The 57,671-nt window shown below is 57.8% G+C and carries 53 protein-coding genes (1 of these 53 running past the window's edge); 40 read left to right on the plus strand and 13 right to left on the minus strand.

Going from position 1 to position 57,671, the window contains the following annotated elements; translation table 11 throughout:
- Positions 1-202: 202 nt before the first annotated feature.
- From AVI_RS00020 to dnaQ, 5 genes are all read left to right on the plus strand, one after another.
- Entirely contained in the window at positions 203-1,024 is an 822-nt protein-coding gene (locus AVI_RS00020; RefSeq protein WP_012654499.1) for a pyruvate, water dikinase regulatory protein, read from the plus strand.
- Positions 1,025-1,055: 31 nt separating this feature from the next.
- Positions 1,056-1,655, plus strand: coding sequence for a Maf family nucleotide pyrophosphatase (locus tag AVI_RS00025; protein ID WP_012654500.1), 600 nt, complete (start codon positions 1,056-1,058; stop codon positions 1,653-1,655).
- Complete coding sequence (locus AVI_RS00030; RefSeq protein ID WP_012654501.1) at positions 1,648-2,508, plus strand: shikimate dehydrogenase; 861 nt, start codon at positions 1,648-1,650, stop codon at positions 2,506-2,508. Before AVI_RS00025 ends, AVI_RS00030 begins: the two co-directional genes overlap by 8 nt.
- Complete coding sequence (coaE, locus tag AVI_RS00035; protein ID WP_012654502.1) at positions 2,505-3,092, plus strand: dephospho-CoA kinase; 588 nt, start codon at positions 2,505-2,507, stop codon at positions 3,090-3,092. Before AVI_RS00030 ends, coaE begins: the two co-directional genes overlap by 4 nt.
- Before the next feature lie 94 nt (positions 3,093-3,186).
- The gene (gene dnaQ, locus AVI_RS00040) at positions 3,187-3,897 is read left to right on the plus strand and encodes a DNA polymerase III subunit epsilon (RefSeq protein WP_012654503.1); all 711 of its coding nucleotides are present in this window, start codon (positions 3,187-3,189) and stop codon (positions 3,895-3,897) included.
- Positions 3,898-3,976: 79 nt separating this feature from the next.
- On the opposite strand, the gene secB is transcribed toward dnaQ, so the two are convergent.
- Together secB and AVI_RS00050 are read right to left on the minus strand one after the other, a co-directional pair.
- Positions 3,977-4,438 (minus strand): protein-export chaperone SecB, encoded by a 462-nt coding sequence (secB, locus tag AVI_RS00045; RefSeq protein ID WP_012654504.1) that lies wholly within the window; start codon positions 4,436-4,438, stop codon positions 3,977-3,979.
- 89 nt (positions 4,439-4,527) lie between these two features.
- Positions 4,528-5,061 (minus strand): FxsA family protein, encoded by a 534-nt coding sequence (locus tag AVI_RS00050; RefSeq protein WP_012654505.1) that lies wholly within the window; start codon positions 5,059-5,061, stop codon positions 4,528-4,530.
- A 121-nt stretch (positions 5,062-5,182) separates the two neighbouring features.
- Here AVI_RS00050 and AVI_RS00055 point away from each other — a divergent pair, with 121 nt between their 5' ends.
- The 5 genes from AVI_RS00055 (at position 5,183) to gyrB (ending at position 10,554) form a co-directional block, all read left to right on the plus strand.
- The gene (locus AVI_RS00055; RefSeq protein ID WP_012654506.1) at positions 5,183-5,881 is read left to right on the plus strand and encodes a Tim44/TimA family putative adaptor protein; all 699 of its coding nucleotides are present in this window, start codon (positions 5,183-5,185) and stop codon (positions 5,879-5,881) included.
- Positions 5,878-7,023 (plus strand): murein transglycosylase A, encoded by a 1,146-nt coding sequence (mltA, locus tag AVI_RS00060; protein WP_012654507.1) that lies wholly within the window; start codon positions 5,878-5,880, stop codon positions 7,021-7,023. The genes AVI_RS00055 and mltA overlap by 4 nt, the downstream gene beginning before the upstream one ends.
- Positions 7,023-7,601 carry a Smr/MutS family protein gene (locus AVI_RS00065; RefSeq protein ID WP_041696027.1) on the plus strand — a complete coding sequence of 193 codons (579 nt, stop codon included), beginning with the start codon at positions 7,023-7,025 and terminating at the stop codon, positions 7,599-7,601. Before mltA ends, AVI_RS00065 begins: the two co-directional genes overlap by 1 nt.
- The gene (locus AVI_RS00070) at positions 7,598-7,993 is read left to right on the plus strand and encodes a helix-turn-helix domain-containing protein (protein WP_012654509.1); all 396 of its coding nucleotides are present in this window, start codon (positions 7,598-7,600) and stop codon (positions 7,991-7,993) included. Before AVI_RS00065 ends, AVI_RS00070 begins: the two co-directional genes overlap by 4 nt.
- 125 nt (positions 7,994-8,118) lie before the next feature.
- Entirely contained in the window at positions 8,119-10,554 is a 2,436-nt protein-coding gene (gene gyrB, locus AVI_RS00075) for a DNA topoisomerase (ATP-hydrolyzing) subunit B (protein WP_012654510.1), read from the plus strand.
- 160 nt (positions 10,555-10,714) lie between these two features.
- Here the strand turns inward: gyrB and AVI_RS00080 are convergent, their stop codons facing one another.
- Positions 10,715-11,311 carry a nitroreductase family protein gene (locus AVI_RS00080; RefSeq protein ID WP_012654511.1) on the minus strand — a complete coding sequence of 199 codons (597 nt, stop codon included), beginning with the start codon at positions 11,309-11,311 and terminating at the stop codon, positions 10,715-10,717.
- A gap of 420 nt (positions 11,312-11,731) precedes the next feature.
- On the opposite strand from AVI_RS00080, the gene AVI_RS00085 reads away from it, so the two are divergent.
- From AVI_RS00085 to AVI_RS00130, 10 genes are all read left to right on the plus strand, one after another.
- Positions 11,732-13,027 carry a polyhydroxyalkanoate depolymerase gene (locus tag AVI_RS00085; protein WP_012654512.1) on the plus strand — a complete coding sequence of 432 codons (1,296 nt, stop codon included), beginning with the start codon at positions 11,732-11,734 and terminating at the stop codon, positions 13,025-13,027.
- A gap of 137 nt (positions 13,028-13,164) precedes the next feature.
- The gene (locus AVI_RS00090; protein WP_012654513.1) at positions 13,165-13,611 is read left to right on the plus strand and encodes a DUF2852 domain-containing protein; all 447 of its coding nucleotides are present in this window, start codon (positions 13,165-13,167) and stop codon (positions 13,609-13,611) included.
- A 110-nt stretch (positions 13,612-13,721) separates the two neighbouring features.
- A complete protein-coding gene (locus AVI_RS00095) occupies positions 13,722-14,486 on the plus strand; it encodes a M48 family metallopeptidase (protein ID WP_012654514.1) in 765 nt (254 codons plus the stop codon).
- A 41-nt stretch (positions 14,487-14,527) separates the two neighbouring features.
- Positions 14,528-15,202 (plus strand): phosphoribosylanthranilate isomerase, encoded by a 675-nt coding sequence (locus AVI_RS00100; RefSeq protein ID WP_012654515.1) that lies wholly within the window; start codon positions 14,528-14,530, stop codon positions 15,200-15,202.
- On the plus strand, positions 15,199-16,419 hold the full coding sequence (gene trpB, locus AVI_RS00105; RefSeq protein WP_012654516.1) for a tryptophan synthase subunit beta: 1,221 nt from the start codon (positions 15,199-15,201) through the stop codon (positions 16,417-16,419). Before AVI_RS00100 ends, trpB begins: the two co-directional genes overlap by 4 nt.
- A gap of 1 nt (position 16,420) precedes the next feature.
- The gene (gene trpA / locus AVI_RS00110) at positions 16,421-17,260 is read left to right on the plus strand and encodes a tryptophan synthase subunit alpha (protein WP_012654517.1); all 840 of its coding nucleotides are present in this window, start codon (positions 16,421-16,423) and stop codon (positions 17,258-17,260) included.
- Positions 17,261-17,394: 134 nt separating this feature from the next.
- Complete coding sequence (gene accD, locus AVI_RS00115; protein WP_012654518.1) at positions 17,395-18,315, plus strand: acetyl-CoA carboxylase, carboxyltransferase subunit beta; 921 nt, start codon at positions 17,395-17,397, stop codon at positions 18,313-18,315.
- A 108-nt stretch (positions 18,316-18,423) separates the two neighbouring features.
- On the plus strand, positions 18,424-19,767 hold the full coding sequence (locus AVI_RS00120) for a bifunctional folylpolyglutamate synthase/dihydrofolate synthase (protein ID WP_234895249.1): 1,344 nt from the start codon (positions 18,424-18,426) through the stop codon (positions 19,765-19,767).
- Positions 19,768-20,262: 495 nt separating this feature from the next.
- Complete coding sequence (locus tag AVI_RS00125; protein WP_012654520.1) at positions 20,263-20,913, plus strand: DUF2161 domain-containing phosphodiesterase; 651 nt, start codon at positions 20,263-20,265, stop codon at positions 20,911-20,913.
- Between the two features lie 288 nt (positions 20,914-21,201).
- The gene (locus AVI_RS00130; protein WP_139192357.1) at positions 21,202-22,152 is read left to right on the plus strand and encodes an AbiU2 domain-containing protein; all 951 of its coding nucleotides are present in this window, start codon (positions 21,202-21,204) and stop codon (positions 22,150-22,152) included.
- 226 nt (positions 22,153-22,378) lie between these two features.
- Here the strand turns inward: AVI_RS00130 and trxA are convergent, their stop codons facing one another.
- From trxA to hslV, 4 genes are all read right to left on the minus strand, one after another.
- Positions 22,379-22,699 (minus strand): thioredoxin, encoded by a 321-nt coding sequence (gene trxA / locus AVI_RS00135; RefSeq protein WP_012654522.1) that lies wholly within the window; start codon positions 22,697-22,699, stop codon positions 22,379-22,381.
- Between the two features lie 199 nt (positions 22,700-22,898).
- The gene (locus AVI_RS00140) at positions 22,899-23,855 is read right to left on the minus strand and encodes a DUF1402 family protein (protein WP_012654523.1); all 957 of its coding nucleotides are present in this window, start codon (positions 23,853-23,855) and stop codon (positions 22,899-22,901) included.
- 173 nt (positions 23,856-24,028) lie between these two features.
- On the minus strand, positions 24,029-25,336 hold the full coding sequence (gene hslU / locus AVI_RS00145; RefSeq protein ID WP_012654524.1) for an ATP-dependent protease ATPase subunit HslU: 1,308 nt from the start codon (positions 25,334-25,336) through the stop codon (positions 24,029-24,031).
- A 37-nt stretch (positions 25,337-25,373) separates the two neighbouring features.
- Positions 25,374-25,934 (minus strand): ATP-dependent protease subunit HslV, encoded by a 561-nt coding sequence (hslV, locus tag AVI_RS00150; protein ID WP_012654525.1) that lies wholly within the window; start codon positions 25,932-25,934, stop codon positions 25,374-25,376.
- Positions 25,935-26,128: 194 nt separating this feature from the next.
- Between hslV and hisB the strand changes: the two genes are divergently transcribed.
- From hisB to AVI_RS00185, 7 genes are all read left to right on the plus strand, one after another.
- Complete coding sequence (gene hisB / locus AVI_RS00155) at positions 26,129-26,725, plus strand: imidazoleglycerol-phosphate dehydratase HisB (protein ID WP_012654526.1); 597 nt, start codon at positions 26,129-26,131, stop codon at positions 26,723-26,725.
- A 27-nt stretch (positions 26,726-26,752) separates the two neighbouring features.
- Positions 26,753-27,403 (plus strand): imidazole glycerol phosphate synthase subunit HisH, encoded by a 651-nt coding sequence (gene hisH, locus AVI_RS00160; RefSeq protein WP_012654527.1) that lies wholly within the window; start codon positions 26,753-26,755, stop codon positions 27,401-27,403.
- A gap of 24 nt (positions 27,404-27,427) precedes the next feature.
- The gene (gene hisA / locus AVI_RS00165) at positions 27,428-28,162 is read left to right on the plus strand and encodes a 1-(5-phosphoribosyl)-5-[(5-phosphoribosylamino)methylideneamino]imidazole-4-carboxamide isomerase (RefSeq protein WP_012654528.1); all 735 of its coding nucleotides are present in this window, start codon (positions 27,428-27,430) and stop codon (positions 28,160-28,162) included.
- 13 nt (positions 28,163-28,175) lie between these two features.
- Positions 28,176-28,970, plus strand: coding sequence for an imidazole glycerol phosphate synthase subunit HisF (hisF, locus tag AVI_RS00170; RefSeq protein ID WP_012654529.1), 795 nt, complete (start codon positions 28,176-28,178; stop codon positions 28,968-28,970).
- A gap of 12 nt (positions 28,971-28,982) precedes the next feature.
- Positions 28,983-29,297 carry a phosphoribosyl-ATP diphosphatase gene (locus AVI_RS00175; RefSeq protein ID WP_012654530.1) on the plus strand — a complete coding sequence of 105 codons (315 nt, stop codon included), beginning with the start codon at positions 28,983-28,985 and terminating at the stop codon, positions 29,295-29,297.
- Positions 29,298-29,302: 5 nt separating this feature from the next.
- Complete coding sequence (gene coaA / locus AVI_RS00180) at positions 29,303-30,295, plus strand: type I pantothenate kinase (RefSeq protein WP_012654531.1); 993 nt, start codon at positions 29,303-29,305, stop codon at positions 30,293-30,295.
- Positions 30,296-30,361: 66 nt separating this feature from the next.
- Entirely contained in the window at positions 30,362-30,940 is a 579-nt protein-coding gene (locus tag AVI_RS00185; RefSeq protein WP_012654532.1) for a DUF3237 domain-containing protein, read from the plus strand.
- Positions 30,941-30,976: 36 nt separating this feature from the next.
- Here the strand turns inward: AVI_RS00185 and arfB are convergent, their stop codons facing one another.
- The gene (arfB, locus tag AVI_RS00190; RefSeq protein ID WP_012654533.1) at positions 30,977-31,411 is read right to left on the minus strand and encodes an alternative ribosome rescue aminoacyl-tRNA hydrolase ArfB; all 435 of its coding nucleotides are present in this window, start codon (positions 31,409-31,411) and stop codon (positions 30,977-30,979) included.
- 176 nt (positions 31,412-31,587) lie between these two features.
- Positions 31,588-33,198, minus strand: a complete 1,611-nt coding sequence (locus tag AVI_RS00195) for a phosphoenolpyruvate carboxykinase (RefSeq protein ID WP_012654534.1) — start codon at positions 33,196-33,198, stop codon at positions 31,588-31,590.
- Between the two features lie 355 nt (positions 33,199-33,553).
- On the opposite strand from AVI_RS00195, the gene AVI_RS00200 reads away from it, so the two are divergent.
- The 12 genes from AVI_RS00200 to AVI_RS00255 all read left to right on the plus strand — a co-directional run bounded on the left by AVI_RS00200 (position 33,554) and on the right by AVI_RS00255 (position 53,940).
- On the plus strand, positions 33,554-34,276 hold the full coding sequence (locus AVI_RS00200; protein WP_012654535.1) for a response regulator transcription factor: 723 nt from the start codon (positions 33,554-33,556) through the stop codon (positions 34,274-34,276).
- A 237-nt stretch (positions 34,277-34,513) separates the two neighbouring features.
- Positions 34,514-36,286: a sensor histidine kinase gene (locus AVI_RS00205; RefSeq protein ID WP_012654536.1), complete on the plus strand. Its 1,773-nt coding sequence runs from the start codon at positions 34,514-34,516 to the stop codon at positions 36,284-36,286.
- Positions 36,283-36,741, plus strand: a complete 459-nt coding sequence (locus tag AVI_RS00210; protein ID WP_012654537.1) for an HPr kinase/phosphorylase — start codon at positions 36,283-36,285, stop codon at positions 36,739-36,741. The genes AVI_RS00205 and AVI_RS00210 overlap by 4 nt, the downstream gene beginning before the upstream one ends.
- A gap of 360 nt (positions 36,742-37,101) precedes the next feature.
- A complete protein-coding gene (locus AVI_RS00215; RefSeq protein WP_012654538.1) occupies positions 37,102-37,503 on the plus strand; it encodes a PTS sugar transporter subunit IIA in 402 nt (133 codons plus the stop codon).
- 14 nt (positions 37,504-37,517) lie between these two features.
- The gene (locus AVI_RS00220) at positions 37,518-37,793 is read left to right on the plus strand and encodes an HPr family phosphocarrier protein (protein ID WP_012654539.1); all 276 of its coding nucleotides are present in this window, start codon (positions 37,518-37,520) and stop codon (positions 37,791-37,793) included.
- Between the two features lie 173 nt (positions 37,794-37,966).
- Positions 37,967-39,367: an adenosylhomocysteinase gene (gene ahcY, locus AVI_RS00225; RefSeq protein WP_041696032.1), complete on the plus strand. Its 1,401-nt coding sequence runs from the start codon at positions 37,967-37,969 to the stop codon at positions 39,365-39,367.
- A 394-nt stretch (positions 39,368-39,761) separates the two neighbouring features.
- The gene (locus tag AVI_RS00230) at positions 39,762-42,314 is read left to right on the plus strand and encodes a sensor histidine kinase (protein ID WP_139192359.1); all 2,553 of its coding nucleotides are present in this window, start codon (positions 39,762-39,764) and stop codon (positions 42,312-42,314) included.
- On the plus strand, positions 42,311-43,819 hold the full coding sequence (locus AVI_RS00235; protein ID WP_012654542.1) for a bifunctional tRNA (adenosine(37)-N6)-threonylcarbamoyltransferase complex ATPase subunit type 1 TsaE/phosphotransferase: 1,509 nt from the start codon (positions 42,311-42,313) through the stop codon (positions 43,817-43,819). Before AVI_RS00230 ends, AVI_RS00235 begins: the two co-directional genes overlap by 4 nt.
- Before the next feature lie 135 nt (positions 43,820-43,954).
- Positions 43,955-44,686, plus strand: a complete 732-nt coding sequence (locus AVI_RS00240; protein WP_041696034.1) for a nucleotidyltransferase family protein — start codon at positions 43,955-43,957, stop codon at positions 44,684-44,686.
- Positions 44,686-47,871: a double-strand break repair protein AddB gene (addB, locus tag AVI_RS00245; RefSeq protein ID WP_041696036.1), complete on the plus strand. Its 3,186-nt coding sequence runs from the start codon at positions 44,686-44,688 to the stop codon at positions 47,869-47,871. The genes AVI_RS00240 and addB overlap by 1 nt, the downstream gene beginning before the upstream one ends.
- Entirely contained in the window at positions 47,864-51,412 is a 3,549-nt protein-coding gene (gene addA, locus AVI_RS00250; RefSeq protein ID WP_012654545.1) for a double-strand break repair helicase AddA, read from the plus strand. The genes addB and addA overlap by 8 nt, the downstream gene beginning before the upstream one ends.
- A 347-nt stretch (positions 51,413-51,759) precedes the next feature.
- Positions 51,760-53,940: a malate synthase G gene (locus tag AVI_RS00255; RefSeq protein ID WP_012654546.1), complete on the plus strand. Its 2,181-nt coding sequence runs from the start codon at positions 51,760-51,762 to the stop codon at positions 53,938-53,940.
- A 189-nt stretch (positions 53,941-54,129) separates the two neighbouring features.
- Here the strand turns inward: AVI_RS00255 and AVI_RS00260 are convergent, their stop codons facing one another.
- The gene (locus tag AVI_RS00260; protein ID WP_012654547.1) at positions 54,130-54,828 is read right to left on the minus strand and encodes a L,D-transpeptidase; all 699 of its coding nucleotides are present in this window, start codon (positions 54,826-54,828) and stop codon (positions 54,130-54,132) included.
- Between the two features lie 176 nt (positions 54,829-55,004).
- Here AVI_RS00260 and AVI_RS00265 point away from each other — a divergent pair, with 176 nt between their 5' ends.
- Positions 55,005-55,490: an MmcB family DNA repair protein gene (locus tag AVI_RS00265; RefSeq protein WP_041697305.1), complete on the plus strand. Its 486-nt coding sequence runs from the start codon at positions 55,005-55,007 to the stop codon at positions 55,488-55,490.
- 19 nt (positions 55,491-55,509) lie between these two features.
- Here AVI_RS00265 and AVI_RS00270 read toward each other — a convergent pair whose 3' ends face one another.
- The 3 genes from AVI_RS00270 to hrpB all read right to left on the minus strand — a co-directional run.
- Complete coding sequence (locus AVI_RS00270) at positions 55,510-56,085, minus strand: ActR/PrrA/RegA family redox response regulator transcription factor (protein WP_012654549.1); 576 nt, start codon at positions 56,083-56,085, stop codon at positions 55,510-55,512.
- A 158-nt stretch (positions 56,086-56,243) separates the two neighbouring features.
- On the minus strand, positions 56,244-57,548 hold the full coding sequence (locus tag AVI_RS00275) for an ActS/PrrB/RegB family redox-sensitive histidine kinase (RefSeq protein ID WP_012654550.1): 1,305 nt from the start codon (positions 57,546-57,548) through the stop codon (positions 56,244-56,246).
- Between the two features lie 36 nt (positions 57,549-57,584).
- A protein-coding gene (gene hrpB, locus AVI_RS00280) for an ATP-dependent helicase HrpB (RefSeq protein WP_012654551.1) crosses the window boundary here: on the minus strand, positions 57,585-57,671 show its 3' end. Its footprint extends 2,376 nt past the window's final position; only the last 87 of its 2,463 coding nucleotides appear in the window; its start codon lies beyond the right edge, outside the window; its stop codon occupies positions 57,585-57,587.

Raw genomic sequence — 57,671 nt, forward strand, 5'->3', positions numbered from 1 at the left:
CATAAAGAATAGCTCGGCCTGTGGATAGAGTGGGGATTTTGGCTGAACAGATAAAAAACGGCCACCTTATGCACAGGGCCTGTGAAAACCACGCTGAACGGGTTAGTGCTGTGGAAAAACCGGCTGATATCCCCAGGGCGAAACGCCGGGGGGAAAGTGAGGCTGATTTCTACAGGTCTATCAACAGCAGGGTCAGGATAGCGTGGAGAACAGAAAAAACTTCTTTCATCTGCACCTCATTTCTGACTCAACGGGAGAAACACTGATCTCGGCTGGACGGGCAGCAGCGGTTCAGTTTCCGCATTCCAATCCGATCGAGCATGTCTATCCGCTGGTGCGCAACCGCCGGCAGGCGGATGCCGTGCTCCAATCAATCGATAAGGAACCCGGCATCGTGCTTTACACCATTGTCGATCCGGAGCTGGCGGACTTTATTGATCGGCGTTGTATCGAGATCGGTGTACCCAGCGTTAACGTGCTTGAGCCTGTTATCGGGACGTTTCAGGCCTATCTTGGTCCACTGGCGCGTCGGCGCGTCGGCGCCCAGCATGTGATGAATGCCGATTATTTTGCGCGTATCGAGGCGCTGAATTACACGATGGATCACGATGATGGCCAGATGGCCGAGGATTACGATCAGGCCGACGTCGTTCTGGTAGGGATCAGTCGTACGTCGAAAACCCCGACCAGCATCTATCTTGCCAATCGTGGCATTAAGACCGCCAATATTCCCATCGTGCCAGATTCGCCCTTACCGGAATCGCTGTTCGCTGCAAAAGGGCCATTGATCGTTGGATTGATCGCCACGTCTGATCGAATTTCACAAGTTCGCGGCCATCGTGAATTGGGGACTGTCAGTGGTTTCGATCCAAGCGATTATACGGACAGGGCGAGCATTGCGGAAGAATTGAAATATGCCCGTTCGCTGTGTGCCCGTCACAATTGGCCGGTCATTGATGTGACGCGGCGATCAATTGAAGAGACAGCGGCGGCAATCATTGCGCTGCGTGCCAAGCCGCGCTAATGCCGGATGGTTTATTAAAGTTGAGGCAATCATGACAATTCCCGTTATTCTTGCATCGACCAGCCCTTTCCGCCGGCAATTGCTGGAGCAGGCTGGTTTGCGCTTCACGGCCATGGCACCCGATATAGATGAGCGCGAAATCGAAGGTCGGGCCGAACATCAGCACGTGTCGCCGCAAGAGTTGGCTCAGGTGCTTTCCTGCGAAAAGGCTTTGGCCGTGAGCCGACAGGCGCCGGTTGGTCTTGTGATCGGCGGCGATCAGGTTTTGGCTCTGGGCGAACGGATCTATCATAAACCGAAGGATCTCAGCTCCGCTCGTGACCAATTGCTCAGCCTGCGGGGTGAAACCCATGTGCTTTATAGCGCGCTGGCGCTGACGAAACAGGGTGAAGTGATCTGGCGGCATGTCTCCCAGGCCCGCATGACGATGCGGATGTTCAGTGAGACGTTTCTGGACGATTATCTCGATCGGGCAGGCGGGGCGATCCTGAAAAGCGTTGGTGGCTACCAGATCGAAGGCTTGGGCGTGCAGTTGTTTTCGGATATCGTCGGGGACTATTTTACCATCGTCGGTGTGCCGCTCTTGCCTTTGATGGAGAAACTACGCGAATTGGATATTGTGCATGCATGATTCACGTGAAACATTTTTGACGGGCGCCTTTGTTGCCGGCTATCCAATCAAGCATTCACGGTCGCCGATCATTCACAGCTATTGGCTTCAACAGCATGGTCTCATCGGTGGCTATGATAAACTGGAGATCGACCCTGCAGACATCGCGGATTTCTTCGCCCGAATGAAGTCAGGCAAGACCCGCTATCGGGGTGGTAACATTACCATTCCGCATAAAGAGGCGGCTTTTCAGATAGCGGATGTCCCCGACATGGTGGCAACGCAACTTGGGGCGGCTAATACGCTTTGGCTTGAAAACGGTCTCATCCATGCCACCAATACCGATGTTTACGGTTTTCTGGCCAATCTGGACCAAGGCCATGCCGGCTGGGATAAGGCGCGTAAGGCTGTGGTGCTGGGGGCGGGTGGTGCCAGTCGGGCGATCATTCAGGGGTTACTGGATCGGGGATTGCAGCATGTTCATGTTGTCAATCGGACCCTGGCGCGAGCGCAGGACCTGGCGGATCATTTTGGTGCGGCCGTCCATGCACATGGAAGAGAGCAACTGCAGGAGGTTTTGCAGGGCGCGGACCTCTTGGTCAACACCACGTCTCTTGGCATGAATGGTGAAGATGTTCCACAGATTGACTGGGATAGGCTGTCACCCGGCGCTTTGGTAACGGATATTGTCTACACGCCGCTGGAAACTGGCTTGTTGCGGCAGGCGAGGGCGGCGGGCTTTGCCACTGTGGATGGTCTTGGCATGCTTTTGCATCAGGCCGTACCTGGCTTTGAAAAATGGTTCGGCGTCCGGCCAGAGGTGACGGATGATTTGCGGCAATTGTTGATTGCCGATCTGGAGAAGCAGCGATGATCCGCATCGGCCTCACGGGCTCTATTGGCATGGGCAAGACAACGACGGCAGATTTTTTTCGTCAGGAAGGTGTGCCGGTCTATGATGCGGATGCGGCGGTGCATGACTTGTACCGGGGCGATGCTGTTGCTTCGATCGGCGCGGTGTTTCCCGAAGCGGTTATTTCTGGAGTCGTAGATCGGGAAATTCTCAGTCGGACTCTGGCTCAGAATCCGGGTAAACTTAAACAACTCGAGGCAATTGTTCACCCGCTGGTGCGCGACAAGCAACAGGACTTTCTGGAAGATCAGGAATTGGCGGGCGCCGATCTGGTTGTTTTCGATATTCCGCTGCTGTTTGAAACCGGCGGAGAAAAACGGCTTGATAAGGTCGTTGTCGTCAGTTGTGATGCCGATACACAAAGGCGTAGGGTTCTGGCGCGACCAGGCTGGAGCGAAGAAAAGCTGGCACTGGTTTTGTCGCGGCAGATGCCGGATGCCGAAAAGCGCGCTCGCGCCGATTTTGTGATCGAAACCGGACAAGGCCTCCAAGTGGCACAGACACAGGTGAAGGCCATCGTTTCTACGTTGCGCGGTCAAACCTGAAATCGAACCGCCAGAGTTTTTCTGGGAACATGGAAAATGGCGTGGCGTCGGAATAGTGATCTGCCAGCAGCCAAAACCTGACAATGGAGCAATAATGCGGGAAATCGTTTTCGATACGGAAACCACCGGACTGGAAAGCAAGCTGGACCGGGTGATTGAAATCGGTGGCATCGAATTGTTCAATCATTTCCCGACCGGTCGCAGTTTTCACGTCTATATCAATCCTGCCGACCGGGCCATTCACCCGGATGCCTTGGCGGTTCACGGCATTACACCTGAGTTTTTGAAGGACAAGCCGGTCTTCGCCGATATCGTCGAGGATCTGGTCGCTTTTTTCGATGGCGCAAAATGGGTGGCGCATAATGCCACATTCGACATGGGATTTATCAATGCCGAGTTTGAGCGGTTGGGTCGTCCGCTGGTCGGGCCGGAGCATGTCATCGATACCCTGTCTCTGGCGCGGCGCAAACACCCGATGGGTCCAAACTCGCTCGATGCACTTTGCCGACGCTATGGTATCGACAATTCTCATCGCACCAAGCATGGCGCCTTGCTCGATTCCGAACTTCTGGCTGAAGTCTATATCGAAATGCTGGGCGGCCGCCAGGCGACCTTCGGTCTTGAGCAGTCTGGAAACAGCGACAAGCGATCCCGCACTCAGGATAGCAATGTGACGGTGGAGATTGCCGCCCGTCCGAAAACACTGGCGTCGCGTCTAACCGAGGCCGAACAGGAGCGCCATGCAGCCCTGGTCAAGCGGCTCGGCCAGAAAGCGATCTGGGCGCATTACAATCAAGGCGAATAACAGCCATCGCCTTCGATAAAAAAAGCCCGGATCGACCGGGCTTTTTTTTGCTGAGATAAACAGCGGGATGACGCAAGGATCAGTTGACCCGACCCTGCTCTTCGGCAAAGCGCTGTGCAAACATCTGCGCAAAATCGATCGGATCGATCATCAGCGGCGGGAAACCGCCATTGCGCGTGGCATCGGCGATGATCTGGCGCGCAAACGGGAAGAGCAGGCGTGGGCATTCGATGAACAGCACCGGTAGCATATGTTCCTGTGGGAACCCGGTGATGCGGAAGACGCCGCCATAAACCAGTTCGGCTGCAAAAACCACTTTATCGTCATCACGCGCTTCGGCGGTCAGCGACAGGACCACGTCGAAATCATTATCCGACAGCGGGTTGGCGTTGACATTGACGTTGATATTGATCGAAGGGGCCTTGTCCCGGGCCTGGAGCGAGCGCGGCGCACCCGGATTTTCGAAGGACAGATCCTTGATATATTGTGCAAGGATATTCAGGGACGGGCTCTCCGCCCCATTGCTGTTTTCATTGGCCATTGGGGTTCCTCAAGGCTTTTATGGTTCGAGGCCATCTATCATTTCGAGGTGGGCCTTACAAGCCTTTCGCCCCTGGCGCTCACCCATTCTCATCCCTTGCTCTCATCCCCTGGCAACCGGGTCCAGGGAGAGGAGCCGTTGGGATTGTGCCTTTGATAGTCCTTTTCATCGAGATCGATGATGTCCTCTGCTTTTGCCGGCCCTGGACCTGATGACGTCGGTCCGCCTGGCCGCTGTTGCCAGCCAGCTCCCCGCCCGCCGCGCTGCACGAAGACAAGTCTTGGGCTGATGATCTTCCAAAGCGCAGAGCGCACCATTGGCACCAGGAGCAGCAGGCCAAGAATATCCGTGATGAAGCCCGGCAATATCAGCAATAGTCCGCCGAACATCTGTGCCGTGCCACTCAGGACGCCTTTGGCGGCTCGTTCCGGATCGCCCGAACGTGGACGGCGCAGGCGCTGGGCGAGGCTGATCCCCTGGCTGCGGAGCACCAGGAGGCCGAGCAGACTGGAGCCGATCACCAGCGCCAGCGTGGGCAGAACACCCAGCCATTGCCCGACCAGGACAAAGCCCGCGATCTCCATCAAAGGCAGTAGCAACAGGAAAAGGGCGGTCAGTCGCATTTGGTTTCCTTTAAACGATTATCGTGTGAACCTAAAGAAGTGGCATCGGCTATTTGAATGCAGCATCCAGGCAGACTATATGGAGTGAGAAAGCTTCAAATTAAACAGCGGTGCGGTGGCAATGGGTTCTAATGATTTTGTGACTCTCTTCTTTCTGGTGGCTGCGGTCCTGATTTTCTGGCAGCTGCGTAGCGTATTGGGACGTCGCACTGGCAATGAAAAGCCACCGAAAGATCCTTTCGCCGGACGCCCGGACGCTGCATCTCCAGCAGCGGAAGATGCGCGGGTCGTCACTTTACCGCGCCGTGACGAGGCCGATGGCGAGGAACGCCAGACGGCGATCGACGCCTATGCCCCGGCTGGCACCCCGCTGAACCAGCAATTGCGCCAGGTCGTAGAGGTTGATCCGAGCTTTGTGCCGAAGGAATTCCTCAACGGTGCGCGCATGGCCTACGAAATGATTGTCACGGCCTTTGCAGCTGGCGACAGGAAGAGTTTGAAGGATCTGCTGTCGCGTGAGGTCTATGACGGTTTCGATGCCGCAATCACCGAGCGCGAGCAGCGCGGCGAAGTGATGAAGTCCACTTTTGTCGGTATCGACAAGGCGGAAATCACCAGTGCCGAAGTCCGGGATCAGGAAGTCCAGATCACCGTACGGCTGGTCAGCCAGTTGATTTCCGCCACTTATGACAGTCAAGGCGCGGTGATCGAGGGCGACGCGGAATCGGTTGGCGATGTCAACGATATCTGGACCTTTGCCCGCGACACGCGCTCACGCGATCCGAACTGGAAGCTGATCGCCACCGAATCCGACCAATGAGTGGTGAAGCGACGAAGTTTCGGCTGGAGCCTGTTGGTTTCGACCAACTCCCCGGTTGGGACGCGGATGATCCCTCGGCGCTTTTGCCGGCCATGGCCGATTGCCTGGATTATCTCACCACGGTCAAGCCTTACCGGCCCGGCCAGTTGGGCTTGACCGCACAGGACCTTGTGCCGCTGCTTGAAAAGGCAGCGGCATTGCCACGAGCAGATGGCGACGCATTGCGCCACCTGCTGGAAGTCGAATGCCAGGTTTTTCGTATAGCACGCACGGATGGGAAGGCGGGTTTCGTTACGGCTTTTTACGAGCCCGACATCGAGGTTTCCGATCATCCTGACGATCTCTACCGCTTTCCTTTTTACCGCCGACCTGACGATTTGATCGATCTTGACGATCAAAACCGGCCTGAAAACATCGATCCGTCCTATGTGTTTGGACGCAAAAGCGAGGGCGGCGCGACTTATTATCCGGATCGTCAGGCCATCGACCAGGGCTTTCTAGAGGGACGCGGGCTGGAAATTGCCTGGGCGAAATCGAAAGTCGATGTGTTTTTCGTCCATGTCCAGGGTGCCGCACGGCTGCGTTATGCCGATGGGCGAGTTGGGCGGATTACCTATGCGGCCAAGGCGGGCCATCCTTTTTCCGGCATCGGGGGGCTTTTGCTGAAGCGGGGTGAAATTCCTCCCGAGGCGATGTCGATGCAGGCGATCCGCGCTTGGCTCGCGTCTCATCCCGATCAGGTCGATGAGGTCTTATGGCACAATCGGTCCTATATCTTTTTCCGTGAAGCTGAGCTCGGTGACCTGTCACGCGGTCCGATCGCCGCGGCGAAAGTACCGTTGGTGGCGGGTCGATCCCTGGCGGTGGACCGGACGATCCATACATTCGGCTTTCCGTTTTTCATTCATTCACAAAGCCTGACGTCACAAGATCCAACGGGAGTGAATAGCGGCAAGGCGTTTGCGCGATTGATGCTGGCGCTCGATACGGGGTCGGCGATTGTTGGACCGGCGCGCGGTGACATCTTTACCGGCTCTGGCGATGAAGCAGGAAATCTCGCTGGGGCGGTGCGCAATGACGCGGATTTCTATATCCTGATCCCGAAACAGGCCGCTAAAAGGGTCGAGTCGAGGTTTGGTTGATGGCGGGCAGGGACAGGATCAGTACGGAAGACCGGATTTTGTGGGGCAAGGTGGCGCGCACCACCCGACCCATGGCCGGTCGCCTGGAAGAGTTGACCGCCTTTGAAGACGCCTTGACGGAATTGGAAGCGTCAAAAGTGTTGGAACCCGGCCTTGCCGCCATGCGTGCCTCGCTCGAAAGTTCCGCCGCAAAGCCTGAGCCGAAGAAACCGTCCGGCCTCCACCATCCGTTGGAGCGTCCTGTCAAGCGCAAGCTGTCGCGCGGCAAGCTCAAGCTGGAAGCCCGCATCGACCTGCACGGACTGTTCCAGAGTGAGGCCCACGCCATCCTGTTGGAATTTCTGGTGCGCGCCCATGAGCGTGGACTTCGCCACGTCTTGATCATCACCGGCAAGGGCAGTTCGATGGGCAGCGAAGGCGCCTTGAAACGGGCGGTGCCGCTATGGTTTTCCAAGCCGGAGTTCCGTTACCTGATTTCTTCCCATGAGCCAGCGGCCCATCATCACGGCGGGGAGGGCGCGCTTTATGTCCGCTTGGCGCGCCAGGGCGGAGAGCGATTTGGCGGGGATGGACAATGACCCCCTTCGGCGATGCGGTGCGCGGGCTTCGGGAGCGCAAGGGAGTGAGCCAGAAGGACATGGCCAAGGCGATTGGTGTGACACCGGCCTATCTGTCGGCGCTCGAACACGGACGGCGCGGCAAGCCGAGTTTCGACCTCTTGCAACGCATCGCCGGCTATTTCAACATCATCTGGGATGAGGCCGATGACCTGTTTGCAATAGCGGGCCTTTCCCATCCTCGGGTGACGCTGGATACCGCTGGTCTGCCTGCCGCCCATACTGCTTTTGCCAACCGGCTTGCAGGGATGATTCGCACCTTGTCGCCCGATGTGATAGAAGATCTCAACGCACTCCTGAGCAGAAGCGAGCGGGACCGTCAAAACCCTGGAAATCCCGTGGAAGCCTGCTGAATTTCATGGCTGCGATTTGGAAGTCGCCGCAAAATCCCTATAGTCGGAAAGTGCCAACGTGTGTGATTCGCCATAATTTTTGTCGTGGCCACGCATATTGCTTATGACACTGGAAAGATCGCTGAATGACTGAAACAACCGATGAAGCAAATGCCGCCAGCACTGCCTATGGTGCTGACTCCATCAAGGTGCTGAAAGGCCTCGATGCTGTCCGCAAACGTCCCGGCATGTATATCGGTGATACGGATGATGGGTCCGGCCTGCATCATATGGTCTATGAAGTCGTCGATAACGCTATTGACGAGGCGCTTGCCGGTCATGCCGATATCGTCACGGTAACGCTGAACGCGGATGGATCAGTGACCGTGACCGACAATGGACGCGGTATTCCCACCGACATCCATACGGGCGAAGGCATTTCGGCTGCCGAAGTCATCATGACTCAGCTTCATGCCGGCGGTAAGTTCGACCAGAATTCCTACAAGGTCTCTGGCGGTCTGCACGGGGTTGGCGTTTCGGTTGTCAATGCGCTGTCCGTCAAGCTTTCCATGAAGATCCGCCGTCATGGCAAGGTTCATGAAATGAGCTTCACCCACGGCGTTGCCGATGCACCGTTGGCCGTGACGGGCGATTATCAAGGCCGCTCTGGTACTGAAATCACCTTTCTGCCCAGCACGGAAACCTTCACCCAGGTCGAGTTCGATTATGGAACGCTGGAGCATCGCCTTCGCGAGCTCGCCTTCCTTAATTCCGGTGTCCGCATTCTGCTGACCGACAAACGCAAGTCCGATATCCGCCAGGAAGAAATGCTGTATGATGGCGGCCTAGAAGCCTTCGTGCGCTATCTCGACCGCTCGAAAAAGCCGCTGGTCAGTAATCCAGTCGCCATTCGCGGCGAGAAGGATGGCATTACCGTCGAAGTCGCGATGTGGTGGAACGACAGCTATCATGAAAATGTACTGTGCTTCACCAACAACATTCCTCAGCGCGATGGCGGCACGCATATGGCCGGGTTCCGCGGCGCGCTGACCCGCCAGATTACCTCCTATGCCGACAGTTCCGGCATAACCAAGAAGGAAAAGGTCACCCTTCAGGGTGAAGACTGCCGTGAAGGCCTGTCGGCTGTTCTGTCCGTCAAAGTACCCGATCCGAAATTCTCGTCGCAGACCAAGGACAAGCTGGTTTCGTCGGAAGTGCGGCCTGTGGTCGAAAGCCTGGTCAACGAAGCGCTCAGCACTTGGTTCGAGGAACATCCGACCGAGGCGAAGATTCTGGTGGGCAAGGTGGTGGAAGCTGCCGTTGCCCGCGAAGCCGCCCGCAAAGCCCGCGAACTGACCCGCCGCAAAGGCGCACTGGATATTGCCTCGCTGCCCGGCAAGCTCGCCGACTGCTCTGAGCGTGATCCGGCCAAATCCGAACTCTTCCTCGTCGAAGGTGACTCGGCTGGTGGTTCCGCCAAGCAAGGCCGCTCGCGTGAGCGCCAGGCGATCCTGCCATTGCGCGGTAAGATCCTTAATGTGGAACGCGCCCGCTTCGACAAGATGTTGTCCAGCCAGGAAATCGGCACGCTGATTACCGCGCTCGGCACGTCGATCGGCAAGGACGAGTTCAATGCCGACAAGTTGCGCTATCACAAGATCATCATCATGACCGATGCTGACGTCGACGGCGCTCATATTCGCACATTGCTTCTGACCTTCTTCTTCCGCCAGATGCCGGAACTGATCGAGCGCGGCCATCTCTATATCGCCCAGCCGCCGCTCTATAAGGTTACACGCGGCAAATCCATTCAGTATCTGAAGGATGAAAAGGCGCTGGAAGAATATCTGATCGGCATGGGCCTGGACGATGCTTCGCTGAAGCTCGGCAGCGGCGAAGTGCGCGCTGGACAGGATCTGCGCGAAGTGGTGCAGGACGCGCTGCGCCTTCGCAGCCTGATCGATGGATTGCATTCGCGCTACAATCGCAATGTCGTGGAACAGGCCGCCGTCGTCGGTGCATTGAATCACGAACTGACCGCCAACCGGGAACGGGCCGAGCAGACGGCGGCGGAAGTCGCCAAGCGTCTCGACCTGATCGCCGAGGAAACCGAACGGGGCTGGGAAGGCTTCGTGACGGAAGAGGGCGGCTTGCGCTTCGAGCGCATGGTGCGTGGTGTCAAGGAAGTGGCGGCGCTGGATGTGGCACTGATCGGTTCAGCCGATGCACGCCACATTGACCAGCTCGCCACCCGCTTGAACGATATCTATGGCCAACCGCCGGTACTGACCCGCAAGGATGGCCAGCAGACCATTTCCGGTCCGCGTAACCTGCTGGATGCGGTGTTCTCCTTCGGTCGCAAGGGCCTGTCCATGCAGCGCTATAAAGGTCTTGGCGAGATGAATGCCGAGCAGCTGTGGGAAACCACGCTCGATCCGAATGTACGCTCGCTGTTGCAGGTTCGGGTCAATGACGCCACCGATGCCGATAGCCTGTTCTCCCGCCTTATGGGCGATGAGGTGGAACCGCGTCGCGATTTCATCCAGGAAAACGCCCTGAATGTCGCCAATCTGGACATTTGATGGACGTCACAGATAACAAAATTAAAAGGCCGTGCTTTGCAAAAAGCACGGCCTTTTTCGTGACTCACGTGAAACATTCGGCCTTACAGCACCCCGAAGTCCGCTTTTTGGACGGTGCCGTTATACGAGGGATCATTCACTGACCCTTCGGAACAGCCGTTCAGGCCTTGAATTTACCCTCAAAAACCACGGATTCCAGTGGTTTGCGGTCATTGGGGACTTCCTTTGCCTGCAAGCCTTCCGGCAGGATCGATTTGTCCCCCAGCTTGCCAATGGCGACGGCGGCTTCAATATGGAAATCGGCGGGAACACCAAGCACGTTGGCAGCCTTATCGAAATCTACGCCGGTCATGCCATGGGCATGGAAGCCGGAATGGATAGCCTGAAGTGCCAGATAACCCCAGGCAGCACCGGCATCGAAGCTGTGGCTGCGCGAAGGCTTCGGCGCGGAGCCGTCGGGCGAGCGGCTCAGCGTATCGGAAATGACGAAAACCAGAGCGGAGGCATTCTTGGCCCAGCCTTGGTTGAATTCGATCAGGGCACCCAGCAGGGCATCGAAATGTTCATCGCCCTTCAAGGCATAGACGAAGCGCCAAGGCTGGTAGTTAAAAGCCGAGGGCGCCCAATGAGCCGCTTCAAGAATGGTCAGCAATTCGGTTTTGCTCATGGTCTCGCCGGTGAAGGCGCGGGGCGACCAGCGATCCAGGAAGATCGGGTGAATGTCATGGGTGGCGTTACGATGATTGCTGCTTGTCATTATCAAACCTCAAAAATGTGGGAGTCTCGAAACAAGGTGGCACAGGGGTCGCATCATTGCGATCAGCATATTTATCCCGAAACATTGTCACTGATTTTACGGCAGAGTTGCGAAACACCTGACCAAACCTCTTCGCGGCACATAGGGTGTGTGGCCGCGACCGGCAAGGTGTAGCAACCATGGCCGAAAAGCACCGGAAAGCCCCATCACTCCTTTGTCAAGGTGTGAAATCCCATGGACGGATTCGCGCAATAAAATCTATGAAGTATAAAGGTTTCTGTGCATACTATCTGGTCAATGGTCGATAGTGGTGGGGGTTAAGCAATTTCTTTACCCCTTTGAACTTTGACCGGAACCTTGGCTTGACTGGTCCAGTTTAGCTTTGGATGAGTGACAACAGGGAAGAGGCGGATCGCATCGATGTTTTATCAACTGTATGAAATGAATCACGCAGCCATGGCTCCTTTGCGGGCCACGGCAGATGCCATGCGTCTAGCCTTCCGCAATCCGCTGAACCCGCTGACTCACACCGTTATCGGCCGGACAATGGCCGCAGGCTTCGAGGTGATCGAGCGCAACACGCGGCGCTATGGCAAGCCCGAATTCGGTCTTCCGACCACGGTGATCGACGGATCGCCTGTGAAGATCACCGAGGAAGTCACGTGGTCCAAGCCGTTCTGCAATCTCATTCATTTCAACCGGAGCCTGACCCAGCCCCGGAGTAACGACCCGAAAATCCTGATCGTCGCGCCGATGTCAGGCCATTACGCCACCTTGTTGCGCGGCACTGTTGAGGCCTTGCTGCCCAGTGCCGATGTTTATATTACCGACTGGATCGATGCCCGCATGGTGCCGATGACGGACGGAACGTTCGACTTCGATGACTATGTCGATTACGTGATCGAGATCCTGCATCATCTCGGCCCCAACACCAATCTCGTCGCCGTCTGCCAGCCCTCCGTTCCCGTGCTGGCTGCCGTGGCCCGGATGGAGGCCGAAAACGATGAATTCGTGCCATCCTCGATGACATTGATGGGTGGCCCGATCGATACGCGCATCAATCCGACAGCCGTTAATGAGCTGGCCAAGAACAAGCCGATTGAGTGGTTTGAGGAAAACGTCATCATGAACGTTCCTTGGCCACAGCCGGGCTTCCTGCGGCCCGTCTATCCGGGCTTCCTTCAGCTTTCAGGATTCATGTCGATGAATCTTGATCGGCATATGATTGCCCAGAAAGATTTCTATGTGCATCTGGTGAAGAACAACGGCGATTCCGCCGAAAAGCACCGGGAATTCTATGATGAATATCTGTCGGTCATGGACCTGACGGCTGAGTTCTATCTGCAAACGGTGGAAGCCGTGTTCATGCGGCATTCCCTGCCGAAGGGCGAGCTGATGCATCGTGGCAAACCGGTCGATTGCGGCGCCATCCGCAATGTGGCTCTTTTGACGGTCGAAGGCGAGAACGACGATATTTCCGGCGTCGGCCAGACAAAGGCGGCACAGACGCTCTGCACCAATCTCGCCGATGACAAGCGCATGCATTATATGCAGCCGGATGTCGGCCATTACGGCGTCTTCACTGGTTCTCGGTTCCGTCGGGAGATCGCACCGCGCATCGTTGCTTTTGCCAAGCAGCATTCCAATCAACCGACCTCGGCGGTAAAGCGGGCAACCATGGTAAAGCGCGTGATCAAGGGTGGAAAATCGACCTAAGGGGAAATCGAATTTCCCGAATTCCTCGAGTGCTTTAGCAAATTGAAAACGACGGATGCTTGAAGGTTGTATCCGCCATTCCCATCTCGAATATGTCCGGTTGCATGGTGCTTGCCGGACGTAACGAGGATAATGGAATGAACCAATCAGCATTGCTGCGTCCGGGCTGGAGGCCTGCGACGATTGCCATGATGGTGCTCGGCTTCGTGATCTTCTGGCCGCTTGGCCTTGCCATGCTTGCCTATATTTTATGGGGCGATCGCTTCCGCACATCGAAACGCAACGCAAATGAGGCTATGGACGCCATGTTTTCAAAATGCTGCGGCAGCCGCCGGTCACGTAATCGCAACCGCTTTAGCGCCTCTAGTGGCAATCTCGCCTTCGACGAATGGCGTGTCACCGAGCTGGAGCGTATCGAGCAGGAACGTCGCAAGCTTGAAGAAATGCGTGAAGAATTCGAGGCCTATGTCCTGGAATTGCAGCGCGCCAAGGATCAGGATGAATTCAACCGCTTCATGAACCAGCGCAATGCCAGCCGCCGCGATGACCGCGGCAGCGATGTCCAGACTTTCACTCCGGACTGACCATCATGTGATTTTGCAAAGGCCGAGATCCTTTTGGATCTCGGCTTTTTTTATGGCTCTCGATAACGGATATAAGGCCACGACTGGAACGAATCAGGTAAAAGACCCGGATGTTTCCCTTGTTTTTGCGAAGCCCGACCAAAGTGGCAAAAAAGCCGAAAGTGCCAGAGAGCCGTGAGCTGTTGGTGGCTGGCCGACCTGTGCCGCTTGCCATTCGCGAAAACCTGCGCGCCACCCGCATTACCCTGCGGATCGAGCCCGGTGGCCGGGGCCTGAAAATGACCATTCCCAAAGGGGTGCGCCAAGGCGACGTCAACGATTTTATCGAACGGCATCGCGGCTGGCTGGAAAGCAAGCTGGCTCGCTTTTCCGATGATACGAAAGTCAGGGCAGGGGGCGTGATTTCGCTGCGCGGTGTTGCGCATCGTATCGAGCATACCGGCCAGCTGCGCGGCGTGACCCAAGTGCAGATGGAAAATGGCGAGCCGGTGATCCGCATCAGCGGCCTGCCGGAACACGCCGGTCGTCGGTTGTCGGCTTTTCTGAAAAAGGAAGCGCGGCTTGATCTTGAGCGGCTGGTCGCCATCCATACCGGGCGACTTGGAAAACCGTCAAAGAGCCTGGCGCTGAAGGACACGCGCAGCCGTTGGGGCTCTTGCTCCTGGGATGGCAATTTAAGTTTTTCCTGGCGGATCGTCATGGCGCCACCCTCGGTGATCGATTACCTTGCCGCTCATGAGGTGGCGCATTTGAAGGAAATGAACCACGGCCCGCAATTCTGGGCGCTGTGCAAACGTCTCTGCCCCGGCATGGACGAGGCCAAGAGCTGGTTGAAGCGGCATGGATCGGAACTGCATGCCCTCGATTTTGACTGATTTGGCTCGACTCCGAGCCGATTTCATGTCACTTCGCTGACATGAAACCTGATGTCAAAATTTGCGGATTGAAGACCGAGGAAGCCGTCGAAAAGGCTGTCAGCCTGGGGGCCACCCATGTCGGCTTCATCTTCTTTGAGAAAAGCCCAAGACATATCGAACCCGATATCGCCGGACGCATTGCCGAAAAGGCGCGGGGCAGGGCGAAGATCGTTGCGGTCACCGTGGACGCGGACACCGATGACCTTGATGATATTGTGTATCTGCTAAAGCCGGATATCCTGCAATTGCATGGCCATGAAAGCCCGCAACAGGTGCTGACCATCAAGGCGCTCTACGGTCTTCCTGTCATGAAGGTGTTTTCCATCCGCGAACCCGCTGATCTTTTGCAGATCGATGCCTATATAGGGATAGCAGATCGTTTTCTGCTGGATGCCAAGGCGCCTGAAGGCTCCGATCTGCCGGGCGGCAATGGTGTCACCTTCGATTGGCGTCTGCTGCGCGATCTTGACGCAGAGGTCGATTACATGCTTTCGGGTGGGCTCAACAAGGACAATGTCGGGCAAGCCCTTGCCGAGACGGCAGCGCGAGGCCTGGATGTGTCTTCCGGCGTCGAAAGCGCGCCGGGCGTCAAGGATCTCGAACGGATGGATCAGTTCTTCGCCGCCGTCAGGCTGGCAACGGCCACAGCGCCGGTTTCAGGGAGTGTACAGTGAACCAGAACCCAATTCCGAATTCCTTCCGGTCCGGGCCGGATGAAGATGGTCGTTTCGGCATTTTCGGAGGCCGCTTCGTGGCCGAAACCTTGATGCCGCTGATCCTGGATCTGCAGGCGGAATGGGAAAATGCCAAGACCGACCCCAGCTTCAAGGCTGAACTCGATCACCTCAACACCCATTATACCGGGCGTCCGAGCCCGCTCTATTTCGCCGAGCGGCTGACGGCGGAGCTTGGTGGCGCCAAGATCTATTTCAAGCGCGACGAGTTGAACCATACCGGTTCGCACAAGATCAACAATTGTCTCGGCCAGATCCTGCTGGCCAAGCGCATGGGCAAGACCCGGATTATCGCCGAGACCGGCGCTGGCCAGCACGGCGTGGCCTCGGCCACCGTCGCGGCTCGTTTCGGTCTGCCCTGCATCGTCTATATGGGTGCCACTGATGTGGAGCGCCAGGCACCGAACGTCTTCCGCATGAAGCTGCTCGGTGCGGAAGTCCGCCCGGTGAGTTCAGGGCATGGAACCTTGAAGGATGCGATGAACGAGGCCCTGCGCGACTGGGTCACCAATGTCGATGAGACCTACTACATGATCGGCACGGCTGCCGGTCCGCATCCCTATCCGGAAATGGTCCGTGAATTCCAGTCGGTGATCGGCAAGGAATCCCGCGAGCAGATGATGGCTGCCGAAGGCCGCCTGCCGGATATGCTGGTGGCAGCTGTCGGCGGTGGCTCCAATGCCATTGGCCTGTTCCATCCGTTCCTCGATGATGAGAGCGTGCGGATGATCGGTGTCGAGGCTGGCGGCAAGGGGCTTGATGGCAATGAGCATTGCGCCTCGCTGACCGCAGGCTCCCCTGGCGTCCTGCATGGCAACCGCACCTATCTGCTGCAAGACAGCGACGGGCAGATCAAGGATGGCCATTCGATTTCGGCCGGGCTTGATTATCCGGGTATCGGTCCGGAACATTCCTGGTTGAAGGATATCGGCCGGGTGGAATATGTGCCGATCATGGATACCGAAGCGCTGGAGGCTTTCCAGCTTCTGACCCGCACCGAAGGCATTATTCCGGCTCTCGAACCCAGCCACGCCCTGGCCGAGGTGATGAAGCGCGCTCCGAAAATGGGCAAGGACGAGATCATCCTGATGAACCTTTGCGGACGCGGCGACAAGGACATCTTTACGGTCGGCAAGATTCTGGGAATGGGGCTCTGATATGACGCAGCGTATGGACAAACGGTTCGCCGATCTGAAGGAAGAGGGCCGTCCGGCTCTCGTCACTTATTTCATGGGCGGCGATCCGGATTTCGAAACGTCGCTCGCCATCATGAAGGCCTTGCCGCAGGCTGGTGCCGATGTGATTGAGCTTGGCATGCCGTTTTCCGACCCGATGGCCGATGGTCCTGCCATTCAAATGGCCGGTCAGCGCGCCCTGAAGGCCGGTCAGACCCTGGTAAAAACCCTGGATATGGCGCGGGAATTCCGCAAAGGCGATCAGGCTACGCCGATCGTCATGATGGGGTATTACAATCCGATCTATGTCTATGGCGTCGAAAAATTCCTGGATGATGCGCTGGACGCGGGCATTGACGGTTTGATTGTCGTCGATCTTCCGCCGGAAATGGACGATGAATTGTGCCTGCCAGCCCGCAAGCGCGATATCAATTTCATTCGTCTGGCGACACCGACTACGGATGAGAAGCGCCTGCCGATGGTGCTGCAAAATACCTCTGGATTCGTCTATTATGTATCGATGAACGGCATTACAGGCTCGGCTTTGCCCGATCCGTCCAAGGTTGCCGGTGCCGTCGGGCGGATCAAGGCCCATACCGATCTGCCGATCTGCGTTGGCTTCGGCGTGAAGACGGCGGAACATGCAAGGCTGATTGGGGCCAGCGCCGATGGCGTCGTGGTCGGTACGGCCATTGTCAATCAGGTCGCATTGAGCCTGACCAAGGATGATAAGGCGACGGCGGATACGGTGCAATCGGTGGTAACCCTAGTGCGTGGGCTGGCAAGCGGCGTCCAGACTGCCCGGCTTGCGGCTGCGCAATAGTCCTTCTAAAATGGGCTATTGCCTTGGAAGAAGCGGAGCCCGAGCGGGCTCCACCTCTTCCTGATTGTCTGTTTTCAGCCTTTTCGGATGCCGGCCCGCCGATCCCGGAAGTGCGCGATCAAGGAGTATTCAAAGTGAACTGGATTACCAATTACGTTCGCCCCCGCATCAATTCCATGCTGGGCCGTCGCGATGTTCCGGACAATCTCTGGATCAAGTGCCCCGAAACCGGCGAAATGGTCTTTCATAAGGATCTGGAAGAGAACAAATGGGTTGTTCCCGCTTCCGGCTACCATATGAAAATGCCCGCCAAGGCGCGGCTGGCCGATCTGTTCGATGGCGGCAAGTACGAAGCTTTCGCCCAGCCGAAAGTGGCGCAGGACCCGCTGAAGTTCCGCGATTCGAAGAAATACAGCGACCGCCTGAAGGATAGCCGCACCAAGACCGAGCAGGAAGACACGATTGTCGCCGGTCTCGGCACGGTCGAAGGCCTGAAGCTGGTGGCCGTCGTGCATGAATTTAACTTCATGGGCGGCTCGCTGGGTATTGCTGCCGGTGAGGCCATCGTCAAGGCGTTCGAGCGGGCCATTGCGGAAAAATGCCCGCTGGTGATGTTCCCGGCTTCGGGCGGGGCGCGTATGCAGGAAGGCATTCTGTCGCTGATGCAATTGCCGCGCACCACGGTTGCCGTCGATTTGCTGAAGGAAGCAGGCCTGCCTTACATCGTTGTGCTGACCAATCCGACCACGGGCGGCGTGACGGCTTCCTATGCTATGCTGGGCGACCTGCATATCGCTGAGCCGGGTGCCGAAATCTGCTTTGCTGGTAAGCGCGTGATCGAGCAGACCATCCGCGAAAAGCTGCCGGAGGGGTTCCAGACCTCGGAATACCTGCTGGAGCACGGCATGGTCGATATGGTGGTCAAGCGCCACGATATTCCGGCCACCCTGGCCCGCACCCTGAAAATCCTGACGAAGCAGCCCGCAACGGTGGTTGGCGCCAATGACGACAAGACCTTGTCGGTCATTGAGGCCTCGCGCGCCGTTTCCGCCTGATCGCCTTGGGTGATATAGTGACGGCAATCGCCGCCTGACATGCCTAAAGTCGGGAGCAGTTTTACTGCACCCGGCCCTCAATACGAATTGCAAGCCTGGAACCGCCCCATGATAGAGAATACGCTGAGCCAGGCTGAACAGGTCATCAATGAATTGATGCAGTTGCATCCCAAGGGTTTTGACATGACCCTGGAGCGTATGCGGCGTTTGCTCGAAGTGCTGGGCAATCCACAGGACAAGTTGCCGCCGGTCATCCATGTGGCTGGCACCAATGGCAAAGGCTCCGTCAGCGCCTTTTCCCGGGCGCTGTTGGAAGCTGGCGGCCTTGCCGTTCATGTCCACACGTCACCGCATTTGGTCAATTGGCACGAGCGTTACCGGATTGGCGTCAAAGGCGGCAAAGGGCAGATCGTTGATGATGGCTCGCTCGCCGATGCCTTGAGACGAGTGGCGGTCGCCAATGCGGGCCAGCACATCACCGTCTTTGAAATTTTGACGGCTGCCGCTTTCCTGCTGTTTTCTGAAATTCCCGCTGATGCGGTGATTATGGAAGTCGGCATGGGCGGGCGTCTGGATTGCACCAACGTGGTGGATCGGCCCGCCGTCTCCGTCATCATGCCGATTTCTTTTGACCATCAGGCCTATCTGGGCGACCGGGTGGAGCTGATCGCTGCCGAGAAAGCCGGGATCATGAAAAGACGGCGACCGGTGGTGATCGGCCATCAGGAATTTGCCGCCGCCCGCGAGGCGCTGGTGGATATTGCTGAGCGATTGGGCTGTCCGCTGTCGGTGTTCGGCCAGGATTATCTGGCATTTGAGGAGCATGGGCGACTGGTCTATCAGGATGAAAGCGGCCTGATGGATCTGCCCCTGCCAAAACTTCCGGGCCGCCACCAGTTTGCCAATGCCGCAGCGGCCATCCGTGCCGTGCGCTCAGCTGGCTTCACCGTGACCGAAGCCATGGCTGAAACGGCGATGTACAGCGTTGAATGGCCGGGTCGCCTGCAAAAGCTGACGGAAGGCGCATTGCTGGCCCATGCGCCGAAGGGCGCCGAAATCTGGGTGGATGGCGGCCATAATCCCGGTGCCGGTGAAGTGATCGCCGAGGCGATGGCAGGCTTTGAAGAACGCCAATCCCGCCCGCTTTACCTGATCACCGGCATGCTCAACACCAAGGACCCGCTTGGCTATTTCAAAGCCTTTGAAGGCCTGGCCATCCAGGCCTTCACCGTGCCAATCCGCGGCACCGACGCTGCCTTGGACCCGGTGGCGCTGGCCAGCTCCGCCTACGATGCCGGAATTCCGGCAGAGCCGGTGTCATCGGTTGCGGAAGCGCTTGAGGCGATCTGTAGCCGGGTTAATGCAGAAGAGATTGCGCCGCGAATCCTGATTGGTGGCTCGCTTTATGTGGTCGGCAATGTGCTGTCGGACAATGGCACGCCGCCGAGATAGGGTTTGCCTTGGGAAAAGTGGAACCCAGCTTTCCCAAAAGACAAACGAAAACAATTAAATATGATGATGGCTGTTCAATGTCAGAGTCCATGACTCAAACGTTTTGATATTCCGCGTACCCCCTCTGTCCTGCCGGACTTAGCCCTACGCATGGCTTCGGGCGTTCGTCAGTACAATCGATCCACTGGATCGATTGTTCGGCTGCGCCGACCCTTTCTCACCCCACTCAAGGAGGGAGATCAACCCGGATTTGGCCTTGCGAATCGCATTATCGCTCCCAGCGTATCGGTGATCAAGACCTATCCGTAAACTTAAGCTGTAACGTCTATCCGATCTCCCTCCTTGAGGGGGAGATGTCCGGCAGGACAGAGGGGGGTAAGCCGCGTATCAAAACGTTCGCGTCACGTCCTGCCTGACATTGCGATAAACGATGTTTCCTCACCGGCATCGTTATAGAGTAGCCGAGTGATTCTCCGGCCCAATGCGCGATCCCCCATGGAAACATCCCTTTATCTCCCTGTGAAATCGTTTCTCGAAAAAGCAGGCTATACCGTCAAAGGCGAAATCGGCGGCTGTGATCTTGTGGGCCTGAGCGCTGACGATCCATCCGTCGTGGTGATTTGCGAACTGAAACTGAGTTTCAATCTGGAACTCATCCTTCAGGCCGTAGACCGGGCAGCCATATCCGACGAGGTCTGGATTGCCGCGAAAATCTCGGCCAAGGGCAGGGGGCGGGAGGCCGACAAGCGCTACCGCGACCTCTGCCGCCGTCTCGGCATCGGTATGCTCGGCGTCTCCGCCAGCGGCGAGGTCAGCATCATCGTCGGCTCCGTTTCGCCCATGCCACGCACCAATCCGAAACGACGCTCCCGCCTGATGCGCGAACACCAGACCCGGCGCGGCGATCCGGCGCTTGGCGGCAGCACAAGAATGCCTGTGATGACCGCCTACCGCCAGAACGCCCTTGCCTGTGCGGCAATTCTTGTCGCCGAGCCGATGCGGGTTGGCGATGTGCGCAAAGCGGTCCCTGACGCCGGAAAGATTTTGCTGTCCAATGTCTATGGTTGGTTTGAGCGGGTCGAGCGTGGGGTTTATGGATTGACGGATGGAGGACGAGACGCGCTGAGGCGATGGCCGCAGGGGTAAGGGGGGGCGAATGATTTTTTGAAGACTTTTTGCTATAGGTTTGTCTGCAAAGGGGCAGATAGGACTGGCGGCTTGCAAAGTCTAAGCTTCGATAACGGCCATTGCCGGTGTATCGGAAGAAGGCAGCTTCCGGCCTCTTTTCGGTTGTTACCGTAATGAAGGTTACAACCCAACAGTCGACGCGGTCGGCGGAAGGGGCAACTATCTCAGGCCATATATTCGCAGATTAGCTGTCTGAAGCGTTATACTGGTTCGGTCGATAACATATCTGACGGTCGAGGGGGGATTTTGGGCAAACAGGCAGACGACTTACTGCTTCAGCGCATCGCAAACTGGAAGACTGCTTACACCGATGGCGCCACGGGTGTCTTGGCGGCCATTGAAGCTATGCTGTGGGATCATGCCGCGTTCCGAACGGCAATTAGGATTGTCAATCTCGCCAGTCAACGACAGCAGGCAGAGGTTCCGGAAGGTGACGGTCCATTGCTAAATCAGATGCTTTTCGATCTATTGGCAAAGGGTTACTGGTCCAGTCTACTTCTCGGGGTCAGGAAGCTGCTCGATCCGCACCCACTTGTTGGACCTCGCGGGGTTTATTCACTTCGGGCAATCCTCAATGACGTGAAAGCTTGCCGACCTAAACTCACTCGACGAGTATACGTCGAGCATCTTCGGATGTGCCGCTACGATCTCAACCTACTTCGACAGGAAAACTGGGAGGCCATAAGAGCTGCAACGGGAAACGCAATATGGGAGGGCGACACGGCCCTACACCTCAGCGAATCTAGTCATCGAGATTTCGATTATCTCAGCGGGGTCAAGGAAGCTGATCGGAGTGAGATCGACCTAATAGATCCCGCCGTTCTGGAATTAATCGAAACACGTCTCGCGGAACTTGATCGCATCAGCGAGCATGCCTCCAGCCACATCGCTCATGCAGGCAACGCTGAAAGTCGTCTGGGGAAGAATCTCGAGGAATTTAACATACGCGACGCAAGGAAGGTGCTCAAAGCTCTGAAGGAGATTGGTGACCTGATCGGGCTCTGGTTTACCAACGGTGAGATTTCTAACCTAGCCGTCTATCAGGGTAACCAATTCGAAGGGCTAGACATGGTTTTGGTACCCTCAGCCGACATGCCGGTGCTAGATGCGAACTGGGATTTAATTGATCAGGATATCGAGTCATGGCGCCTAGAGCCCGACGATCTTCTTTCGGGAAATGGTTCAGTTAGCGGTTAAGTTAGCCCCTCGGGCAACGGCGCTTTGAAGCCAGTCAAACCACCTACCCACAAACGTGCGATCTTCCTCTATTGTGATTTGCAGAAAATGCAGGTTTAGGTCCGTCTGCTTTTTTTGCTTATGCTTGACCAAGAACGCATTCATCAGCAATTCATGTTCCTGCGTTAACCCCACAAAAAAAGCCCGGCAAAACCGGGCTCCCTCGCATCAGTATTTCCCACACCACTCAAGCGGCGCCGGCGATCCAGCTGGACAGAGCCGTCTTCGGGGCAGCGCCAACCTTGATGTCAGCCACTTCGCCGCCCTTGAACATGGCGAGTGTTGGGATGGAGCGGACGCCGAATTTGGCGGCGAGTTCTGGGTTTTCGTCAATATTGAGCTTGGCGATCTTGACCTTGCCAGCCATTTCCGTGGAGATTTCATCCAGGCTGGGGGCTATCATCTTGCAGGGGCCGCACCATTCGGCCCAGAAGTCCACCACGACAGGCTCTACAGACTGTAGAACTTCCGCTTCGAAATTGCTTGCATCGACTTTTACCGTAGCCATTGGCTGCTCCTTGGAGAATTCCTGTTGTCACATATATGATGGTTATTGTGAGGATTTCAACTTAAAGCGCATTGCAATTGTCGGGCGTCAGCCAAGACAAAACGTTATAGCCCCCGCGCTGATTTTTGTTTCGCGTGGCGACGCGGTCCAAATGCTTGAGTTTGCAGAGGACATTACAAAGATGAGGCTCTCACAGGGCCTAAAGCAGGCCTTCAAGTTCTTTCAGCCGGTCATTGACCAGCCAGCCATAGTAATTCTCTTCCGGCAGGCCGCCACGCCGTCCCAGTGCCCGGGCTCGCGCTTCGGAGTTCCCGACATTGTAAAGCGTCGCCGTCAGGCCCGGATTGTTGGAAATATCCACATTGGCATAGGTTTTATAGTCATCGATGGATTTGCGGATGATCGCCGCGATATAGGCAAGCGAGGTATCCGGGTCCATGATGGCCTTATAGAGCCCTGCCGCATCTTTCTCGTCCAGCTTGGGATAGCCGGATGTCTGGTGGACCATGTCGGTCAGCATCAATGCCGTCAGCGGGTTGATCTGGCCAAGGCCAAAGGTTTGCCCGGCATAGAAAGGCTGGAAAAACACCGCGCTGAAGCGGTTGTTGGGAAAGCTCTTGTTGCCGACCCGCTTGCCCTGGAACTTGTCTTCCCAGACATTTTCCCGGCAGGTCCACAGCTTGGCAGAATCCTTCAACTCGGCGCAGGCGGCAAATTCCGGGCGGGCGACGAAATCATCGACATCCTCGCCATCATAGGCAAAGCGGAACGTGTGACCGGCATAGGAGGCCGCCTTTACATAGTAGCTTTGCAATGTGTCGTAGGCATCGACATTATAGGTATGCTCACCGACCAGCGCGCCAACGATGTGGATCGGGTCGATATTATAGGCCGCCGCGGTTTTCTTGATCTTGCCGATCAACTGACGATCCTTGATCAGCAGATCGCGAATCTTCTCGTATTTCAGATCGAAGGTGGTCTTGGTTTCCTTGGTGCGCTGCTTCGATGCACCGGGAATGGGGGGCTGTTCGGCATTGCGATTGCCCGCAGGCACCATCCGCACCTCGGCAGCCTGGATTTCCGGCACGAAGGCAGCGGAAAAAGCACATGAAACCGAAAGAATAAAGACCAGAGCTAAGCGACGCACCATTTCCATCCCGTATATATTGCAGATCGGAACGATGTTTCACCAACCCGATACCGCCTTGCCCTATTACGGCGAGCGGCCCTCCTTATAGAGGGAGGGCCGGTGCTGTCGACTGTCGACCGGTCACAAGGCCGAATTAGGGCGCTGATTTACCGATTTCACCCCATTCCGGTGCGAAAACATCACAGAATATAGCGCGACAGATCCGCATCGGCAGCGATTTCGCCGACATGCTCGCGCACATAGGCCGAATCGATCATCACTTTCGCCCCGCCGCGATCCGGCGCATTGAAGGAAATGTCGTAGAGCACCCGCTCCATCACCGTCTGCAAACGCCGCGCACCGATGTTTTCAATCGAGCTGTTGAGGTTGACGGCAACATCCGCCAGTGCGTCGATGGCATCCTCGGTAAACTCGAGATCCAACTGTTCAGTGGCCATCAGCGCGATGTATTGACGAATGAGGCTGGCTTCGGTTTCCGTCAAAATCCGGCGGAAGTCTTCCTTGGTCAGTGCCTTTAGCTCAACGCGGATCGGCAAACGGCCCTGCAATTCCGGCAGCAGGTCGGATGGCTTGGAGACATGGAAGGCCCCGGATGCGATAAACAGGATGTGGTCGGTCTTCACTGGCCCGTATTTGGTCGCAACCGTCGTGCCTTCCACCAGGGGCAGCAGGTCGCGCTGCACACCTTCGCGCGAAACACCCGCACCCATGGCGCCTTCGCGGTTGGCGATCTTGTCGATTTCGTCCAGGAAGACGATGCCGTCGTTTTCAACCGATTTCACCGCTTCACGCTGGATCACTTCATTGTCGATCAGCTTGTCGGATTCGTCACGGATCAGATCGGCGTAAGAGGTCTTGACGGTGGTGCGGACCTTCTTGGTGCGGCCGCCCATCGCTTTGCCAAACATGTCGGACAGGTTGAGAATGCCGACATTGGCCCCCGGCATGCCGGGAATCTCAAAGCCCGGCATGCCGGAGCTTGTCTCCGCAACCTCGATATCGATTTCCTTGTCGTCCAGCTCTCCAGCCCGCAGTTTCTTGCGGAAGCTATCGCGGGTGGCAGGTGAGGCCGTTGCCCCAACCAGCGCATCCAGCACCCGCTCCTCGGCACCGGCATGGGCCTTGGCTTCCACCTCCAGCCGCTTCTTTTCCTTGATCAGGCCGATGCCGATTTCCACGAGATCACGGATGATCTGCTCCACGTCGCGGCCGACATAGCCAACCTCGGTGAATTTTGTGGCCTCGACCTTGATGAAGGGCGCGCCAGCCAGTTTGGCGAGGCGTCGGGAGATTTCGGTCTTGCCGACGCCGGTCGGGCCGATCATCAGGATGTTCTTGGGCATGACCTCGTCGCGCAGGCTCTCATCGAGCTGCTGGCGGCGCCAGCGGTTGCGCAGCGCAATCGCCACGGCACGCTTTGCATCGTTCTGACCAATAATATAGCGGTCCAGTTCCGAGACGATTTCGCGGGGTGAAAAAGTTGTCATTGAGATTACACCTGGGAAGAGGGGAGAAGAAGAGCAGTCAGTTGGCGCTTTCCAGCGTTTCGACCAGCACGTTTTCATTGGTATAGACGCAGATATCGGCGGCGATCTTCATGGCCTTGCGGGCCACTTCTTCCGCCGACTTTTCGGTATCCATCAAGGCCAGAGCCGCAGCCAGCGCGTAATTGCCGCCCGAACCGATGGCAATCGTGCCGTGTTCGGGTTCCAGCACATCGCCATTGCCGGTAATCGCCAGTGTCACCGTCTTATCGGCCACCAGCATCATCGCTTCCAGATTGCGCAGATATTTGTCGGTGCGCCAGTCCTTGGCAAGCTCGACGGCGGCGCGCATCAACTGGCCGGGATATTGCTCCAGCTTCTTTTCCAGCCGCTCCAGCAGGGTGAAGGCATCCGCCGTCGCTCCGGCAAAACCGGCGATCACCTCGCCCTTGCCAATGCGGCGCACCTTGCGGGCATTGCCCTTCATCACGGTCTGGCCAAGGCTGACCTGTCCGTCACCGGCCATCACCACCATGCCGCCCTTGCGCACCGTGATGATCGTGGTGCCATGCATGGTTCCATAGGGATTATGTTCGCTCATATCGATCCGTTCCAGTCCATCGCCGTCCAATCCGGCGCTTCGATTGACCTTTATGTAAGCGGCTAAAACACAATTGCAAACGCCAAGACGGTTGGTCGCTATCCCGATGCCGGATCGCCGAAAAACCCGGCTCGTCCTGCTGGATATTTCAACTCCTGCCTGATAAGGAACGACATCTTTTCAAGGAGAAGGCCATGGCAGAGAGCCGCAGCGCCAGCATTTCGCGCAAGACCAATGAAACCTCGGTCTCGGTTTCCGTCACTATCGACGGCACTGGCACTTCGAAGATTTCGACGGGGGTCGGTTTTTTCGACCATATGCTGGACCAGCTCAGCCGCCATTCGCTGATCGATATGGATATCGACGTCACCGGCGACCTGCATATCGACGATCATCACACCGTCGAAGACACCGGCATTGCTATCGGCCAGGCGATTTCCAAGGCATTGGGCGACCGGCGCGGCATTGTTCGTTATGCCTCGATCGATCTTGCCATGGACGAGACGATGACCAAGGCGGCCATTGATGTTTCGGGACGGCCTTTTCTGGTTTGGAACGTCGCCTTTTCGGCACCGAAGATCGGCACATTCGACACCGAACTGGTACGGGAGTTTTTTCAGGCGCTGGCGCAAAATGCCGGTATTACCCTGCATATCCTCAATCATTATGGCGCTAATAACCATCATATCGCCGAAACCTGCTTCAAGGCCGTCGCCCGCGCCCTGCGCAGCGCGACCGAAATTGACCCCCGCCAGGCGGGCCGCATTCCGTCTACCAAGGGAATGCTGTAAACGATCAAGTTGAGGATCTGAGCCTCCATGCGTGTTGTGATTATTGACTACGGATCGGGCAATCTGCGCTCCGCCACCAAGGCGTTCGAGCGGGCCTCCCGGGAATCCGGCCTTGATGCCGAAATCGAACTGACCGACAAGGCAGACCGGGTGGCAACCGCCGACCGGATCGTGCTGCCCGGCGTCGGTGCCTATGCCGATTGCAAGCGGGGCCTCGATGCCGTGCCAGGCATGCATGAAGCGCTGGTCGAAGCGGTCGAGGTCAAGGCCCGCCCCTTCCTCGGCATCTGCGTCGGCATGCAGTTGATGTCGTCGCGCGGATTGGAAAAGACCGTGACTGAAGGCCTCGACTGGATCAAGGGCGATGTGGTGGAAATGACCCCTTCCGATCCGGGCCTGAAGATCCCGCAGATCGGCTGGAACACGCTGACGCTTGCCCGTCCGCATCCGCTATTTGACGGGATTGCCACCGGCAATGACGGGTTGCATGCCTATTTCGTCCATTCCTACCATCTGGCGGCCAGCAATGCCGATGAGGTCATTGCCACGACCGACTATGGCGGCCCGATGACCGCTTTTGTGGGACGTGACAATATGGCCGGCGCGCAATTCCATCCGGAAAAGAGCCAGTCTCTAGGCCTCCAGCTGATTTCTAATTTTCTCAATTGGGCGCCGTGAGCCCGTGCCGATGGATAGCATACGATGATCCTCTTTCCCGCCATCGACCTTAAAGACGGCCAATGCGTTCGCCTCAAGCTGGGCGATATGGAGCAAGCCACTGTCTACAATCCCGACCCCGGCGCGCAGGCCAAGGCCTTTGAAGACCAGGGCTTTGAATGGCTGCATGTTGTTGATCTGAACGGCGCCTTTGCCGGTGAAAGCGTTAATGGCGCAGCGGTGGATGCCATTCTCAAGGCGACGAAAAATCCGGTCCAGCTGGGCGGCGGCATTCGCAGTCTTGCTCATATCGAAACCTGGCTTCAGCATGGCTTGTCGCGCGTCATTCTCGGCACGGTCGCCGTGCGTGATCCGGCGCTGGTGATTGAGGCCTGCAAGCTTTTCCCCGGCAAGATCGCGGTTGGCATCGATGCCAAGGGTGGCAAGGTGGCCGTGGAAGGTTGGGCGGAGGCTTCTGAGCTTGGCGTGGTTGAGCTGGCAAAGAAGTTTGAAGGCGCAGGCGTTGCGGCAATCATCTATACGGATATCGACAGGGACGGCATTCTGACCGGAATAAACTGGGAGTCGACGCTGGAACTGGCGGATGCGGTTTCCATCCCTGTCATCGCGTCGGGCGGGCTTGCGTCAATAGAGGATATCCGCCGGATGCTGGAGCCGGATGCGCGCAAACTGGAAGGTGCAATTTCCGGTCGCGCCCTTTATGATGGACGGATCGATCCGGCGGAAGCGCTGGCCTTGATTCAAGCTGCCAAGGGCTGAGGGGAAGCATTTTATGACACTCAAGGCCCGCATTATTCCTTGTCTCGACGTGAAGGATGGCCGCGTCGTCAAGGGCGTGAACTTTGTCGATCTCATTGATGCCGGTGATCCGGTCGAAGCGGCCAAGGCCTATGACGCTGCCGGTGCCGATGAGCTGTGTTTTCTGGACATTACCGCCTCATCCGATAATCGCGAGACGATTTTTGATGTCGTCGCCCGCACCGCAGATCATTGCTTCATGCCGGTCACGGTGGGGGGCGGTGTGCGGGCGGTCGGCGATATTCGCAAGCTGCTGCTGGCCGGTGCCGATAAGGTTTCAATCAACTCGGCAGCCGTGAGTAATCCCGATTTTGTCGCCGAAGCCGCCGATAAATTCGGCAATCAATGTATTGTGGTTTCGATTGATGCAAAACGTCGCCGAAGCCAGGCCAGCGGTGGCGATAATCTCAGCGCCTGGGAGATTTATACCCATGGAGGGCGCAACGCGACCGGCATTGACGCTGTCGAATTTGCGGTCAAAATGGTCGAGCGCGGCGCAGGCGAATTGCTGGTCACGTCAATGGATCGTGACGGCACCAAAAGCGGTTATGATTTGGAACTGACCCGTGCCATCGCAGACGCGGTTCGGGTGCCGGTGATTGCCTCTGGCGGTGTCGGCACACTGGACGATCTGGTGGCGGGCGTCAGGCAAGGCCATGCCACTGCCGTTCTGGCGGCCTCGATTTTCCATTTCGGCACGTATTCGATTGCGGAAGCCAAGGCCCATATGGCCAATGCCGGTATCCCCATGCGTCTCGACAAGGCCTGAAAGGGCAATTTTATGAGCACATTCACGCTGTCCGATTTGGAGGCCATTGTTGCCATCCGCGCCAAGGCCTCGCCGGACGAAAGCTGGACGGCAAAGCTGGTGACGGCAGGCCAGGACAAGGCCGCCAAGAAGCTTGGCGAAGAGGCTATTGAGGCCGTGATGGCAGCGGTCAAAAATGATCGCGCCAACCTGATCTATGAGAGTGCCGATTTGCTTTATCACCTGTTGGTCGTATTGAAAATTGCCGATATCCCGATAGAAACGGTGATGGAAGAGTTGCAACGGCGCACTGCCCAATCGGGCCTCAGCGAAAAGGCCAGTCGGTAGGACACATGACGACAGCGATCAGGCAGGCCGAGGGGGAGGAAGCCCTTGATCATTTCCAGGTAGGCAGCTACTCGCCCTATCTGTTCTTTTCGTCGGAGGAATGGGCGCGGTTTCGGGCCGATACGCCGCTCACTCTGACGCTGGACGAAGTACATCGCCTGCGATCCATCGATGACCCGATTGATCTTGCCGAGGTACGGCGGATCTATCTGGCGCTGTCACGGCTGTTATCCTCGCATGTCGAATCGTCTCAATTGCTGTTTGAGCAGCGCAACCGCTTTCTCAGCACCAATGTGACCAAGACGCCGTTTATTATCGGTATTGCCGGATCGGTGGCGGTGGGCAAATCCACCACGGCGCGCGTGCTGAAGGAGCTTTTGGCCCGCTGGCCGTCCAGCCCGAAAGTCGATCTGGTCACCACCGATGGCTTTTTGTATTCGAACGCAACGCTGGTGCGTGACAACAAGCTCAATCGCAAAGGGTTTCCCGAGAGTTACGATACGGCGGCCCTGCTGCGGTTTCTGTCGGCCATCAAGGCCGGGCAACAGAATGTCAAGGCGCCGCGCTATTCGCATCTGACCTATGACGTGCTGCCTGATCAGCATACCATCATCGACCGCCCGGATATCCTGATTTTCGAGGGCATCAATGTGCTGCAATCGCGCGATCTGCCGCGAGATGGCAAGATCGTGCCGATGGTCTCGGATTTCTTCGACTTCTCGATCTATATCGATGCCGAGGAAAGCCTGATCCATAATTGGTATGTCAAACGGTTCATGAAGCTGCGCCAAACGGCCTTCCGCGATCCGAATTCCTACTTTCACCGTTATGCGACGATCAGCGAAGATGAAGCTTCAACCATTGCCGAAAATCTCTGGAGCCACATCAACCTGATCAATCTGCGCGACAATATCCAGCCGACCCGGCCCCGGGCCGATTTGATCCTGCGTAAGGGAGAAAATCATCTGGTTGAACAGGTGGCGCTGCGAAAATTATAGGGCACTGCGCCCATCTATTATTATAGATTGATGTTTTCATGAGGTTTTATCTCTGGGAGGAGAGTTATGACATTCATTGATCCCAACAAAGCCGCGCCGGTTTCCGGCAGGCGTGTGTTTCTTGGTGCGGCAGCGACAGCGATAGCCGCGACCGCCGCAGGGCAGAGCGGACAGGCAGCGGATACAAAAACCGGCGGCGGTCCGCTATCAGACATTCCCATCGCTTTGCCCCGGACAGAATTCGTCTATGAGGCGATTTTTACCCTTCAGGATACGATTGAGATGGGTGCGTCCCCGCAGGGCGACAGGCGTATCATCAATATCACCGGCGGTGAATTTGCCGGACCTCGGATTAAGGGCAAGGTGATGCCTGGCGGTGCGGACCGGCAAGTGCTGCGTAAGGACGGTGTGCGGCTTCTCAATGCGCTCTATGAATTGCAGGCGGATGACGGTGCCGTCATTACCGTCAACAACAGGGTCTTGATCGACCGTCAACCGGACGGCACGCAATATGCTTTTTCGCATATCGATATTACTGCACCGGTCGGACCACATGACTGGCTGAACCGTCGTGTCTTTGTCGGTACCCTGAACAGCCTGCGGCCCAAACCAATGGTGCTGATTCGGGTCTTCAGTCTGGTTTAAGACCAAGGCTGAAGGTCTTCCACGCCTGGAGAGCGATCAATCCTGATCCGGCTTCTCGCGCATTTTCTTGATTTCGCCGCGTCCCACCTTTGCCTTCAACCGGCGCTCGATTGAGCCCTTGGTGGGTTTGGTCTTCCGGCGCGGCGGTGGCGGTGGTTTGGCTGCTTCGAGCAGCAATTCCTTCAGCCTCTCGCGGGCATCTTCCCTATTGCGCTCCTGGCTTCGAAAGCGGCTTGCCTCGATCAACAACACGCCTTCTTTGGACAGGCGTCGGCCCGCCAATTTGATGGCATTGGTCTTGATACGGTCCGGGAGCGAGGGAGAGCTTGTCAGCGGGAAGAACAATTGGACGGCGGTCGAGACCTTGTTGACATTTTGCCCGCCCGGACCACCGGCCAGCACGAATTGCTCGGTCAGTTCCCAACCGGCAATCGTAATCCTGTCATTGATATAGAGCGGGTCGCTCGCCATGGTCCTGTCCAGCCTTTTCGCCGTGAGGCTGTAGCGGAAAACGCCAGTTCAGGCAAATCTCGGCTCTCTGGTATCATAATTGGATTTCCGTGCTGTTTTTCTGGATCAAATGCACCATAGAAAAAGCCCGGCGATGATCATCGCCGGGCTTTCCAAAATCGTCACACGTGAAACGTTTACTGCGCAGCAACAGCCAGAACCGGAGCCGCATCAAGGACATTGCTGTCCACATGGGCTTCGAATTTCTCGAAATTGGCGATGAACATGCCGACCAGTTTCTTGGCCTGCGCGTCATAGTCAGTCCCATTTGCCCAGGTCGAGCGGGGGTCGAGAATGCTGGTATCGACGCCTTCGACAGAAACTGGTACCGCGAAGCCGAAATTGGCATCGGTGCGGAACTCGACCTTCTTCAACTCTCCGGAGAGAGCCGCCGTCAGCAGCGCCCGAGTTGCCTTGATCGGCATACGGTTACCAACGCCGTAGGCACCGCCGGTCCAGCCAGTGTTGACCAGCCAGCAATCCACTTCGTGGCGGGCAATCAACTCCTTGAGCAGATTGCCATATTCTGCCGGATGGCGAGGCATGAACGGTGCGCCGAAGCAGGTCGAGAAGGTGGCTTCCGGCTCGGTTACGCCGCGCTCCGTGCCAGCCACTTTCGCGGTGTAGCCGGAAAGGAAGTGGTACATCGCCTGTTCTGGTGTCAGCTTGGCGATCGGCGGCATGACGCCGAAGGCATCTGCGGTAAGCATGATGATGGTCTTCGGATGTCCGGCGCGGCCGGTGGGCGAGGCATTGGGTATGAAGTTCAGCGGATAGGCGCAACGGGTATTTTCGGTCTTCGAGCCATCGTTGAAATCCGGAACCCGGTTTTCATCCAGAACGACATTTTCCAGCACCGTGCCGAACCGCTTGGTGGTGGCGTAGATTTCCGGCTCAGCTTCCGCCGACAGACGAATGGTCTTGGCGTAGCAGCCACCTTCGAAGTTGAAGATGCCGTCTTCGCCCCAACCATGCTCGTCATCGCCGATCAGTGTGCGGGCAGGGTCGGCAGACAGCGTGGTTTTGCCGGTGCCGGACAGACCGAAGAACACAGCCGAATCACCAGCCGGGCCAACATTGGCCGAGCAATGCATCGGCATGACCTGTTTGGCGGGCAGCATGTAGTTCAGCGCCGTGAACACCGACTTCTTCATTTCACCGGCATAGTAGGTACCGGCGATCAGCACGATATTGTTGGTGAAGTCGCAGGCGATGACCGTTTCGGTCCGGCAGCCATGACGGGCCGGATCAGCCTTGAAGCTGGGCAGGTCGATAATGGTGAATTTCGCTTCGAAATCGGCAAGCGCGGCGCGTTCCGGACGAATCAGCAGGTTACGGATAAACAGCGAATGCCATGCAAGTTCCGTTACCACGCGGGTTGGCAAAGCGTTGGCGGCATCGGCGCCACCAATCAGATCCTGTACGAACAGGGTCTTGCCAGCCACATGCGCCAGCATGTCCTGATGCAGGATGTCGAAATGCTCTTTCGACATTGGCTTGTTATTGTCCCACCAGATCTGGCTATCGGTATTGGCATCACGCAGGATGAACTTGTCCTTGGGCGAGCGGCCCGTATGCTGTCCGGTCTCGGCCAAAAGCGCGCCGTCCGCAGTCAGCACGGCTTCACCGTTGCGGATCGCATGCTCATAAAGGGCGGCGGGCAGCAGATTATAATGGACATTGGCGGCCTTGCCCAAGCCAATGGTCTCGATCCCAAGACGGCTATTGTTCACTCCAAGCTCCTCCATGATGCAATTCCTTCTTCAGCGGGATAGCTAGATAATTATGGGTCAACGCTAATGACCGAATTTTAAAAACGCAAGAGTAAAATCTTGAAAACATCAATAATATCATATATTTAATCGTTTTAAACTGGTATGTTAGTTTTAAATCGGTTCAGTTTAAAGGCGATGAGCCTTTGTCTTTTGCCGTCAAAACGAAACGGGGTTGAAGCCGGACATGCCTGCCCCCTTTATCTTTGCCACAATTTGTTCCACCTTTACCCTCATGAAGCGCTTCGCGGCCCCTATATGTAATGTGGCCGCTGGCCGTCACCTTCTTGATGGGCGGTGGCGGCAATCGGTAATGACGGAGATAAACGGCATGCAGACAATTGCGCTTGTTGACGACGACCGGAATATCCTGACGTCGGTTTCGATCGCTCTCGAAGCCGAGGGCTACAAGGTTGAAACCTATACGGATGGAGCTTCGGCGCTGGACGGGCTTCTGGCGCGGCCGCCACAGCTGGCGATCTTCGATATCAAGATGCCACGCATGGACGGGATGGAGCTTTTGCGCCGCCTGCGTCAGAAGTCCGATATCCCGGTGATTTTCCTCACCTCCAAGGATGAGGAAATCGATGAATTGTTCGGCTTGAAAATGGGTGCCGACGACTTCATCACCAAGCCGTTTTCTCAGCGCCTGCTGGTGGAGCGGGTCAAGGCCATTCTACGTCGCGCGGCCAATCGCGAGACTGGAAACGCACCCGGCAATGTCAAGACTGCTGCCGAGCAGCAGGCCCGCAACCTGGAGCGCGGCCAACTGGTCATGGACCAGGAGCGCCATACCTGCACCTGGAAAGGCGACCCGGTCACGCTGACAGTCACCGAATTTCTGATCCTGCATTCGCTGGCCCAGCGGCCCGGCGTGGTGAAAAGCCGCGACGCGCTGATGGATGCCGCCTATGACGAACAGGTCTATGTCGATGACCGCACCATTGACAGCCATATCAAGCGCCTGCGAAAGAAGTTCAAAATGGTGGACAATGATTTCGACATGATCGAAACGCTGTACGGCGTTGGATACCGCTTCCGCGAAACGGCCTGATGCCGCCTGCGGGCATTGCTTGCGGGTTGAGAGCCTGGCAGGTTCAGATTGAACCAGGCATGCTCTCAATTCTCTTGTTTTCGTTTGTCTTTTCGGGAAAACCGGTTTCCCTGACAAGCACTAGGACCAGGCCCGGTTGAGAATGAACGTTGACGGCAGACATGACGGTATTCGGTGGGATACGATTGTCCCACAGGATAAGTGTGCCGTGTGAGGGGAATTCTATCCAAAAGGCCTATGGACGATAAGGACGGGGATCCCGGCGAGAGTCGCAGGCTGCCCTTGCGCCTGTCCTTTTCTCATCCCTTTACCTTGATCAGACGCATCTTCGGCAATGCCGTTTTCTCCAGTCTGACGCGACGGATCGTCTTCTTTAATCTTGCGGCGCTGATCGTTCTGGTCGCCGGTATCATGTATCTCAATCAGTTTCGCGAAGGGCTGATCGATGCGCGGGTGGAAAGCCTGCTGACCCAGGGGGAAATTATCGCGGGTGCGATTTCCGCCTCGGCCTCGGTCGACACCAATTCCATCACCATCGACCCGCAGAAACTGTTGGAACTGCAGGCGGGGCAAAGCATTACCCCGGTGCCGAATGACGAGGACTTGGAATTTCCCATCAAGCCGGAGCGGGTCGCCCCCGTGCTGCGCCGCCTGATTTCGCCGACCCGCACCAGGGCGCGGCTGTTTGATGCCGACGCCAATCTGCTGCTGGACTCCCGCCATCTTTATTCCCGCGGTCAGGTGCTGCGCTACGATCTTCCACCCGTCGAGGGGGATACCGGCAGCTGGACGGAATGGCTGGCCAAGCAATTCAACCGCATGCTGCAACCAAGCAATGTACCGCTCTACAAGGAAGCGCCGGGCGGGGATGGATCGATCTATCCTGAAGTGATGAATGCGCTAACCGGGGTGCGCGGTGCCGTGGTGCGCGTGACCGAACAGGGCGAGTTGATTGTTTCCGTGGCGGTGCCGGTCCAGCGGTTCCGCGCCGTGCTCGGCGTGCTTTTGCTATCCACCCAGGCTGGCGATATCGACAAGATCGTCCATGCGGAACGCCTAGCGATCCTGCGGGTGTTCGGTGTGGCCACGCTGGTCAATATCGTGCTTTCTCTGCTGCTGTCCTCGACCATTGCCAATCCGCTGCGGCGCCTGTCGGCAGCGGCCATTCGCGTCCGGCGCGGCGCCAAGGAGCGGGAGGAAATCCCGGATTTCTCTGCGCGCCAGGATGAAATCGGCAATCTGTCCGTGGCCCTGCGGGAAATGACCACGGCACTTTACGACCGGATCGACGCCATCGAGAGCTTTGCCGCCGATGTCAGTCACGAGTTGAAAAATCCGCTGACGTCGCTGCGCAGCGCCGTCGAAACCCTGCCGCTTGCCAAGACCGATGTCTCGAAGCAGCGGCTTCTGGATGTGATCCAGCATGACGTCCGCCGGCTTGACCGGTTGATCAGCGATATCTCCGATGCCTCGCGGCTGGATGCAGAACTGGCGCGCACGGATGCGGCACCGGTCGATATGGAAGTCGTGCTTGGCAATCTGGTGGAGATTTCCAGGCAGATCCGCAGCAGCAAGAAGCCGGTCGATATCGAATATGTCGTGGAGCACAAGCAGGGCCAGAAGGTCCGCTATATCATCAACGGTCATGACCTGCGTATTGGCCAGATCGTCACCAACCTGATTGAAAATGCCCGTTCCTTCGTGCCGGAAAAGGAAGGCCGTATCGTGGTGCGCCTATCGCGGACCCGCAGCCGTTGCGTCGTGCAGGTGGAAGACAACGGTCCCGGCATCCTGGTCGAGAATATCGACCGGATCTTTGAGCGCTTTTATACCGACCGTCCCGACGGCGAAAGCTTCGGCCAGAATTCAGGGCTTGGCCTCTCCATCAGCCGGCAGATCGCCGAGGCGCATGGCGGATCGTTGCGGGCTGAAAACATCCTGGAACCGGAAACTGCACGGATCCTCGGGGCCCGCTTCATCCTGACCCTGCCGGCAGAGCCATCTCCATGAACGAGAGCCGGCTCAACCTGCATGCAACCGGTGTCGTGCTGGGTAGGCGAGGCTATTTGATCATGGGGCCGAGTGGGTCGGGGAAGTCGCAACTGGCCCACCTCCTGCTGGAAAATGCGCGGCAAAATGGCCTTTTTGCCGCTCTTGTGGCCGACGATAGGGTATGGCTGGAAGCCCGAGGCGGAAGAGTGATCGCGTCCCGACCCCAGACAATTGCCGGGTTGATGGAAATCCGATTCAGCGGATTGGTGACCGTTCCAAGCCTCGATGCGGCGGTGATCGATGCCGTCGTCCTTTCGGTCGAGCCATCGTCGATGACGGAACGCCTGCCGCAAAGCGCTGAAAGCAGGTGTTTTTTTCCGGGTCAATCCTTACCTGTCCTTCGCCTTTGCCCGGCCCATCATCCAAGCGTTGCGGGGCTGCAACGATTGCTGGAGGCGTGGGCGTCAGATTAAAGGCGTGGCATCAAGACTATTTTGCACTTGCACTTCGTGTTTTCATCGCCAAGATGCACTGCACAGAATTGATTGGGTAATATTGGAGTTTGTCAGGGAGAAGTGGAACGAGGTTTTCCCAAAAAGACAAACGAAAGCAAGATAAGCGAGAGGGTGTCAGGTTCAAACCGAACCTGACAGACTTCAGGGGTAAGTTATCGTTGATCAGCAAGGTGTTGTTGCGCGTACAGGTTGTGTGTTGGATTTTCAAATAGGGCTTTTCTTGTGCCAGCGCGTGCCTTGCGACCCAACAGATCGGTGGACGAAACTATTGCAGTGCGATAACTGGCGGTCAGCAGTTGAGCAGGGAGCTATAAGCGAATGATCGGACTTGTGCTTGTCACCCATGGCAAGCTGGCTGAAGAATTTCATTATGCCGTGGAACATGTCGTTGGTCCGCAGAAATTCATCGAGACAATCTGTATCGGTCCGGAGGACGATATGGATCAGCGCCGCCAGGATATTCTGGATGCTGTGATGCGCGCCGATGATGGGCATGGGGTGATCATCCTGACGGATATGTTCGGGGGAACGCCTTCGAATCTGGCAATTTCGGTGATGAATACCGGGCGGATCGAAGTGATCGCCGGCGTCAACCTGCCCATGCTGATCAAGCTGGCGGGTGTGCGCGGCGAGAACGATATGGAAAAAGCACTCGTCGATGCGTCGGAAGCCGGCCGCAAATACATCAATGTGGCCAGCCGCGTTCTGAGCGGCAAATAGGAACGGCGAGTAAGATGACCTCCTTCACCAGAGACCTGCTGATCGTCAACAAGCGCGGCCTTCATGCCCGGGCGTCAGCCAAATTCGTCCAGACGGTGCAGGGCTTCAATGCCGAAGTCACCGTCAGCAAGGATGGAACCACCGTCGGCGGAACCTCGATCATGGGTCTGATGATGTTGGCGGCGAGCCCCGGCTGTACGATTACCGTTGTTACCTCAGGCGAGGAGGCCGAAAAAGCAATCGACACGCTGGATGCGCTGGTGCGCGACAAGTTTGGCGAGGAAATGTAAACCAAGATCGAACATAAAGATATAAAGACCTCTTTATGTGATTATTGCCTTCCTCGGCTTTCCCTGATACACGGATGACACTGGCCTGCCGCAGAATGGCGGGCGGCGCATCGGCTTTACCATCTTTTCGGATGGGTGCTGGCCTTGCGTTTCAACCCGGTCTGGAGAACGCCATGAGCACTGTACAGGATTACATCGTCGCCGATATCGGCCTTGCGGATTACGGTCGCAAGGAATTGGATATTGCCGAAACCGAAATGCCGGGCCTGATGTCCTGCCGCTCGGAGCTTGGCGAAACCAAGCCGCTAAAGGGCGCCCGCATCAGCGGTTCGCTGCACATGACCATTCAGACAGCTGTGCTGATCGAGACTTTAACGGCGCTGGGCGCCGAAGTACGCTGGGCATCCTGCAACATCTTTTCCACCCAGGACCATGCCGCCGCCGCAATCGCTGCCTCGGGCGTGCCGGTCTTTGCCGTCAAGGGTGAAAGCCTGACGGAATATTGGGATTATACCGACAGGATCTTCCAATGGACCGATGGTGGCCAGTCCAACATGATCCTCGACGATGGCGGCGACGCCACCATGTATATCCTGCTTGGTGCGCGCGCCGAAGCCGGTGAAAACGTGCTGGTCAACCCTTCGTCCGAAGAAGAAGAAATTCTGTTCGCGCAGATCAAGAAGCGCATGGCAGCCACACCAGGCTTTTTCACCAAACAGCGTGACGCCATCAAGGGTGTCACCGAAGAAACCACGACAGGCGTCAACCGCCTCTACCAGCTCAGCCAGAAGGGCCTGCTGCCTTTCCCGGCGATCAATGTCAACGATTCCGTCACCAAGTCGAAGTTCGACAACAAATACGGCTGCAAGGAATCGCTGGTCGACGGCATTCGCCGCGCCACCGACGTGATGATGGCTGGCAAGGTTGCCGTGGTCTGCGGCTATGGCGACGTGGGCAAGGGCTGCGCTGCATCGCTGATCGGCGCTGGTGCCCGCGTCAAGGTGACGGAAGTCGACCCGATCTGCGCTTTGCAGGCCGCTATGGACGGTTTTGAAGTGGTGCGGCTTGAAGATGTCGTCAAGACAGCGGATATCTTCATCACCACGACCGGCAACAAGGACGTGATCCGCATCGAGCATATGCGCGAGATGAAGGACATGGCCATCGTTGGCAATATCGGCCATTTCGATAATGAAATTCAGGTTGTCGCGCTGAAAAACCTGAAATGGGTTAACATCAAGCCGCAGGTCGACATGATCGAATTCCCGGCGGGCAACCGGATGATCCTGCTGTCGGAAGGCCGTTTGCTCAACCTCGGCAATGCCACGGGCCATCCGTCCTTTGTGATGAGCGCGTCTTTCACCAACCAGGTTCTGGCCCAGATCGAGCTTTTCACCAAGCCCGACGCCTACAAAAACCAGGTTTACGTTCTGCCGAAACATCTCGATGAAAAGGTTGCGCGCCTGCATCTGGAAAAGCTCGGCGTCAGATTGACTGAACTTTCTGACGAACAGGCCTCCTATATTGGTGTCACGCCATCAGGCCCCTTCAAGGCTGACCACTACAGATACTAATCCGTAGCCAGATATACACAAGATATAGAAATCGCAGCCTTGACAAAGGCTGCGATTTCTTTTTTTGTTTGCCCCTTTTTTCAAAATCTTATCCACAGTATTGTTTTAAAACTTGATTCGTGTGCCTCGCAGGTGCGCAGGCAGTGTTTGGTGACCGGATGTTTTTTCCGGTCACGCTGCCTATGACCCCGTGAAGCAAAAAGCCGTTTGCATGACGTCACCCTCGGGTGATGCATTCGGCATGTGCACACGCGAAATGGGGATGTCTTGTCGGAATTGCGGCACAGTGGACGGAGACAGACCGGAAATGACGGTTCAGAAGAAATACCCGTTCCTACGGGGAAGGACGGGCCTACGGGGAAGGACGGGCCTACGCGGAAGTGCGGGTAAAACCATGCGCGCCGAATCTGCGTCCTTCGGGGACACAGGACCTCGCGCTGGCGCGGCCAGCGGCATCGCCGGACGTGGCTTCCTGCGTTTATCGCGCTGGTGGCTGCACGGGAGCACGGTTCTTGCTGGTGGGCTCGTGTGCCATTCTGCCCTAGCGCAAACGATTGCCGTGCCGCAGCTGAATGCGGGCGGCATCGGCACGTTTTCATCCACTGAAATGATTGGCCTTTCCCTAGTAATCGGCGCGATTTCCGCGACGCTTCTGTCCACCCTCTGGCTGGTGCGTCAGCGCAACAGTATCGAGGCGGACAGCCGGGAGATACGATCGGCCCTGTCGGATGCCAACCAGCGCATTTCCCGTTATCAGGCGCTGATTGCCGACAAGAACCGTCGCATCGTCATCTGGGACGGTGGTGAAACCAAGCCGGAACAGCTGGGCCAATTGCCAGTGGAAACCGGCGCACCCCAGACCGAAGGCGATTTCCTGGCCTTTGGCCGCTGGATGAAGCCCGGTTCGGCCGCCGACCTGGACAATGCCATTGAGAAACTGCGCTTTAACGCCCAGAGCTTTGACCTGATCGTCGAGACCTATCGCGACGAGGTGCTGGAAGTGCAGGGCCGTGTTTCCGGGGGGCGGGCCTTTGCCCGTTTCGTGGCGCTCAATAATCTGCGCGCCGAACTGGCCGAACTGAAAATTGAAAAGACCCGGCTCTCCACCGCCATCGAAACCTTCGAAAGCCTGCTGGAATCCGTCGAACAACCCGTCTGGCAGCGCGATTCCGAGGGGCGGCTGGTCTGGGTCAATCAGGCCTATAGCGATGCCGTTGAAGCGCTGACCCCTGATCAGGCCATACAGGAAGGCCGTGAAATCCTCAACACCATTACCCGGGAAAAGATCCGGGCGACGTTGACGCCGGTTTCGCCCTACCATGATACGGTTTCCACCGTTGTGCATGGCAACCGCACTTTCTTTTCCGTGGTTGATACCAAGACGCCGAAGGGCTCTTGCGGCATGGCCATCGACGTTTCGCGCGAAGAGGCCCTGCGCGAGGAGTTGAGCCGCACCCTGAAAAGCCACGCCGAAACACTGGATCATCTGGCAACGCCGGTGGCGATTTTCGACGGCGAGCGGCGGCTGCAATTCTACAATCAGGCCTTCCAGCAGCTCTGGGATCTGGATCTCGCCTTCCTCGAATCTCGCCCCGACCATGCCGAATTGCTGGACCGGTTGCGTAGCGCCGGCAAGTTGCCGGAACAATTGAGCTGGAAGGCATGGAAGGAAAATACCCTTTCCGTCTATCGCTCCATCGATACCCAGACCGTGCTCTGGCACCTGCCCAACGGCCAGACCCTGCGTGTTATCGCCTCTGCCCATCCGCAGGGCGGCGCCACCTGGGTGTTTGAGAACCTCACCGAACAGGTGGATCTCGAAACCCGCTATAATACGCTGGTCCGGGTTCAGGGTGAAACCATCGATCATCTGTCCGAAGGCGTTGCAGTCTTTGGTCCCGATGGCCGAATCCGGCTGTCCAATCCGGCGTTCCGGGCGCTCTGGGGCATTACCGAGACTCAGGCCGCGCCTGGCACCCATATCCGCGCCATCGAAGAAGCTTGTGCTCTTTCCTATGAAAAGCCGGATGGCTGGCGCGCCTTCGGCAAGATGATCACCAGTTTCGAGGACGAGCGGCCGTCCAGCCAAGGTACGATTGAGCTGATGTCCGGCCTGGTGCTGGATTACGCGGTCATCCCGCTGCCCAACGCCCAGACAATGCTGACCTTCGTCAACATTACCGATAGTGTTCGGGCGGAACGGGCGCTGCTTGAAAAGAACGAAGCGCTGCGCAAGGCTGACGAGCTGAAGAACGATTTCGTCCAGCATATTTCCTATGAGCTGCGCTCGCCGCTGACCAATATTATCGGCTTTACCGACCTGTTGAAATCGTCGGCCATTGGTCCGCTCAATGAACGGCAGGGGGAATATGTCGATCATATCTCCACCTCGTCGGCCGTGCTGCTGACCATCGTCAACGACATTCTCGATCTTGCCACAGTCGATGCCGGTATCATGCGGCTGACCTATTCGGATATCGATCTCACCGACCTTCTGGACGATGTGTCGATGCAGATGACCGACCGGTTGCAGGAAGGCGGCGTGACGCTGGAAATCCTTGCTCCGTCGCATCTGGGCGACATTGTCGCCGACCAGCAACGGCTGAAGCAGATCCTGATCAAGATCATCACCAATGCCGTGAACTTTTCGCCCGAAGGCGCCAAGGTCGTGTTGAAATGCTGGCGTGAAGATGCCGACTTCGTATTTTCGGTTTCCGATACCGGATGCGGCATCCCAGAAGATATGCTGCCATCGGTGTTCAAGCGTTTTTCCTCGAATGCCAAGGGTGGCAAGCGCACCGGGGCTGGCCTTGGCCTGTCGATTGTCGAAAGCTTCGTGCATCTGCATAACGGCACCGTCTCGATAAACAGTGTTCCCAACCAAGGCACCACGGTTCTTTGCCGAATTCCGTCCGGTGTGCTCGTCCATTCCGTCGCCGCAGAATGACAGGATTAGAGATATCGCTTCATCTTTCGCTTGCCGATGAGGCGGCGACGATCCAGCTCGGGGAAGATCTGGCGCTTGCCCTGAAGCCGGGGGACTGCCTTGCCCTGCATGGTGATCTCGGGGCGGGAAAGTCTACCCTTGCAAGAGCATTGCTGCGGGCCTTGGCCGATGACGATGATCTGGAAGTGCCAAGCCCGACTTTCACGCTGGTCCAAAGCTACGAATTACGCATTCCCGCTGCTCACTTTGATCTCTACCGGCTGGGTGATGCTTCCGAGCTTGATGAACTGGGTTTCGATGAGGCGTTGGATACCGGCATTTGCCTCGTCGAATGGCCGGAACGGGCTGAAGACCGACTGCCGAAGACGACAATCGGCCTGCATTACGGTTTCCCTCCGGATGGTGGGCGTGAGTTGACGATCACGGGGCCTGAAGACAGGCTGGGCCGAATCCGGCGGGTGCTTGCTATCCGCGCCTTCCTCGATGCCAATGGCATGGCGGGCGCCCGACGCCGCTTCTTGACTGGTGATGCGGACTACCGCGCCTATGAAACGGCAAGGATTGACGGTCAACCGCAGCGCATCGTGATGGACAGCCCCAAACGGCCAGCCACACCGATCATCCGCCTTGGCAAGACCTACCCGGAACTCGTGCATCTGGCAGAAGACCATCGGGCTTTTGTGGCTATCGATCAACTATTGAAGGATGCGGGCCTTACCGTCCCGGAGATTTATGCAAGTGACCCCGATGGCATTTTGCTGATCGAAGATCTCGGTCAGGACGGCATTCTGGATGCAGAGGGTCAACCGGTCGCCGAACGTTACATGGAAGCGGTTGCAGCGCTTGCTTTCCTGCATGGGCAGAATGTTTCACGTGAAATGCCCGTCTCGCCGGACCATATCCACCGCATTCCCGATTTCGATGCGGCAGCCATGGGGTTCGAGACGGAATTGCTGCTCGATTGGTACATGCCCTTCACGCTCTCACGGCAACCGAGTGAAGAGGAGCGGCAGGCCTATCTCGCTCTCTGGTCAGGCATGTTTCGCCAGATCCATGACCGCAACAGTCTGGTCCTGCGCGATGTCCATTCCCCCAATCTCCTTTGGCAGGAACGGAAACAGGGCATTGCCCGCGTCGGCCTGATCGATTTCCAGGATGCGATGATCGGCCCGGCGGCCTATGACGTCGCCTCCCTGATTCAGGATGCCCGTGTCACCATCGAACCGGAGCTGCAAAAGCGGCTGCTCGATCATTATCTGACGCTGCGCCGGGCCGAAGCCGGATTTGATGAAAGCGCCTTTCTTCAAGACTTCGCCATCATGGCCGCCCAGCGCAATTGCAAGCTGGTCGGGCTTTGGGTGCGGCTGATGAAACGCGATGGCAAACCCGGCTATATGCAGCATATGCCCCGAACGCTCGCCTATCTCGCTGGCGCGCTGGAGCATGAGGCGCTCACGCCTTTGAAAGACTGGCTTTCAACACACGGCCTGTTACAGCGCGGTTGAACCTTCATTCACTGGAACAGTGGTTCTGGTCCTCTCGACAGTGGTTCTGTGGCAGGATTTGCGATAGAGCGTGTCTCGTAAAGATGATGCGTCACATGTGAGCGATGCCGCAGATCGCCGACAGATACGAGAGCCATGAAGATTTCCCAAGCCATGGTGCTGGCCGCAGGGCTCGGCACAAGAATGCGTCCTATCACTGACACCATGCCAAAGCCTCTGGTGCGGGTGGCGGGCAAGACGCTGGTGGATTATGCGCTGGATCATTTGCAACAGGCGGGCGTAGAAACCGCTGTGGTCAACATTCACCATTTTCCCGAACAAATGCTGGCGCATCTGGCCGGGCGCGATCAGCCGCGCATCGTGATTTCCGATGAGCGCGATGGCTTGATGAACAATGGAGGCGGCCTGGCCAAAGGCATCAGGCATCTGGCTCCCGGCCCGTTGCTGGTGATGAATGCCGACCTGTTCTGGATCGGTGAGCCGAAGGACCACCCCACCAATCTGCAAAGACTGGGGGAAGCCTTTGACCCGGCGCAGATGGATATGCTGATGCTCTGCGTCACGCTGGAACAGACCACCGGCCATAATGGCAAGAACGATTTCAACCTCGGCGCCGATGGCAGGCTGACCCGCTATCAGACAGGCGATCCGAATCCGGTGGTCTATGCCGGGGCCTTGGCCATGGAGCACGCCCTGTTGGACGATGCGCCTGATGATGCCTTCAATCTCAACATCTATTTCGATCGGGCCATTGCCGAGGGGCGGTTGTTCGGGCTGATGCTGGAGGGCCAATGGTTGACGGTTGGCACGCCGGAGGCGATTGAAGAGGCGGAAACGGTGCTGGCCCGCCAGCCGCAGGACATCTGATGTCCAGCCTGCAAGCCCGCATCTTCACCATTCCCCCGGATCGGCCTTTCCTGCGGCTGATTGCCGAGACCCTGTGCGATGGCCGTCTCGCCCCCGGCTTTCGCTATGATCCAGCCGATCCCCTGTCTTTGTCCAAGGTCACGATCCTGGTGCCAACTCGGCGCGCCGTGCGCGTGCTGCGCGCGCAGTTCGTCGAGGTGCTGGGTGGCCAATCCGCCATTCTGCCGATGATCAAGCCCCTGGGCGAAGCCGAGGATGATGCCAGTTATTTCGACGCGGATACCCCGGCGCTGCTGGCGTTGAACCCGCCGATCAGCAATACGGTGCGGCTGCTGGAACTGGCGCAGTTGATTCTCGCCTGGCGCAACAAGCTGCCGGATATCGTGCTGAGCATTCACACCGAAACCCCGCTTGTCGCTCCGGCCAGCCCGGCTGATGCCGTATGGTTGGCGAGGGCGCTGGTGGAACTGATCGATTCGGTGGAAACCGAGGAGCGTGATTGGGCCGATCTCGACAAGCTCGATGCCCGTGATTTTGCCTCCTGGTGGCAATTGACGCTGGCTTTCCTCGGCATTGCCAGTGCCTATTGGCCTGCCCGGCTGGAAGAGTTGAACCGGTCTTCGCCGGTTCTCCACCGCAATGCCTTGCTGCGCACCGAACGCGACCGTGTTGGTCACCTTTCTGATCCTCATCCGGTGATCGTCGCGGGCTCGACCGGCTCGATTCCTGCTGCGTCCGAGCTGATCGCGGCGGTGGCGCGCTTGCCTCAGGGGGTGATCGTGCTGCCGGGGTTGGACAAGGCCATGCCGGATGATCAGTGGCACAGCGTCGGGGGTGAACAGCCTCCCGGCATGCCGCCGGAGCCGACCGCCCGCACCCATCCGCAATACGGCCTGCACCGGCTTTTGGGCCGTCTAGGCTTGACCCGTGACGACGTGGGCGTGCTGGAAGAGGCAGAACCCGACCTTGCCGACCGCAGCGAAATTCTCTCCCGGGCGCTGTCGCCTGCCAAGGCAACTGACCAATGGACCGCCTGGCGGCAGGCATTCGGGGATAACAGGTTTCAGGCCGCCTTTGCCGATGTGGCGCTGATTGAGGCGGCCAACGAGCGGGAAGAGGCGATCGCCATTGCCATTGCCCTCAGGCTGGCCCTGGAGCGGCCCGGTGCTGATGGTGGAGAAAGCCGCGCTGCGCTGATTACCCCTGACCGCAACCTTGCGCGTCGGGTCGCGTCAGAACTGGCCCGGTTCGGCATCGAGGCCGACGATTCGGCGGGTACGCCATTTTCGGCGACGCCGCAGGGCACGTTGCTGGTGCTGGTGTTGGAAGCCGTGTTGCGGCCCGGCGATCCCGTTGCCATCGTCTCCTTGCTTAAGCACCCACTCGCCCGGTTTGGCTTGCCCGACGATGGACATCGTGAAGCCACCGACGCTTTGGAAGCCATTGCGCTGCGCGGCGGCACCGGTGCCATCGACATCGCTGCGCTGGCACCGCTGTTCGATGAACAGGTGGTCGCCCAGTTCGACGACCGCCATCCACCGGCCTGGCGGCGCTCTTTTACCGATCAGACCCGGCAGCAGGCACGGATATTGGCCGAGGCAATCGCAGAGGCGGTGGAACCGCTTGCCGGTCATGTCGTCGCCAAGCCGGATGGCCACCATTTCACCACCCGTTTGTCTTTGAGGGAATGGGCCGAGCGTACCGGCCAGGTGCTGGAGGCCGTGGCCCGCACCGATGAGGGTGATCTTGGCCCCCTCTGGGCCAATGAGGCCGGTGCCGTTTTGGCCCGGCTGCTCAGCGAAATCATGGAAACCGATGGCCAGCTAAGCGCCGATGGTCCGCAATGGATCGAGATTGTCGCGGCGCTGACCGCCAGCGAATCGGTCAAGCCAAAATCGCTGCGCCATCCGCGGGTCTTCATCTTCGGCGCGCTGGAATCGCGTCTGCAAAGTGTCGATACGATGATCCTCGGTGGGTTGAATGAAGGATCATGGCCCGGCACCACCACCAATAACCCGTTTTTGTCGCGCAGCATGAAAACCGAAATGGGACTGGAGCCGCCGGAACGGCAGATCGGCCAGCTTGCCCATGATTTCGAAATGGCCAATGGCACCCGCCACCTGATCTATTGCCGCGCCCTGCGGCAGGGATCGGCCCCCACCGTTGCCTCCCGCTGGCTGCAAAGGCTGCTGGCGCTGGGTGGCAAGGATTTTGCTGAGACCCTGAAAGCCAGGGGTGAGCGCTACCGGCATTTTGCTGACCTGCTCGATAAAGGCGCAGATCAAGCCGCCGCCCAACGCCCGCAGCCAAAGCCGCCCGCCGATCTGCATCCGAAAACCTATTCCTTCAGCGAGGTCGGGCGTCTCAGGCGCGATCCCTATTCGATCTATGCCCGCCGCATTCTGAAGCTCGATCCGGTTGAACCGTTCAACAGCGATCCAGGTGCCTCCGAACGCGGCACGCTCTACCATGCTATTGTCGAGCAATTCGTGGCGCGTATGCCCGAAAAGCTGGGGCCTGACACTGAACAGTTGATGAGTGAGATTGCCGACACGCTGTTTGCCGAGGAAAATCTGCCGCCGCATATCCATGTTGTCTGGCGCAAGCGTTTCTCCGAGGTTGGCCTCGCCTTTATCGAGTGGCAACGCCAGCGCGATCCGGCCAAGCTGGTAACGGAGGCCCGTGCCGGGGTAGAACTTGGCGAGATCGATATCCGGCTCACTGGTATTGCCGACCGGATCGATATCCGGGCTGGTCACGCCGATATCATCGATTACAAAACCGGTCTTAACCCCAGTGTTTCCCAGGCCCGCAGCCTACTTGACCCGCAATTGGCTTTGGAAGCTGCGGCTCTGACCATGGGCGCCTTCAAGGATGTCGGAAGGCTGAATCCGGATAATTTGATTTATGTCCGGCTGCGGCCCGGCGGGCGCTTCAAGGCTGATCAGGTTAATAACGAGCTGACCGGCAAGGGCGACAAGGCAAAGTCGGCACTGGATCTGGCGCATGAATCCATCGCGCAACTGACCCGCTTCGTGACCCTGCTGCAATCGGGCGAGCGCGGCTATGTCTCGCGGCTGATGCCAGCGATGATGAATGATTTCAGCGGCGACTACGATCATCTGGCCCGGGTCGCTGAATGGTCCACCGCAGAAGCGGCAGAGGAGAGCAGCAGTGATGACTGATCCGGACATGCTGCGCGATGGCGATGACCCCATTGACTGGACCACACGACAGCAATCGCTGGCCTCCGACCCGGCCCGTTCCGCCTGGGTCTCGGCCAATGCCGGGTCCGGCAAGACCCATGTGCTGACACAGCGTGTGATTCGCCTGCTGCTGGCGGGCGCGCGGCCCTCTTCTATTCTTTGCCTGACCTATACCAAGGCGGCGGCCTCTGAAATGTCGAACCGGGTGTTCGACCGGCTTGCCGAATGGGCGACCTTGTCCGACGAGGAGCTTTCCCGCCGGATCGAAACCATCGAGCGCCGACCGCCGGATCGCATGAAGATTGCCGAGGCGCGGCGGCTGTTTGCCCGCGCCCTGGAAACACCGGGCGGCTTGAAAATCCAGACCATCCATGCCTTTTGCGAGGCGCTGCTGCACCAATTTCCGCTGGAAGCCAATGTGGCCGGGCATTTTTCGGTGCTGGATGACCGCGCCGCCTCGGTGCTTTTGGCCGATGCCCGCCGTTCGTTGTTGACGGCGACCGCTGCCGAAGACGATGCAAATCTCGCCGAAGCCTTTGCCGAAGTGTTGAGCCTTGGCGATGAATTCGGGCTGGAAAACCTGCTGTCGGACATCGTTTCCAACCGCCATGCGGTACGCGGCTTTCTGGCGGTAGCCCGCCGAAAGGGCGGCGTGGAGAGTGCTTTGCGCAATGCCTTGGGCCTTCAGCCTGACGAAACCGAGATATCGCTGGCCGAAGCCTATTGGCCGCTTCCCACCCTCGCAGGTCCGCAGCTTTCCACCTATATCGATCTGGCGCTCACCAAGGGCGGTTCCCTTGTGCAGGGCGTCGCCCTGACGCTGGAGCGCGCCGTGCGCCAGCCTGACGCGCTGATCCGGGCGCAATTGCTGGAAGAGGCTTTTTATACCGGCTCCGATAAACCAAAAGCCGACCGGTCGCTGATTGCCGCCGCCATGAACAAGGCGGCCCCTCATCTGTCGGATGCGATTTTTGCGGCCCGCGACCATGTGGTGGCCTGCCGTGAGCGCCTGCGGCTGTTTCGGCTGTTCAAGGCAACACGGGCGGCGCTAACGCTGGCCGAGCGGCTGGACCATGATTATGAAGAGCTGAAAAAGCGCAGCAGCCAGCTGGATTTCGAGGATCTGATTGCCCGCACCGCCGAGCTTTTGACCCGCAGCACGGTCGGCCCCTGGGTGCATTACAAGCTGGATCAGGGCATCGACCATATTCTGGTCGATGAGGCGCAGGATACCAGCCCGGTACAATGGTCGGTGATCCGCTCGCTGCGCGAAGATTTTTTCTCCGGCCAGAGCGCCCGTCCGGTCCGCCGCACCTTCTTTGCGGTTGGCGATGAGAAGCAATCGATCTACTCCTTCCAAGGTGCAAAGCCGGAACGGTTTTCGCAGGAAGCCCGCGAGACCGAGCAGGAAGTGGCGCGTGGCAGCGAAAGCTTCAGCGCGGTGCGCCTGCCGCTGTCCTTCCGCTCCACCAATGCGGTGTTGTCAGCCGTCGATCAGGTGTTTTCGGTCACCGAGAACGCCCGCGGCCTTTCGGCTGTTGCGGAACCAGTGGTGCATATGTCGAGCCGCATCGGCCATCCCGGTGCGGTTGAAGTCTGGGAGATGATCGCGCCGGAAGGCAGCGAAAGTGAAGAGGATTGGACCGCACCCTTTGATGCAACGCCGGAAAATGCGCCCTCGGCCATGCTGGCGCGGCGGATCGCCCAGCGGATCGAGATCATGCTGGCCCGCGAGACCATCGTGGAAAAGGGGGTGGAGCGGTCCATAGAAGCAGGCGACATCCTCATTCTGGTGCGCAAACGCGGCGCTTTCGTCAATGCGCTGACACGGGCCTTGAAGCGGCGCAGCAATATTCCGGTGGCCGGGGCCGACCGGTTGCGGCTGACAGGCCATATCGCCGTGCAGGATCTGCTGGCACTGGGGCGATTCGTTCTTTTCACCGCCGATGACCTGTCGCTGGCGGCGCTGCTGAAGAGCCCGTTGTTCAACCTGAGCGAAGACGATGTGTTTGAAGTGGCAGCACGGCGCGGCGAGATCTCGGTGTTTGCCGAGATTGCCCGGCTGGCGGAGGCTGGGTCGGAAAAATGGCAGGCGGCCCTTGCCCGTCTGCACCGCTATGTGGCCTTGGCGCGGGATCTTCTGCCCCATGATTTCTATGGTCGGGTGCTTGGTCCCCTGGGGGGACGACGCGACTTTCTGGCTCGGCTTGGCAGCGAGGTCAGCGATATCATCGATGAATTCCTGACCTTTACTCTTTCCCATGAACAGGCGGGCCTGCCGGGCCTGCAATCCTTCATCACCACGCTGGAGCAGGAAGCCCCGGAAGTGAAGCGCGAACAGGACAAGGAGCGCAGCGAGGTGCGCATCATGACCGTTCATGCCTCCAAGGGGCTGGAAGCACCGATTGTCTTTCTGGTCGATGATGGCTCCAAAGCCTTCAACCATACACATCTGCCAAAATTCCGGATGATCGAGACCGGAGCGCAGCCCCAGGAATGCCCGGTCTGGGTGCCGGTGAAAGCGGTTGATAATCCTCTGACCGCTGAGGACGTGGCAAAGCGAAAACAGGCCATCGAGGAGGAATATCGACGCCTGCTCTATGTCGGCATGACGCGGGCTGCCGACCGGCTGGTGGTCTGCGGTTATCGCGGCAAGCAGGTGCAAACTGAAATCTGGCACCAGATGGTCTGGTCTGCGCTGGAATTGGACACGGAGCGGTGCCGTCAGCAGGGCTTTGGCGGGCCAGAGGGGGACTGGACCGGGCTGCTCTGGGAAAATGCCGTCGTTCCGGGCCGATTCGAACGCCAGGAAAAACGCCAGGAAAAACGGGAGCTGGAAACCTTGCCGGAGGCGCTGCTGCGGCCAGCGCCGCCGCCGCCACGCTTGCCACGGCCTTTAAGTCCCTCCGGGGCCGGGATCGAGGTGAATGACGAGGACGGCGACATGCTGCTGCGCTCGCCGTTGTTCAGCAAAGGGGAGGATGCCGGGTTGGCGCTGCAAAAGGGCCGGTTGGTGCACCGGATGCTGCAAATGTTGCCGGGCCTGCCCGCCGATGAACGCAAACCCGCCGCCCGCCGCTATGGCGAGCGCGCCGCCCGGTTCTGGCCCGCCCATGAGCGCGACCGCTTGGTGGAGAGTGTTTTGGCTATCCTTGACCATCCGGCCTTGAGCGAGGTGTTTTCCAGCCATGCGCAGACGGAATTTTCGCTGATGGGAACTATCCGGCTTGGCGCAGAACAGCGCGCCGTCTCGGCGCGAGTGGACCGAATGGCGGTTACGAACGAGAAAGTGATTCTGCTGGATTACAAGACCAACCGGCAGCCGCCGCGTCAGGAAAGTGAAGTGCCACTGTCCCATTCGGCCCAGCTTGCCATCTACCGCGAATTGCTGAAGCCGCTCTATCCGGGACGGGTGATCGAGTGCCTGCTGGTCTATACCGAAGGGCCGCATGTGGTGGCGCTGACGGAGGCGGGTTTGCACGGCGCATTACAAGAGCTTCAGACCATTCAAAACACCTAGTGCACTGACGCATTCACTTCGTTCATGCTTTCGTGCACTCATCTTTTGTTTATGCATCGATTTTTCCAAACTCGGCTGAAGCCTCCGTTTGGATCGATGCACTAGGGTTTGTCGGTCAAAAGTGCGGATCGGCAATTCATCTCGGACGCACCAAAAGGCTTATTTCCTCTTTCGCCCAAATTTGCATAGATATTTCAGATTTATGTCCGGTTGACAGCCAATCAAGAACGGGGATGGTAGCGTGGGGCGGCAAATGCAGTGGCGGCAGGGGCTTGATAGCGTCTGGCGCGCATTGCACCGCGAACAGGCTTTGCCCCTTGATGAATGTGTTACCGCAGGAGGTTGAAATGGCGCGTGTCGAACAGTTTGGTCTGGCTATCGAGCAGGATCTCTATGATTTTCTGGTGAGCGAGGCCTTGCCGGGGACAGGCGTGGAGCCAGAGGCCTTCTTCCAGCATTTCTCCAGCCTCGTGCATGAGCTTGCGCCGAAGAATCGCGCCCTGCTGGCCAAGCGCGACGCCTTTCAAGCGCAGCTGGACAACTGGTACAAGCAAAACGGCGCCCCCTCGGATCTTGCGGCTTACGAAGCTTTCCTGCGCGATATCGGCTATCTCCTGCCGGAAGGGCCGGATTTTTCCGTGACGACCAGCAATGTCGACGCGGAAATCGCTTCGATTGCCGGGCCGCAGCTTGTCGTGCCTGTGATGAATGCCCGTTATGCCCTGAATGCTGCCAATGCGCGCTGGGGTTCGCTCTACGACGCGCTCTACGGAACGGATGCGATCTCCGAGGCCGACGGTGCCGAAAAGGGCAGGGGGTATAATCCCAAACGTGGCGAAAAGGTTATTGCCTGGGCGCGGGCTTTCCTCGATCAGTCCGTGCCTCTGGCGGGTGGCCGCTGGGCGGATGTGGCGGGCCTTGCGCTGACTGATGGCTATCTTGATGTAACGCTGGCCTCCGGCGACAAGACCGGGTTGATGGACCCCTCGCAACTGGCGGGGACCTTCAGCGAGGATGGCAGCGTGACCTCCTATCTTCTGCGCCGCAACGGTCTGCATGTGGAAATCTGCATTGACGCCAAAGGTGCGATTGGTGCTGCCGATAAGGCGAATATCAATGATATCAGAATGGAATCGGCGATTACCGCTATCATGGACTGCGAGGATTCGGTTGCCGCCGTCGATGCTGAGGACAAGATCCTGGCCTATTCCAACTGGCTCGGCTTGATGAAGGGCGATCTGGAGGAAGTGGTTACCAAGGGCGATCACGTCTTTACCCGTACCCTCAATCCTGATCTCGAATTCACCGATCCGCAGGGCAAGCCCTTTACCGTCGCCAGCCGGTCACTGATGCTGATTCGCAATGTCGGGCATCTGATGACCAATCCGGCCATTCTGGATCGTGACGGTGCCGAGGTGCCGGAAGGCATTATGGATGCGATGGTGACCGCGGTGATCGCGCTGCATGATATCGGACCGAATGGACGGCGGAAGAATTCGCGCCGGGGCTCAATGTATGTGGTGAAGCCGAAAATGCATGGGCCGGAAGAAGTGGCTTTTGCCGTCGAAATTTTTACCCGTGTCGAACAGGCGCTGGGCATGGAACCCAATACGATCAAGATGGGCATTATGGATGAGGAGCGCCGTACCACGGTTAACCTCAAGGAATGCATCCGCGCCGCCAAGGACCGGGTGGTGTTCATCAATACCGGCTTCCTCGACCGCACTGGCGACGAAATCCATACCTCGATGGAAGCCGGGCCGATGATTCGCAAGGGTGACATGAAACAGGCCGCCTGGATTGCGGCTTATGAAAACTGGAACGTCGATATCGGTCTGCAATGCGGCCTGTCCGGCCATGCCCAGATTGGCAAGGGCATGTGGGCCATGCCGGACCTGATGGCGGCGATGTTGGAACAGAAGATCGCTCATCCGAAAGCCGGGGCCAATACTGCCTGGGTCCCATCACCAACGGCAGCTACGCTGCATGCCACCCATTATCATCAGGTGGATGTCGCGGGCGTCCAGGCCGGATTGAAGAGCCGGACGCGGGCCAAGCTCTCCGATATCTTGTCGGTGCCGGTGGCCTCCCGCCCCAATTGGACGCCGGAAGAAATCCAGCGCGAGCTGGATAACAATGCCCAGGGCATTCTGGGCTATGTGGTCCGCTGGATCGACCAGGGCATCGGCTGCTCGAAAGTGCCTGACATTAACAATGTCGGGCTGATGGAAGACCGGGCGACCCTGCGCATCTCCGCCCAACACATGGCCAACTGGCTGCATCATGGCGTTGTCACCGAGGCGCAGGTGATCGAAACACTCAAACGGATGGCAGCCATCGTCGATCAGCAGAATGCGGGTGATTCGGCCTATCGCCCGATGGCTGCCGATTTCGACACCTCCATCGCTTTCCAGGCGGCACTCGATCTGGTGTTGAAGGGCAGGGAGCAGCCGAACGGTTATACCGAACCGGTCCTGCACCGCCGCCGACTTGAGTTGAAGGCCACAGCAATTCCAGCAAAAGTGTGAAACGGTTTTGCGTCCGGAATTGCGCCAGCAAGAAGCCAATTCCAGCAAAAGTGTGAAACGGTTTTGCGTCTGGAACGATGCGACGAAACAGACTGAAATTTTCACGTGAAACAAAAAAGCCGCCGGAGCGATCCGGCGGCTTTTTCATGGATGGTTATCAGGCGTTATTATAACCCTGATTGTCTGAACTTAAGACTGCTGAACGATGACCTTGGTGGCCTTGCCCGGCAGGACGCGGCTGTAGAGGTCGATGACGTCCTGGTTGATCATGCGGATGCAGCCAGACGATGCGGCGGTGCCGATCGATGCCCATTCCGGCGAACCGTGGATACGGAACAGCGTATCCTGGCCCTTGTCGTTGAACAGATACATGGCACGGGCGCCAAGCGGATTGCTGATGCTGGGGCCCATGCCGTTTTCAACATATTTGGCGACTTCCGGCTTGCGCACGGCCATTTCCTTCGGCGGATGCCAGGTTGGCCATTCCTGTTTCCAAGCAATATAGGCCTGACCCTGCCAGGCGAAGCCGTCCTTGCCGACGCCGATTCCGTAGCGGATCGCCTTGCCATTCGGCAGAACGTAATACAGGAAGCGTTCCTTGGTGTTGACGATGATCGTACCGGGCCGCTCTGTGGTGTCGAAAGCAATGATCTGACGGCGGAACTTCGGGTTGACCTTCTGGATCGGAATGCCTGGCAGCGCATAGCCAGCATCCGTAACCGGACCATAGGAATCATCGAAGATCTGTGCTGTTTCGACCGAGGCTGGCGCGACAACAGGCGCGGCCTCAGCGGTCTTTTTGCTGTCGGCTTCCGACGTGGTGGAGCAGCCAGTGATGGCGAGGGTGGAGAATAGACCGAGCACGGTCAGTGCATTGCGGATTCGCATGGGAGGCTCATCGACTTTCGGGCGGGAAATGATCTGTGTTACCAGCTTTGATAGTGGTATATTTTTGATTACAGTGGAGTTTGCAAGGGAACAGAAGACCCATGCCGTCTCTGGCCTCGCAAATTGCTGAAGACTGGCTTTTTTGCAACAGACTTGGGGCCGGCAAAGAGAAGATTATGACGATTCTTACTATTTCCGTTAAGAATACATTAATCGACGGAAGGCAGTCCGAACGTGCCTTAATGATTCGCCGTGGCACGCAATTGCTTCTCGATCAGATGCGCCATGCCGTGCTGCCGGAGCTTTCGCTGGCCAGCGGCCGCCGCGCCGACCTGATCAGCGTTTCGGACAAGGGTGAAATCTGGATTACCGAAATCAAATCCTCCATCGAGGATTTTCGGGTTGACCGCAAATGGCCGGACTATCGCCAGCATTGCGACCGGCTGTTTTTTGCCACGCTGCCCGATGTGCCGCAGGAGATTTTTCCGCAAGAGTGCGGCCTGATCGTCTCAGACGGCTATGGCGCACATCTGTTGCGCGATGCACCGGAACACAGGCTTGCCCCCGCCACCCGCAAATCCGTGATGCTGGCCTTTTCACGTGCGGCAGCCCAACGGTTGATGCGGGCCGAATGGGATGCGGCCCCGCAATTTCTGCCCTGATTGTTTCGGCGCATGCGTGTTACTTTGGTGCGCGCTTGGCGAGAATGCGTTGCAGGGTGCGGCGGTGCATGTTCAGCCGCCTTGCGGTTTCCGAGACATTGCGTTCGCAGGCCTCGTAGACCCGCTGGATATGTTCCCAGCGCACCCGGTCGGCAGACATTGGATTTTCCGGCACATCGGCTTTTTCGCCCGGACGCTGGGTCAGGGCGTTGAAGACATCGTCGGCATCGGCAGGTTTTGACAGATAATCCACCGCGCCGAGTTTGACGGCCGTGACGGCGGTGGCAATATTGCCGTAGCCGGTCAGCACGATGATCCGGGTGTCGGTCCGGCTTTCGCGAATGGCCTGGATCACATCAAGACCATTGCCATCACCAAGCCGCAGGTCAACCACGGCATATTTCGGGGCTGCGGTCTTGGCCTTGGCAATGCCTTCCGCCACGGAGGAGGCGATATCCACTTGAAAGCCACGGGTTTCCATGGCGCGGGCCAGCCGTCGCAGAAAGGGCTGGTCGTCATCGACTATCAACAAGGTGGCGTCCGGGCCGAGATCGGCAGCGCCCTCTTCGTGGGTGATCGGCATATCCTGGGTCATGTTCTTTCAATCCTAGAGCATTTCCAGGAAAAGTGGAAACCGGTTTTCAGTCCGGAAATGCGTAAAAACGACGAACTAGAGCGTTGCTGCGATTCCATGAAGAGCAGAAACGCTCTAACGTCCGCAGCGTTATTGCGCACTCGCCTCTGTCGGTAAAGTCACTTTGTCGGTGTTTCCATTTCCCGGCGCGGCCAGCGCACCGTTACCCGCGCCCCCGGGCTGGAGGTGCCCCGATTTTCAAAGGTCAGGACAGCGCCGGAACGCTCCAGCAAGGTCTTGGCAATGAACAACCCCAGCCCAAGTCCGCCCGCCCGCGCATCGCTTTTGCGGCTGGTGACATAAGGCTCGCCGATTCTCAGAAGGATATCGGGCGCAAAGCCTTCTCCATCGTCCTCAATGATGATCGTCACATGACGGTTGTCATGCTCTACCGTGATGGTTACCTGATCCCGAGCATAGTCCAGGGCGTTTTCGATCAGGTTGCCAAGCCCGTAGAGAATGCCGGGATTACGGTTACCCACCGGCTCGCTGGCGCGTTCGGAAACCTCCACCACCGTCAGCTTGATGCCGAAGTCCCGGTGAGGCGCGATCACTTCCTCAATCAGCGACGAGAGCGGCAATTGCCGCATATGCGCCTCATCCTCGGCGGACAGAGTTGTCAGACGCTTCAGAATGTCGCGGCAACGTTCGCTCTGGCTGCGCAGCAGCTGGACGTCCTCGCCGAAGCGTGGGTCCTTGCCCAATTCCCGTTCCATTTCCTTGGCAACGACGCTGATCGTCGCCAGAGGTGTCCCCAATTCATGGGCGGCGGCCGCGGCCAGCCCATCCAGCTGGGAAAGATGCTTTTCCTTTTGCAGCACCAATTCGGTTGCCGCCAGCGCATCGGCCAGAAGATTGGCCTCCTTGGACACCCGATAGGCATAGAAGGCAGCAAAGGCGGTCATCGACACGATCGAGCACCAGATTGCCACCAGCATGACCGGGCCGCCGCGATCAATATAGTCGGCATACCAGGGCAGGGGAAAAGGCGTGAAAGCCTGAACCGAAATGCAGACCATCGCCAGGCCCAGCAAGGCCATGGAATGGCGCAGCGGCTGGGAGGCAAAAACCACGATGACCGGTACGCAGATCAGCGGCGCGAAGGGATTGGCCAGCCCGCCGGTGATAAACAGCAGAGCGCCCATCTGGCAGAGATCCAGCGCCAAAATCGCCAGTGTCCAAATCGGTTCCAGCCTCTGGGTGGACGGAAAGGCCAGTTGCAGCAGGAAATTCACCACTGCCAATGCGCCGATCAGAATGGCGGCGGCCAGTACCGGCATCGGAAATTGCAGAACCAGCGCGACAATTGCCAGGGTGATGGTCTGCCCTGCGACCGCCAGCCAGCGAAGCCGGACAAGCGTTTCAAGCCGCAATCTGCGGCTGGATGTACCAAAATGCATGCGAATATCCGTCTTTGCGCTCATTCACGTTCCCCCCGCCCGTCCTCCTTCGGGCAGGATCTATGTACCACGCGGTTTGGCCCGTGTCGTGGGGGCAGCAGCGGCAGGGTCGTCGGGCCAGGGATGGCGGGGATAGCGTCCTCGCAT

It is taken from the genome of Allorhizobium ampelinum S4 (assembly GCF_000016285.1).
Taxonomy (GTDB): Bacteria; Pseudomonadota; Alphaproteobacteria; order Rhizobiales; family Rhizobiaceae; genus Allorhizobium; species Allorhizobium ampelinum.

Bases quoted from the DNA above. Each gene is read 5' to 3' on its own strand.
- AVI_RS00025 (WP_012654500.1), top strand. From the start codon at position 1,056: ATGACAATTCCCGTTATTCTTGCATCGACCAGCCCTTTCCGCCGGCAA.
- AVI_RS00030 (WP_012654501.1), top strand. From the start codon at position 1,648: ATGCATGATTCACGTGAAACATTTTTGACGGGCGCCTTTGTTGCCGGC.
- coaE (WP_012654502.1), top strand. From the start codon at position 2,505: ATGATCCGCATCGGCCTCACGGGCTCTATTGGCATGGGCAAGACAACG.
- dnaQ (WP_012654503.1), top strand. From the start codon at position 3,187: ATGCGGGAAATCGTTTTCGATACGGAAACCACCGGACTGGAAAGCAAG.
- secB (WP_012654504.1), bottom strand. From the start codon at position 4,438: ATGGCCAATGAAAACAGCAATGGGGCGGAGAGCCCGTCCCTGAATATC.
- AVI_RS00050 (WP_012654505.1), bottom strand. From the start codon at position 5,061: ATGCGACTGACCGCCCTTTTCCTGTTGCTACTGCCTTTGATGGAGATC.
- AVI_RS00055 (WP_012654506.1), top strand. From the start codon at position 5,183: ATGGGTTCTAATGATTTTGTGACTCTCTTCTTTCTGGTGGCTGCGGTC.
- mltA (WP_012654507.1), top strand. From the start codon at position 5,878: ATGAGTGGTGAAGCGACGAAGTTTCGGCTGGAGCCTGTTGGTTTCGAC.
- AVI_RS00065 (WP_041696027.1), top strand. From the start codon at position 7,023: ATGGCGGGCAGGGACAGGATCAGTACGGAAGACCGGATTTTGTGGGGC.
- AVI_RS00070 (WP_012654509.1), top strand. From the start codon at position 7,598: ATGACCCCCTTCGGCGATGCGGTGCGCGGGCTTCGGGAGCGCAAGGGA.
- gyrB (WP_012654510.1), top strand. From the start codon at position 8,119: ATGACTGAAACAACCGATGAAGCAAATGCCGCCAGCACTGCCTATGGT.
- AVI_RS00080 (WP_012654511.1), bottom strand. From the start codon at position 11,311: ATGACAAGCAGCAATCATCGTAACGCCACCCATGACATTCACCCGATC.
- AVI_RS00085 (WP_012654512.1), top strand. From the start codon at position 11,732: ATGTTTTATCAACTGTATGAAATGAATCACGCAGCCATGGCTCCTTTG.
- AVI_RS00090 (WP_012654513.1), top strand. From the start codon at position 13,165: ATGAACCAATCAGCATTGCTGCGTCCGGGCTGGAGGCCTGCGACGATT.
- AVI_RS00095 (WP_012654514.1), top strand. From the start codon at position 13,722: ATGTTTCCCTTGTTTTTGCGAAGCCCGACCAAAGTGGCAAAAAAGCCG.
- AVI_RS00100 (WP_012654515.1), top strand. From the start codon at position 14,528: ATGAAACCTGATGTCAAAATTTGCGGATTGAAGACCGAGGAAGCCGTC.
- trpA (WP_012654517.1), top strand. From the start codon at position 16,421: ATGACGCAGCGTATGGACAAACGGTTCGCCGATCTGAAGGAAGAGGGC.
- AVI_RS00120 (WP_234895249.1), top strand. From the start codon at position 18,424: ATGATAGAGAATACGCTGAGCCAGGCTGAACAGGTCATCAATGAATTG.
- AVI_RS00125 (WP_012654520.1), top strand. From the start codon at position 20,263: ATGGAAACATCCCTTTATCTCCCTGTGAAATCGTTTCTCGAAAAAGCA.
- trxA (WP_012654522.1), bottom strand. From the start codon at position 22,699: ATGGCTACGGTAAAAGTCGATGCAAGCAATTTCGAAGCGGAAGTTCTA.
- AVI_RS00140 (WP_012654523.1), bottom strand. From the start codon at position 23,855: ATGGAAATGGTGCGTCGCTTAGCTCTGGTCTTTATTCTTTCGGTTTCA.
- hslU (WP_012654524.1), bottom strand. From the start codon at position 25,336: ATGACAACTTTTTCACCCCGCGAAATCGTCTCGGAACTGGACCGCTAT.
- hslV (WP_012654525.1), bottom strand. From the start codon at position 25,934: ATGAGCGAACATAATCCCTATGGAACCATGCATGGCACCACGATCATC.
- hisB (WP_012654526.1), top strand. From the start codon at position 26,129: ATGGCAGAGAGCCGCAGCGCCAGCATTTCGCGCAAGACCAATGAAACC.
- hisH (WP_012654527.1), top strand. From the start codon at position 26,753: ATGCGTGTTGTGATTATTGACTACGGATCGGGCAATCTGCGCTCCGCC.
- hisA (WP_012654528.1), top strand. From the start codon at position 27,428: ATGATCCTCTTTCCCGCCATCGACCTTAAAGACGGCCAATGCGTTCGC.
- hisF (WP_012654529.1), top strand. From the start codon at position 28,176: ATGACACTCAAGGCCCGCATTATTCCTTGTCTCGACGTGAAGGATGGC.
- AVI_RS00175 (WP_012654530.1), top strand. From the start codon at position 28,983: ATGAGCACATTCACGCTGTCCGATTTGGAGGCCATTGTTGCCATCCGC.
- coaA (WP_012654531.1), top strand. From the start codon at position 29,303: ATGACGACAGCGATCAGGCAGGCCGAGGGGGAGGAAGCCCTTGATCAT.
- AVI_RS00185 (WP_012654532.1), top strand. From the start codon at position 30,362: ATGACATTCATTGATCCCAACAAAGCCGCGCCGGTTTCCGGCAGGCGT.
- arfB (WP_012654533.1), bottom strand. From the start codon at position 31,411: ATGGCGAGCGACCCGCTCTATATCAATGACAGGATTACGATTGCCGGT.
- AVI_RS00195 (WP_012654534.1), bottom strand. From the start codon at position 33,198: ATGGAGGAGCTTGGAGTGAACAATAGCCGTCTTGGGATCGAGACCATT.
- AVI_RS00200 (WP_012654535.1), top strand. From the start codon at position 33,554: ATGCAGACAATTGCGCTTGTTGACGACGACCGGAATATCCTGACGTCG.
- AVI_RS00205 (WP_012654536.1), top strand. From the start codon at position 34,514: ATGGACGATAAGGACGGGGATCCCGGCGAGAGTCGCAGGCTGCCCTTG.
- AVI_RS00210 (WP_012654537.1), top strand. From the start codon at position 36,283: ATGAACGAGAGCCGGCTCAACCTGCATGCAACCGGTGTCGTGCTGGGT.
- AVI_RS00215 (WP_012654538.1), top strand. From the start codon at position 37,102: ATGATCGGACTTGTGCTTGTCACCCATGGCAAGCTGGCTGAAGAATTT.
- AVI_RS00220 (WP_012654539.1), top strand. From the start codon at position 37,518: ATGACCTCCTTCACCAGAGACCTGCTGATCGTCAACAAGCGCGGCCTT.
- ahcY (WP_041696032.1), top strand. From the start codon at position 37,967: ATGAGCACTGTACAGGATTACATCGTCGCCGATATCGGCCTTGCGGAT.
- AVI_RS00230 (WP_139192359.1), top strand. From the start codon at position 39,762: ATGCGCGCCGAATCTGCGTCCTTCGGGGACACAGGACCTCGCGCTGGC.
- AVI_RS00235 (WP_012654542.1), top strand. From the start codon at position 42,311: ATGACAGGATTAGAGATATCGCTTCATCTTTCGCTTGCCGATGAGGCG.
- AVI_RS00240 (WP_041696034.1), top strand. From the start codon at position 43,955: ATGAAGATTTCCCAAGCCATGGTGCTGGCCGCAGGGCTCGGCACAAGA.
- addB (WP_041696036.1), top strand. From the start codon at position 44,686: ATGTCCAGCCTGCAAGCCCGCATCTTCACCATTCCCCCGGATCGGCCT.
- addA (WP_012654545.1), top strand. From the start codon at position 47,864: ATGACTGATCCGGACATGCTGCGCGATGGCGATGACCCCATTGACTGG.
- AVI_RS00255 (WP_012654546.1), top strand. From the start codon at position 51,760: ATGGCGCGTGTCGAACAGTTTGGTCTGGCTATCGAGCAGGATCTCTAT.
- AVI_RS00260 (WP_012654547.1), bottom strand. From the start codon at position 54,828: ATGCGAATCCGCAATGCACTGACCGTGCTCGGTCTATTCTCCACCCTC.
- AVI_RS00265 (WP_041697305.1), top strand. From the start codon at position 55,005: ATGACGATTCTTACTATTTCCGTTAAGAATACATTAATCGACGGAAGG.
- AVI_RS00270 (WP_012654549.1), bottom strand. From the start codon at position 56,085: ATGACCCAGGATATGCCGATCACCCACGAAGAGGGCGCTGCCGATCTC.
- AVI_RS00275 (WP_012654550.1), bottom strand. From the start codon at position 57,548: ATGAGCGCAAAGACGGATATTCGCATGCATTTTGGTACATCCAGCCGC.